The sequence below is a fragment of the Bradyrhizobium sp. NAS96.2 genome, from assembly GCF_001908235.1.
Lineage (GTDB): Bacteria > Pseudomonadota > Alphaproteobacteria > Rhizobiales > Xanthobacteraceae > Bradyrhizobium.
Genome location: NZ_LGHK01000121.1, coordinates 1 through 40,509, shown reverse-complemented (window position 1 = coordinate 40,509; position 40,509 = coordinate 1). Strand labels below are relative to the sequence as shown.

Below are 40,509 nucleotides of genomic sequence, written 5' to 3'. Positions count from 1 at the left end.
CCGCGCCGAAGGAAGCCAAGCGCGAAGCCGCTCCGGCCGCGGCACCGGCAATGCCGGCTGGACCCGCCGTGTTTCCGAACGCGGTCGATCCCAAATACGCCAAGGAGACCGAAGGCAAGCAGCGCATGCACAGCTGCCTCGACCAGTACAACGCCAACAAGACCACCGGCGGCAATGCCGGCATGAAGTGGATCCAGAAGGGCGGCGGCTATTACAGCGAATGCAACAAGCACCTGAAGGGCGCCTGAGCCCTTCGCGATGCGTTTTCGACGAGGCGGCCGGCGCAAGCCGGCCGCTTTCTTTTGGCCGAGGCTCTACGGGCCTTCCGCCAGCAGCTTGTCCGCCGATTGCGCCAGCAGCTGCGCGCGCTTGCGCGGGCCGCGCTCGAGAAACAGCAGGCTCTGGCCGAAGATGAAGCAGTAGAACAGGAAGGCCTGCGCATCGGCCTCTTCAGTCGGCAGCCCCGTGGCGCGATAGAGCTGGCCGACCTGCTTCAGCCGCGCCGCATCGACACTCGCTGCGGCGGTCGCAGCGGCCTCGTCGGTGCGCGCCCATTGCCGGATCGCGAGCTCGACCGCCATCGCCTCGGTGTTCATGCGATCCGAATAGAGCGTGATGATCGCCTTCAGCCGTTCGCGCGCGCTCGCACCGTCCAGCGCGGTCTGCTTCTCGATCGCGGCGACGCGGCCATCGCGCCAGCGCGTCAGCATGGCCTCGAGCAGCGCGGCGCGATCCCTGAAGCGGCGGTAGAAGCCGCCCTTGGTGACGCCGAGATTCTTCGCCAGCACCTCGACCCGCACGCCGTCGACGCCGCTATGGGCGAGTTCGGCAAAGCCGGCCGCGACCCAGACGTCGCCCTTGCTCTCAGTCATGTGATCTCCGCGGAGCCCAATGCGCGATCGGGTCGTCGCGCATTAGGCTCTTGTTTGAGCACGATCTTTTCGGAAAACCGCTGCGCACTTTGCGCTAACGCGGCCCTGCGGGTCCGGATCGTGCTTGATACGGTGCCGTATTGCTAGCCCGCCTTGCGCTTGATACGCTACCGTATCACAATCGGGGAGGAGCAGAATGGAAGGCGAGGCGACCTATCGCGGCACGGTCTATCCCTGGCACTGCGACCACATCGGCCACATGAACGTCATGTGGTATGTCGGCAAGTTCGACGAGGCGAGCTGGAACATGTTCGCGCGGCTTGGCCTGACGCCCACCTATCTGCGCGAATCCGGCCGCGGCATGGCCGCCGTGCAACAGAGTATCGCCTACAAGCGCGAACTGCTCGCCGGCGACCTCGTCGAGGTCAAGAGCCGGCTGGTCGAGTTCCGCGACAAGTCGATCCGCATCCTGCACGAGATGCGCAACGCCGAGACCGGCGAGATCGCCGCGACTTGCGAGATCACCGCCGTGCACATCGATCGCGCCGCGCGCAAATCGGCGCCGTTTGCGCCGGCGATCCGCTACGCAGCGATGCCGCATCTCGTCCCGTCAGAACCCGCGATCGCATGACCGCCATGCCCCGTTTCGAGCCGAAGAATCCCGACTATCGCGCAGTTGCAGCCGAAACGTTCGCGCGCCAGCGCGCGATGCAGACGCTCGGCATCTCGATCGCGCGCATCGAGCCGGGCGAAGTCGATCTCGCGATGCCCTATGCGCCCGAGTACAGCCAGCAGAACGGCTTTGTGCATGCCGGTGTCATCACCGCGGGGCTCGACAATGCCTGCGGGATCGCCGCCTTCACGCTGATGCCCGAAGGCTCCGACATCCTGACCGTGGAGTTCAAGACCAATCTGCTGGCGCCGGCCCGCGGCGAGCGGTTCGTGTTCCGCGGCGTGGTGGTCAAGCCCGGCCGCACGCTGACCGTCTGCGACGGCCGTGCCTATGCCGTGCAGGACGGCGTCGAGACGCTGGTCGCGACCATGAGCGGCACGCTGATGGCGCTGCAGCGGCGGGAGGGGTAGCTCGAGCGCAGAGCGCAACGCCGTCATTGCGAGGAGCCATAGCGACGAAGCAATCCATGTCTCCGCTTGCGGAACTATGGATTGCTTCGCTTCGCTCGCAATGACGCGACTATGTGCAGACCCACGCATTGACAAGCCTCCGTCACGGCGACCTGATAGGCGGATGTTTCGCGTGAGCGCCTTGTCATGATCGCCAGCCTCAGCCTGATCCTGCTTTGTCAGCTCGTCGGTGAGGTTGGCGTGCGCGCGCTTGCCGTGCCGGTGCCGGGCCCGGTGGTTGGTCTCGTGCTCCTGCTGTTGCTGCTGCTGGCGCGCGACCGCTATCCGGCGCTGGCGCGCGGGCCGCTCGGCAATGACGGCGTCGAGAGCGCAAGCCGCGGCATGCTCGCCAATCTCTCGCTGCTGTTCATTCCGGCCGGCGTCGGCGTGGTGCAGAAGCTCGATCTGCTCGCCGAGCACGGCATCGCGATCCTGGTGATCCTCGCGGTTTCGGTCATCGTCACACTGCTGGCGACGGTCGCGACCTTCGTTGCGGCAAGCAGTCTCTTCTCGCGCGAGGACGAGACGCCGTGAGCGACAATCCGTTCTCGCTCTGGGTCTATCTCTCGCAGTCGCCGTTGCTCTGGCTGACGGTGACGCTCCTGACCTATGCCGTGACCGATGCGGTGTCGCTGAAGACAAGGCGGCACCCGCTCGCCAATCCGGTGCTGCATTCGCTGTGGATCATCGGCCTGTTCCTGCTGCTGACCGGGACCTCCTACACCACCTACTTTGCCGGTGCGCAGTTCGTGCACTTCCTGCTCGGGCCGGCGACGGTCGCGCTCGCCGTGCCGCTCTACGAGAACCGCAAGCGGGTCGCAGCGGCGGTCCTGCCGATGCTGGTTGCGCTCGCGGTCGGCTCGCTCACGGCGATCGTCTCGGTGGTGCTGCTGGCGCGGGCCTTCGGCCTGCCGCGCGAGATCATCCTGTCGCTGGCGCCGAAATCGGTGACGGCCGGCGTCGCGATGGGCATCAGCGAATCCCTGCATGCCGATCCCTCGCTGACCGCGGTGTCGGTGATCCTCACCGGCATCATGGGGGCGATCATCGTCACGCCGCTGATGAACTTCACCGGGATTACCGACTTTCGCGGCCGCGGCTTTGCCGCCGGCATCGCCGCCCATGGCATCGGCACCGCGCGGGCCTTCCAGGTCGACGAGGTCGCCGGCGTCTTTGCCGGCATCGCGATGAGCCTGAACGCGCTGGTCACCTCGCTGCTGGTGCCGCTGGCCGTGACATATCTGCTGCGCTGAGCAAGATCCGGAAAAGTGGCAACCGGTCTTCCCTCGCGACAAACGCGGAACGCGTTTGCGCGGAGATCATGCTCAAATAGAGAAATGCCGGTTGCAGGGCAGTTTTGTGCTATGGGTATGGCGCTGGGCAGCAAATCCTTCTAGGGTTGCGGCCGCAAACGCGAGTCTGTTCCCCTTGGTCTTCTCCGCAACCCAGAGCGTGCTTGGGCTGGCATCGGGCATGCTGGTCGGCTTTTCGCTGGGCCTGGTCGGCGGCGGCGGGTCGATCCTTGCCGTGCCGCTGATGGTCTATGTGGTCGGGGTGCCCCAGCCGCATGTCGCGATCGGCACCTCGGCGATCGCGGTCGCCGCCAACGCCGCGATCAACCTGTCCAACCACGCCCGCGGCGGCACCGTGATGTGGTCCTGCGCGCTGGTGTTCGCGCTGTCGGGCATGTTCGGCGCCTTCGGCGGCTCGATCCTCGGCAAGATGCTGGACGGGCAGAAGCTGCTGGCGCTGTTCTCGGTGGTGATGCTTGTCATCGCGGGCCTGATGCTGAAGACCCGCGCGCGGGTCGGGCTGACCGACGTCAAGATCTCGATGTCCAACATGCCCGCGATCATCGGTCTCGGCCTTGCCACCGGAACCATGTCCGGCTTCTTCGGCATCGGCGGCGGCTTCCTGATCGTGCCGGCCCTGATGCTGGCGACCGGGATGCCGATCATGAACGCGGTCAGTTCCTCGCTGGTGGCCGTCACCGCCTTCGGCGTGACCACGGCCCTGAGCTATGCGTGGTCCGGGCTGGTGTCATGGGGCCTGGCCGGGCTATTCGTCGCCGGCGGCATCGCGGGCGGCCTCCTGGGTACGAGGAGCGCCCGGCACCTGTCGGAACGCCGCGGCGCGCTCAATATCGTGTTCGCGGCTGTGATTATCGTCGTGGCGGTCTATATGCTGCTGCGTAACATCAATGTGTCCTGAACGTAGAAGGGCGAGGAGCCCTTCCGGAAGCCAGCTATGAACCATCTGACGAAATCACCCCTCGACAATGCCGGCGCCACCCGCCGGGACGCGCTCGGCCTTATCGGTGCCGGGATCGCGCTCCTGGCCGCGAGCGGCGCGCGCGCCGAGGACGACAAGGTCCTGACCGAGGAGCAGGTGCTGCGCGATCCGGATATTCCGGTGATCGGCAATCCCAAGGGCGACATCACGATCGTCGAATGGTTCGACTACAACTGCCCGTATTGCCGCAAGCTCGCGCCGGAACTCCGCCAGGTGGTGCAGGACGACGGCAAGGTCCGCCTGGTGCTGAAGGATTGGCCGATCCTCGGGCCGGTCTCCAAGGTCGCGGCGCGGATGGCGCTGGCGGCGAAGTACCAGGGCAAGTTCGACACTGCGCATGAGGCGATGATTTCGGTCAATTCGCGCATCACCGAGCCGCGCATCGCCGAGTTGCTCTCGGGCGCCGGCCTCGACATGGACAAGCTGAAGAAGGATCTCGACGCCAACGCCAAGGCGATCGACGCGATCCTCGCGCGCAACGACGAGCAGGCGCAGGCGTTCGGCTTCAACGGCACGCCGTCATTCATCGTCGGCAAGTATCGCGTGCCGGGCGTGCTCAGCATGGATCAGTTCGAGCAGGTGATCGCCGACGCCCGCAAGGCCAATATGGGCCGCAAGACCGAGCAGAATTAGCGCGCGCCAAAGCGAGATTGATTGAATCAGTGCGAGCCAAGGTCGCGGTCTACCTCTCCCGCTTGCGGGGGAGGTCGGCGCGAAGCGCCGGGTGGGGGTCTCTCAACACGGAGAGTATCTCGGTTGCGGAGACACCCCCACCCCAGCCCTCGCCCGCAAGCGGGAGAGGGAGCGCACCGAGTTCGCGGTTGCAGCCGAATCCAATCTCAGCGCATTTTAGCCCGCACTTGCGCGGAACCCTTGCGCTTGGCGTAGGCGCGCCGGGCGCGCTCGCGATTGCCGCACACTTCGCTCGAGCACCATCTGCGGGTGCGGTTCGGGCTCTCGTCGACAAAGAACCAGCCGCAGCCGTCGGCCTCGCAGCATCCGATCCGCCTGGCGTCGTCGGACGCCAGCAGCGCCGTCAGCGACCAAAGCACCGGCCATAACGGCTCGCTGACGTCGGTCCCCGCGAAGGCGTGACGATATGCTCGATCCTGCCGCACGAGGTCGGGTTGCCGCGGCGCCGCCGAGAGCATCTGATTGACGAGGCGAAGGTCAGCACCGCGGCCGCCGCGCAGCGCGTCCGAAATGGTCCAGATGTCGCGGCGCAAATCATATGCCTTCTGCATCGCAGCCGCGGCCTCGCTGCCTGCCGAATGCGCCTTCAGCTTCCTGGTCGCGGCAAGCGGCAGGGTCCCGCGGCGTTCGCTCCAGGACAACAGCGCCGCATAATCCGGGATCAGCTCCTGCGGATCGTTTGAGGTGCGCCAGTCCAGCGTGTTCGCGAAGTCAAGGCAGACCCGTCCGCCGAAGAACTGTGTCGCTGCCCGCACGGGATCTCTTGACATCACGGCCTCTCACCAAGTCTAATCTAATGGTCATGACCATTACAAGTGCCTCGCCACCAGCCTCGACGATGACTGCCGCAGGTGTCAGGCGCGGCCTGGTCGCGGCGTTGCCCTTCCTGCTCAGCAATGGCGCCGCCGGCCTCGTGATGGGACTGACCTACAAGGGACTTGGGCTTGGGGCAGAGCACGCCATTCTGTTCAGCCTGCTGGTCTACTCCGCCACGGCGCAAGCGATCACGCTGAGCATGTGGGCTCATCCGCTGCCGGTCGTCGCCATGGTCGTAGCCTGCATTGCCACGAATTCGCGATACTTACTGATGGGCGCTCATCTGCGCCAGCTGTTTGGCGGATTGGCACCCCGGAAGATGCTGCCCACGCTGTTCCTGCTGGCGGATGCATCGTGGCTGATGACGAGTTCGGACGCCGACCGCAACGGACCTGACGCAGGCTATCTGCTGGGATCGAGCATCCCGATGGCGATCGGCTGGGTCGGCGGCACCGCGCTCGCCTATGCCGCCCCGCTCGCGGCGAACGAACCGCTCAGGCTTGCCGCTACGTTGCTGCCGACGATGTTCATCGCGACCCTGCTGCCCAGCCAATGGAAGAATGTGAGATCGCTCTGGCCGTGGCTGACCTCGGCCGTCGCGGCACTTCTCGTGGCCCGCTTCGTGGATCCCAGCTGGTCGATGCTGATCGGAGGCGGATGCGGCACGCTCGTGAGCATGATGGAGCGGACCGATGGATGACCTGCACGTGCTCGGCGTCATCTGCATCCTCGGCGTCACCTGCTATGCGATGCGCGCCGGCGGATACGTCCTCGCCGCATCGATGCGCGACGACGGCATCGCCGCGCGATTCCTGCAGCTCGCGCCCGGCAACCTGTTCATTGCATTCATTGTCGGCGGTTGCCTGTCAGGCGGGCTGGCAGGCTTGGTCGGGACCATGGTCGCGCTCGTGACCATGGCGATCACGGCGAGGGAATGGGCCGCGTTGGGAGCCGGATTCGGCGCGGCCTTGGCGGCGTCTGCGATCGGGCTGTGACGTCGGCCGTTACTTCGACGCGATCTTGTCCCACTGCTCGCGGGTGCGCGTCTTCAGCAGGTTCCAGTCATGCGCCGCGACGTCCCAATTGACGATTGTGCGCGCATCCTGCGCGACTTCGCCATTGGCCGCGCCCGATGTTCGCACCGAGTCATAGACATAGACGCCGCAAATCAGCAGCAGCGCGCCTAAAATCATGCCAAAAAACGTCCGCATCGCTTAATCCCTCCGGTGTCGAAGGGATAACGTCGCGGGGTTCGCTGTGGTTCCGGCGGCCGATCAACTGCGCGCGAACACGCGCATGACATAATCGATGAACACGCGCACGCGCGGTGAAAGCTGGCGGTTGCGCGGATAGAGCAGGTTGACCGGCACCATTGGTGGCGGGCATTGCTGCAGCACTGCGATGAGCGTGCCGTTGGCGAGATCGGCCTCTGCGTGGAAGCGCGGCACCTGCACGAGGCCGAGGCCGAGCCTGGCGCTCGCGAGATAGCTCTCGGGCCCCGTCACCGACATCGGCGCGGGCAGCGGAAACTGCTTCACGGCGCCGTCGATCACGAACTCCATCGGCCGCAAGCGTCCCGTGGTCAACGAGCGGATGCCGATCATGCGATGGCCGTCGAGCGCGAACGGGTCGGTCGGCACACTGAAGCGCGCGAAATAGTCAGGCGTAGCGCAGGTCAACCGCTCCAGCATCGTCACCTGCCGCGCGATCATGTCGCTGTCGGGCAATCGGCCGAAGCGCAGCACGCAGTCGACGCCTTCGCGGATCAGATCGATGAAGCGATCGCTCTCGCTCATGTTGATCTCGATGTCGGGATACTCGGCGAGGAAGCCCGGCAGGTTCGGCAGCAGGAAATGCCGCGCCAAGGTGCCTTGCACTTCGAGCCGGAGCAGTCCCTTCGGCCGCGCGCCGCCGAACGCGCCCTCGGCGTCTTCGAGGTCCGAAATCAGCGACAGGCAGCGGCGGTAGTGCGCCTCGCCATCGAGCGTCGGACGCACCGTGCGCGTGGTGCGCTCGAGCAGCCGCACGCCGAGCCGCGCCTCCAGCCCCTTCACCGCGTCCGTGACCGTCGAGCGCGGCAGGCCAAGATCGTCGGCGGCCAGCGAAAAACTGCGCCGCTCGACCACCCGGGTGAACACGCGCATCGCGTCGAAGCGGTCCATCTATTGTCCGAAAATTACGAATAGTGATGGCAAAAGATGCCTGATTATCCGCTCAATGCCAAGGCGTAGCGTCCTCCCATCGAACGCGGCCGTAGCCGCGCAACCCGATGGAGACTGAAAATGACCAACCAAACCAACAAGGTAGCTCTGATTACCGGCGCCTCGCGCGGGATCGGCGCGGCGGTCGCCGCGCGCCTCGCCAGGGACGGCTTCACCGTCGTCATCAACTATTCCGGCGATGCCAGGCCCGCCCAGGCGGTCGCCGGCCGGATCGAGGCCGCCGGTGGCCGGGCGCTGACCGCGAAGGCCGACGTCAGCGATTCCAGCGCGGTGCGCGGCATGTTCGACGCGGCGGAAGCGGCGTTCGGCGGCGTCGACGTGCTGGTCAACAATGCCGGCATCATGAAGCTCGGCAAGATCGCCGATAGCGACGATGCAAGCTTCGACCAGCAAGTCGCGGTCAATCTGAAGGGCAGCTTCAACACCATGCGCGAGGCGGCGCGCCGGCTGCGCAACGGCGGACGCATCGTCAACTTCTCGACCAGCGTCGTCGGCACCAAGCTCGAGACCTACGGCGTCTATGTCGCGACCAAGGCGGCGATTGAATCCCTCACCGCAATCCTGTCGAAGGAATTGCGCGGCCGCGACATCACCGTGAACGCCGTGGCGCCCGGCCCGACCGCGACCGATCTGTTCCTCAACGGCAAGTCGGATGAGCTGATCGACCGCTTCGCCAAGATGGTGCCGCTGGAGCGGCTCGGCACGCCCGACGACATCGCGAATGCCGTGTCGTTCCTCGCCAGTCCCGACGGCTCCTGGATCAACGGCCAGACCCTGCGCGCCAATGGCGGCCTGGTCTGACGCTCTCACGCCTTCAAGCCAACTCCCGTTCAATCCGTCATCACAAGGACATTTGTCATGAAACAGGTCATCGTCATCACCGGCGCCTCGAGCGGCTTCGGCCGCCTCACCGCCAACGCGCTCGCCAGGGCGGGCCACACCGTCTACGCCTCGATGCGCCACACCACTGGCCGCAACGCCGCCGCGGTCGCGGATGCGATCGTCAGGGTGCTCGACACGCCGTTCGGCAAGCGGCCGTTCCGCGTCCACATCGATCCGACCCAGGACGGTGCCGAGGTCGCCTTCGGCGTGATCGACCGCGTCCGCAACGAGATGCTGCGCCGGGTCGGCTTTTCAGACCTGCTCAAGCCGCGGGTGAACACGTAACGAGGTAGATTCTATCCACGTCATTGCGAGCGAAGTGAAGCAATCCATCGCGCCGCAGGTGGAGACATGGATTGCTTCGTCGCTTCGCTCCTCGCAATGACGGGGATAGAGCCGTGTAACTCGGTGCCAACCGACGATGCTCTAAACGCCGTCGGCTCGCTCGCCGTTCAGCCACTGAAAAATCTCCGCATTGATCTCGCGCGGATAGGTGTGGCTGAGATCGTCTACCTCGCGATAGGTCACCTTGGCGCCGGCGGCCGATAGCAGGCCCTGGGTCTGCCGCGCGGTCTGCACCGGGAACATCCAGTCGAGCCGGCCGTGGGTGATGAAGATCGGTAAGCCCCGCAGCCGCTCCGCATCGGCCATCTCGGCCATCAGCGGATGGAAGGTCGCCGCGACCGGCGCCAGATGCGTGAAGCGCGAGGCGCCGTCGAGCCCGGTCACATAGCTGAACGTGCCGCCGTCGCTCATGCCGGTCAGCAGCATCCGCGTCGCGTCGATATTCCAACGCGCGCACACCTGGTCGATAATGCGGTTGAGGTTCGGCGTGTCGGTGTCGTCGCCCATCAGCGCCCAGGTCTGGCCGGTCGCGGTCGGCGCCACCAGGATGGCGCCGCGGCTGCGCGCATCGCGAAGCCAGCTCCACAGGAAGCCGCGGCCATTGCCGCTGCCGCCATGCAGCGCCATCACCAGCGGCCAGGCGCGATCCGGCGTGTAGTATTCCGGCACATACATCGAGAAGCCGCCGCGGCTGCCCGGTTCGTTGCGCTCATGGAAGATGCCGGTGTCGTCATTCGGCGTCGCCGCGAGTTTTGCCTGCAGACCGGCATCCTCGCGCAAGTCGGGCGCGATGAAGAAGCCGCTGACCGGCGGCAGTTCGGTCAAGGGATAGAGCGCTTCCTGCGCGCGCGGCAGATAGCGCAGCGCGCGGAATACGCTGACGAGGTCGCCCTCACCGTTCTGCACCGCGCGCAGCCCCGCATAGCCGGCGAGCGCCGGTTCGATCGCAGCGTCAAGTGCAGTCTTGATGTGCGCGAATTTCTCCGGCCAATCGGCCAGCCGCGGCCGCACCGCCTGCAGTGCCTCCTCGGGCTCGCCTGCGATCTGCATCACGCGATCGAAGTCCGGCGGATTCAGGTTGCGCGCGACAAAGGACAGCGATTCCAGCGTCTGCAGCAGCGGCGGCAGCACGGCCACGATATCGTCAACCACGGCCTCGCTCATCGTTACTGTCCTTTGGTTGCTAGACCTTCAAGAGGAGAATTTGAATCGTAGCCGCAGTGGGGCTGGGCTCCCTCTCCCGCTTGCGGGGGAGGGCCGGGGTGGGGGTGTTGCCACGGGCGAGAACCTTCGAGCGGAGAGAGCCCCCCACCCGCATTGCATCTGCGATGCAATGCGACCTCCCCCGCAAGCGGGAGAGGTGAAGGGAGAGGCATCGATCCGAGAATCATCAGTGCAGCCGCGGTGCCTTCAGCAGCTTCATCCGGTCGATCGAGGTCAGCGTGACGTCGAAGGTGACGCCTTCGTGATAGATCGTCAGCGGCACGTCGACGCCGGCCGCGCCGAGCGACCAGAGCTTGCGATAGAAGCCGGTCTGGCTCGTCACCTTGTCGCCGTCGACCGCCAGGATCACGTCGCCGGTCTTCAGCTCGGCGCGCGCCGCCGGTCCCTTGCTGGCAACGCCGACCACCACGAGGCGGTTGTCGATCTCGGTCGTGTACATGCCGAGCCACGGCCGCGCCGGCTTGTCGACACGGCCGAACCTGCGCAGGTCGCTCAGCACCGGGTTGAGCAGGTCGATCGGCACGATCATGTTGACGTGCTCGGCGCGGCTCGAGCGTTCGCGCTCGAGCTGCAGCGAGCCGATGCCGATCAGCTCGCCGGCGTTGTTGATCAGTCCGGTACCGCCCCAGTTCGGATGCGACGGATAGGTGAAGATCGCCTCGTCGAGCAGGTATTCCCAATAACCCGCGAATTCCTGTTTCGCCGCGATCTGGCTTGCGACCGAGCGCGTGCGGCCGCCGGCACCACCGAGCACGACATTGTCGCCGACCTGTGTTGCCGCCGACGAGCCGATCCGCAGCGGATCGATGTCGAGCTTGCCCAGCGCCTGCACCAGGCCGAAGCCGGATTCGAAATCGAAGCCGAGCGCGTGACCCTCGACCGCGCGGCCGTCGCCGAGATGCAGCCACACCGTGGCGGCTTCGGTGATCAGATAGCCGATCGTCAGCACCAGCCCGTCGTCGATCAGCACGCCGTTGCCCGCGCGTTCGGTGCCTAGCGTCTCGGCGCTGAAAGCATCAGGCGGAATGATCGAATGCAGCCCAACCACGCTCATCAGCGCCCGATCGAGGTCATAGCGATAATCTTCGGGGCGGGGCTGAAAGGCCGCCGGCACTTTCGGTTCGGTCGTGGAAGTCATCTGGGATCTCCTGGCGTGCAGGGCGCGCTGGAACCTCAAGGTAGTCCGAGGTTCTGCCGGCAGGGAAGATGGAATGATATACCCTGCGCGGCGGCCTGCACAGCTCATCTGGCGTGCAGACCTGCCCCTTGCAAGTCGAATTGAACCTATTCGCTTCTAAAGCGCGATGAGATCTCTCATCGCGCCTTAGTTTCTTGTTCGGGCATGATCTCCGCGCAAACCCGTTCCGGGTTTGTCGCGAGGGAAAACCGCTTCGTACTTTTCCGGATCATGCCTTCGCGCGAGCCGGCATGATGCGGAAGGCGCGGTTGTCCTTGATCCACGCGGCGCGCTCATCGCGCAGCATGGTGCGGCGGACCTTTCCGGAATCATCGCGCGGCGCGGTACCGACGCGCTCAAAACTTTCCGGATGCTTGTAGCGGCTGAGCCGGTCTTTGAGGAAGTCGCCCATGCCGTCGGCGATCTTCTGCGCATCGGCATCGTCGGCGAGCTCGAGGATCGCATGCACGCGCTGGCCGAATTCCGGATCGGGCAATCCGACCACGACGCAGGAGCGCACATCGGGATGTTCGCTGACCGCGGCCTCGACCTCGGCCGGATAGATGTTGGCGCCGCCGCGCAGCACCATGTCGGCGAGCCGGTCGCCGAGATAGAGATAGCCCTCTTCATCCAGACGTCCGATATCGCCGAGCGATTCCCAACCGTCCGGCCGCCGCTTCGGTGTTGCGCCGAGATAATGATAGGTGGAGCCGACGCCGTCATTGGGCAGGAAATAGATCTCGCCGGTCTCGCCGGGCGCGACGTCGTTGCCGTCCTCGCCGATGATACGCAAGCGCGCGGTCTCGCCGATCTTGCCGACCGAGCCCTTATGCGCCATCCATTCGACGCCCGAGATCACGCAGGCGCCTTGCCGCTCGGTGCCGCCATAGAGCTCCCAGACCCGCTCCGGGCCGAGCCATTCGATCCACTTCTCCTTCAGCCAGGGCGGCATCGGCGCCGCCATGTGAAACACGATCTGCAGGCTGGAGACGTCGTAGCGGTTGCGCACCTCCTCGGGCAGCGCCCAGATCCGGTGCATCATCGTCGGCACGAAGTTGACCCATTGCACACGTTCGCGCTCGATCAGCCGCAGCGTCTCCTCGGCGTCGAACTTCACCATGCCGGTCAGCTTGCCGCCGCCGAACAGCGCGGAGTGCGACAGGATGAACGGCGCGTTGTGATAGAGCGGGCCCGGGTTGAGCAGCGAGGCCTGATGCGGAATCCCGAGCATCAGCGGCGTCGTGGTTTCGATCACGGCGGGGTTGTGATCGAGGATCACCTTCGGCCGTCCGGTCGAGCCGCCGCTCGTCATCGCCTTCCAGTAGCGCGCAACCGGCGCATCGAGCGGCTCGCCGGAAAATCCCTCCGGCACGAAATTCACCGGCAGTGAATTGGGCGCGTTCCAGTCGGCCTCGCCGCCGACCACCAGCGACGGCTTCAGGATCTCGAGCACCGCGGCGGCCTCGCCGCGCGGCAGCCGCCATGACAGCGAGGTCGGCGTCGCGCCGCACTTCCACACTGCGAACGTGGTCTCGAAGAACGCGTTGCTGTTGGGCAGCCCGATCGCGACGAAGTCGCCGGGCTTGACGCCCTTGGCGGCAAAGGCCCGCGCCCGCGCGTTGGCGCGGCGCTCGAGCTCATGCCAGGTCAGCGTATCCGCGCCGTGGCTGACGGCGATCGCATCCGTGGGCTTGCGTTCGGCATACCAGCGCGGCACGTCGGCGAGGGGGATCAGCATGGGTCGTTTCCGTCGGAAATGGCGGCTTAAAGCGCTCTTGTTGCAGGAATGTGGCCGAAGCCACGGCCGCCACTTCACCAACAGTGCGGTCGCAGTGTCAAGGTCCGGAACGCCAACGCGGCCGGTATCCCGCTGAGGGAATTGCAGAATCCCCGTTTGCTAAAAGCCGGGTCAAGATTCCGGTAAAGTTCAAGCGATCGCGCTAAGCCGGACTTTACGGGGGGGACGGCATTGTGGCCGCTGCGGTTATGTGCCGGGCGCGTCGATCGACCTGCGCGGTCTTGCAAGTTTTCAATGACCAATGTCTTCAAGGACGACGACGATGGCGAGCAATGGAGCACGGATCAAGGTCAGTCGCGAGCCGCGGCGCCAGCTCAACAACCGTGCGGCGTGGATCACGGTTGACGACGGCGTGACCGAGAACGCCTGCGCCGTGGTCGACATCTCGCCCGGCGGCGCCAAGATCACCACCGAGGTCGAGTTCGAGGTGAAGGACCGCCTTGCGCTGACGCTGCTCGCCGACCACGCCAAGCGCTACCCCTGCGAGGTGGTCTGGCGCCGCGGCAAGACCTACGGACTCAAGTTCGTGACGGCGGAGGCGGAGCCGGACGAACCGGCCGCGGAGCCGGTCGGCGCGGCGTAGCGCGTTTGCTGACGCGAGCGTGCCTTGCTCCGGGCATCGTCGCTGCGCCGACGTTCGCGATCAGCCGCGATGACGCAGCGCATCGACCAGCAGCGCGAACGCCGGAGCGGATTGCCGGCGGCTCGGATAATAGAGGTGATAGCCGGGAAACGGCGCGCACCAGTCGTCGAGCACCTGGATCAATTGTCCCTTGGCGAGCTGCGCGCGCACCTGATCCTCGGCGACATAGGCGAGCCCCAGACCGGCCAACGCCGCCTTGATCCGCAACGTGGCGCTATTGAACACCAATTGTCCGTCCACGCGGACCTTGAGCGGGCGGCCACGCCTCTCGAACTCCCAGGCATAGATGCCACCATGCGTCGGCAAGCGGATGTTGATGCAGGCATGCTGCGTCAGGTCCTGTGGCCGTTTCGGGCGCTCGCGTCGTTTGAAGTAGGACGGCGCGCCGACCACGACCATGCGGAAATCCGGACCGATCCGCACCGCGATCATGTCCTTCGCAAGCTGTTCGCCAAGGCGGACGCCGGCATCAAAGCGCTCCGCGACAATGTTCGCGAGCCCGTTGTCGACGGTGATCTCCACCTTGATGTCGGGATAGCGCGGCAGGAACTCGGCCAGCGCCGGCCACAGGATCGTCTCGGCGGCGTGCTCGCCGGCGTTGATGCGGATGGTGCCGGCGGGCTTCTCACGCAACGCGCTCAGCGCTGATAGCTCGGCCTCGATCTCCTCGAAGCGCGGACCGATGCCATGCAGCAGCCGTTCGCCGGCTTCGGTCGGCGCGACGCTGCGCGTGGTGCGGGTCAAGAGCCGCACGCCGAGCCGTTCCTCCAGCGCGCGCATGGTGTGGCTGAGCGCCGATTGCGATACACCGAGCCGCGCCGCGGCGCGGGTGAAGCTGCGCTCGCGCGCGACGGCGAGGAAGGCGATCAGGTCATTGACGTCAGGTCGCGGCATTCATGAATCCTGTTCATAAGTCCATCCCGATTTCTACGTCTAATGGCATGGCGGTGCACTCCCTAAATCCCGCAGCGACGAAATCCAGCCATCATCGATGCGGAGAGACATCATGCAGAAACGCAAACTCGGTCACAGCAATCTCGAAGTCTCGGCGATCGGCCTCGGCTGTATGGGCTTGAGCTTCGCCTACGGTCCGGCGGTGGAGAAGACCGCGGGCATTGCCATGCTCCGCGCCGCCGTCGAGCGCGGCGTTACTTTCTTCGACACCGCCGAGGTTTACGGCCCCTTCGTCAACGAGGAACTGGTCGGCGAGGCGCTGGCGCCGGTCCGGAGCGAGGTCGTGATCGCCACCAAATTCGGCTTCGATATCGGCACCATGGCCGAGCGGCACCGCGCCTTGAACAGCCGGCCCGAGCACATCAGGGCGGTCGCGGACGCCTCGCTGAAACGGCTGAACGTCGATGTGATCGACCTGTTCTATCAGCACCGGGTCGATCCCGCGGTGCCGATCGAGGATGTCGCCGGCACCGTGAAGGACCTGATTGCCGCCGGCAAGGTCCGTCATTTCGGCCTCTCCGAGGCCGGTGTCGGAACCATCCGCCGCGCCCACGCGGTGCAGAAGGTCACGGCATTGCAGAGCGAATATTCGTTGTGGGAACGCGGGGTGGAGGCGGAGATCCTGCCGGTGCTGGAAGAGCTCGGCATCGGCTTCGTGCCGTACAGCCCGCTCGGCCGCGGCTTCCTCACCGGCGCAATCAATGCGTCCACGACGTTCACGAGCGACGACTTCCGCAACCTCGTGCCGCGCTTCACGCCGGAGGCCCGCCGCGCCAATCAGGCGCTGGTCGATCAACTCGGCCGGATCGCGGCCGGCAAGGGCGCGACGGTGGCCCAGATCGCGCTGGCCTGGCTGCTCGCGCAAAAGCCGTGGATCGTGCCGATCCCCGGTACCACGAAGCTCAACCGGCTCGAGGAAAACATCGGCGCCGCGCGCATCGAACTGAGCTCCGCCGATCTCGCTGACATCGGCAAGGCCGTCGCCGCGGTCGAGGTGCAGGGCGCGCGCTATCCGGAGCAATTGCTCGGGCTGGTCGGGCGCTGAGCGCAGCGGTCAATACGCGACGCGCGCGCCTGTGTCCCCAGCTACACCTGTCATCGCCCGGCTCGACCGGGCGATCCAGTACGCCGCGGCCTCTCGGCTCCAGCACTGACGTCTCTGGAATACTAGATCACCCGCTTTCGCGGGTGATGACACCGTATGTGGAGCGAGCGGTTGACCACCGCCTTACTTCTCCGTCAGCTTCAGCTCGATGCGGCGGTTGCGCTTGTAGGCGTCTTCGGTTTGCGCGGTGTCGAGCGGCTGGAATTCGGCGAAGCCGGCGGCGACCAGGCGCTGCGCCGGCACGCCGAGCGAGATCAGATATTGCACCACCGAGATCGCGCGCGCCGAGGACAATTCCCAGTTCGACTTGAACAGCGGACTGTTGGTGATCGGCCGCACGTCGGTGTGGCCGTCGACCCGCAACACCCAGGCGATCTCGGGTGGAATCTGCTTGTCGAGGTCGATCAGCGCGTTCGCCACGGTATCGAGCTCGGTCTTGCCTTCCGGCAGCAAGGTGGCCTGGCCGGTGTCGAAGAACACTTCGGACTGGAACACGAAGCGGTCGCCGACGATGCGGATATCGGGGCGGTTGCCGAGGATCGCACGCAGCCGGCCGAAGAATTCCGAGCGATATTTCGACAATTCCTGCACCCGCTGCGCCAGCGCGACGTTGAGCCGCTGGCCGAGATCGGCGATCCGGTTCTGCGATTCCTTGTCGCGCTTCTCGGAGGCGTCGAGCGCCTCCTCGAGCGCGGCGAGCTGGCGGCGCAGCGCGCTGATCTGCTGGTTCAGCACCTCGATCTGCGCCAGCGCGCGCGACGACACGCTCTTTTCGGACTCCAGCGCCTTGTTGAGCTCGTTGGCGCGGCCCTGCGCGTCGTTGCCGGAATTGGCGAGCCCTTCATACAGCCCCTTCATGCGGTCGCGCTCGCCCTCGGCAGAGGCGAGGCCGGCGCGGAGCTGCGACACCTGGTCGTCGAGCGTCAGCTTGGAGAGCTTCTCCAGCGACAACAGCTCGTTGAGCTGGGCGATCTTGGCGGTGAGCTGCTCCAGCGCCTTGTCCTTGCCTGTGACTTCCTGCGACAGGAAGAACTGCACGACGAGGAACACCGAAAGCAGGAACACGATCGACAGCACCAGCGTCGACAGCGCGTCGACAAAGCCGGGCCAGTAGTTGAAGCCGGATTCGCTGCGGCGCGAGCGGGCGAGGGCCATCAAACAATCTCCTCTCTCGTGTCCCGGACGCGGTGCGACGTGCAACGCCGCTCCGCAGAGGCGGGACCCAAATCCTCCAGGCCCCTCTCAGCTCTTCTCGGGCTGGCGCGCGAGGCGTTCGAGCAGCCGCTTGATCTCGCGGTTCTGCTCGCCCTGGCCGTCGGCCCATTCGCGGATCATCTGTTGCTCGGTGCGCATGTGCGCAACCAGCCCCTGGATCGCCTCGGCAAGATTGGCCATCGCCGCCGTGGTGTTGCGGCCGCTGCCGGCGGCGCCGCCTTCCTCGAAGGTGGCACGCAGCCGGTCGATCGCGCCCTGCAAATCGGCACCGCCGGCACCGACGCCGTCGCCGGAAATGCCGCGCACGGTGGTGGCGAGCCAGTCCTCGAGGTCGGTGTAGAAGCGGTTCTGGGCCTGGCTCGATTGCAGATCGAGGAAGCCGAGGATCAGCGAGCCGGCGAGGCCGAACAGCGACGACGAGAACGAGATGCCCATGCCGCCGAGCGGGGCGGCAAGGCCCTCCTTCAGCGTGTCGAACAGCGCGCCGGCGTCGCCGCCGACCTTGAGCCCGTCGATCACCTTGCCGACCGAGCCGACCGTCTCGATCAGGCCCCAGAAGGTGCCGAGCAGGCCGAGGAACACCAGAAGGCCGGTCATGTAGCGCGAGATGTCGCGGGCTTCATCGAGGCGGGTTGCGATCGAATCGAGCAGATGCCGCATGGTCTGCTGCGAGATCGACATCCGCCCCGTACGCTCGCCGCCGAGAATGGCGGCCATCGGCGCAAGCAGCGTCGGGCGGCGCTCGATCGCAAGGCCGGGATCGGCGATGCGGAAATTATTGACCCAGGCAACCTCTGGATAGAGCCGGATCACCTGCCGGAACGCCAGGATGATGCCGATCAGAAGCACCGCGCCGATCAGGGCGTTCAGCCCGGGATTGGCGAAGAAGGCGGTGACGATCTGCTTGTACAGCACGACCCCGACCAGGCCGCAGAGCACCAGGAAGACCAGCATCCGCACCAGGAAGATCCTGGGCGAGGACAGCTTGCTCAGTTCGATCTCCATCTCGGATCGGGAAGGGGGCATTGCCGGGTCATCCGTTCGCGAAGGCCGCATCTGTCAGCAATATGGCACAGCGGCTGAGTGAGGAAAGCCGAATCCAAAGGCGGATGGCAGAACCTGGGGTTGATACGGAGTGGACTGTTGCCGCTTTGCGCAGCTTTCCGGGGAGTGGGCGCATCAGCGTGTACAGACGGCGCCAATCCCACGCGCGGATCGCGAGACGCACGCGGGTTGCACCGCTTGGTGGGGTGCGCGGCGGTAGGTGATTCGCGCGCCGCGCATTACGAGTTTGCAATCTGTGGCATTCCTGCGCAGGCAAAATGGCGCGTTCCCGCGCACGCAGTCCTTAACGCATTCCCACAGCCTGCGATGGAACCCGCTCACAATGCGGTGACAAGATAAAACATGCCGCGAAATCAGGGTGATAGCGTTCTGTGACAATGAGCCGCCCGAGAAACGCATTGCGTCGCAGCAAGCAGATTTTATTTTCACCGCAGCAACGCGAGCGCTGTCGCCGTGACACCGCCGTTCGTTTGCCCAAACCTTTCAGGGGCGATCATCTCAATGTCTGGACTTCGCGCGCAATCGGCATGCATTGCTCTGATGCTGGCCGTGACGGCGCCACTGCTTGCCGGCTGCGACGAACCGAATTCGGCAACCGCCGCCGTGCAAGCACCCGAGCCGGACGTCAGCGTGGTCACCGTGAAGCCGCAGGCGCGCGCGATGGTGCGCGAGCTGCCGGGCCGCATCGCCCCGACCCGTGTTTCCGAGGTGCGCCCGCGCGTCTCGGGCATCGTCGTCAACCGCATGTTCCATCAGGGCAGCGAGGTGAAGGTCGGCGATCCCCTGTATCAGATTGATCCGCGCCCGTTCGAAGTCGAATTGCAGTCGACCGAGGCGGCGCTGGCGCGCGCCAAGGCCGTGCTCGAGCAGACCGCGCTGCAGGCCCGCCGTATCGCGACGCTCACCCAACAGCGCGCGACCTCCGAGGCCGAAAACGAGAAGGCGATCGCCAACCTGAAGCAGGCCGAAGCCGACGTGCAGGGCCGTGAGGCCGACGTCGCGCGTGCGAAGCTCAACCTGGACTATGCAACGATCCGTGCGCCGATCGACGGCACCATCGGTGCTGCGGTCATCAGCGAAGGCGCGCTCGTCGTGCAGAACGACGCCGCGAGCCTTGCGACCATCCAGCAGCTCGATCCGATCTACGCCGACTTCCAGCAGTCGGTGACCGAGATGAACCAGCTCCGCCGCGCCTTCGAGAGCGGCGACCTCGAGCGCATCGCGCCTGATGCGATGAAGGTCCGCCTCGTGCTCGACGACGGCTCGATCTATCCGGTGCCGGGCAAGCTGTTGTTCTCCGACGCCAAGGTCGATGCCTATACCGGGCAGGTCACCCTGCGCGGCGAATTCCCCAACCCGCATCGCATCCTGCTGCCGGGCATGTATGTCCGCGTGCTGATCGAGCAGGGCATCGACAGCGATGCGATCGCGGTGCCGCAGCAGGCGATCCAGCGCAATGGCGGCGGCGGCAGCGAGGTGTTCGTCGTCAAGGACGACAATCACGTCGCGGTGCAGCCGGTGCGCACCGGCTCGCTGCAGGGCGGTTCCTGGTTCGTGAGCGAAGGCCTCAAGGCCGGCGACAAGGTCGTCGTCGAGGGGTTCCAGAAATTCGCCGCCGGCGACAAGGTGCGGCCGCTGGCCTGGCGTGAGATCGACGCTGCTTCGGCAACGGATTCGCAGCAGACCGCGCACGCGGTGCGGTGATCCGACATGCCCGGCTTCTTCATCGGCAGGCCGATCTTCGCCTGGGTCGTCGCGCTGTTCATCTGTCTGATCGGCGCGATCTCGATCCCGCTGCTCGCGGTCGCGCAGTACCCGATCATCGCGCCGCCCTCGATCTCGATCTCGACGAGCTATCCCGGCGCGTCGCCGGAGAACCTGTACAACAGCGTGACGCGGCTGATCGAGGAGGAGCTCAACGGCGCCGCCAACATCCTGAACTTCGAATCCACCTCCGACTCGCTCGGCCAGGTCGAGATCATCGCCAACTTCAAGCCGGGCACTGACACCAGCCAGGCTTCGGTCGAGGTGCAGAACCGCCTCAAGCGCGTCGAGGCGCGGCTGCCGCGCGCCGTGATCCAGCAGGGCATCCTGGTCGAGGAAGCCTCGTCTGCGGTGCTGCAGATCATCACGCTGAACTCGACCGACGGCTCGCTGGATGAAGTGGGCCTCGGCGACTTCATGATCCGCAACGTGCTGGGCGAGGTGCGCCGCATCCCCGGCGTCGGCCGTGCCACGCTGTATTCGACCGAGCGCAGCTTGCGCATCTGGATCGATCCGGCCAAGCTGGTGGGCTACGGCCTGTCGGCCGATGACGTCAACCGGGCGATCACGGCGCAGAACGCCCAGGTCGCCTCCGGCAGCATCGGCGCCGAGCCGAGCACCGATACGCAGAAGATTTCCGCGCAGGTGCTGGTGAAGGGCCAGCTCTCCTCGCCCGACGAGTTCGGCGCGATCATCCTGCGCGCCAATGCCGACGGCTCGACGGTCCGCCTGCGCGACGTCGCGCGGATCGAGATCGGCGGCCTCAGCTACCAGTTCAACACCCGTCTCGACGGCAAGCCGACGGCCGGCCTGTCGGTGCTGCTGTCTCCGAAGGGCAACGCGCTGGCGACCGCGAGCGCGGTCGAGGCCAAGATGAAGGAGCTGTCGCGCTTCTTCCCGGCCAACATCTCCTACGAAATCCCCTACAACATCACGCCGGTGGTGAAGGCCTCGATCGAGAAGGTCCTGATGACCCTGGTCGAGGCGGTGGTGCTGGTCTTCATCGTGATGTTCCTGTTCCTGCAGAACATCCGCTACACCATCATCCCGACCATCGTGGTGCCGGTGGCGCTGCTCGGTACCTGCGCCACCCTGATGGCCGTAGGCTACTCCATCAACATGCTGACCATGTTCGGCATGGTGCTGGCGGTCGGCATCCTGGTCGACGACGCCATTGTCGTGGTCGAGAACGTCGAGCGCATCATGGCCGAAGAGGGCCTGCCGCCGAAGGAAGCCACCCGCAAGGCGATGTCGCAGATCACCGGCGCCATCATCGGCATCACGCTGGTGCTGATGGCGGTGTTCGTGCCGATGGCGTTCTTCCCCGGCTCGGTCGGCATCATCTACCGCCAGTTCTCGGTCACCATGGTGGCGGCGATCGCGTTCTCGGCGCTGCTCGCGCTGTCGCTGACGCCGGCGCTGTGCGCGACGCTGCTCAAGCCGGTCGAGAAGGGCCACGGCCATGCCCGCAAGGGCGTGTTCGGCTGGTTCAACCGCGTGCTCGACAACGGCCGCGCCGGCTACACGCGCACCGTGCAGGCCTCGCTGAAGCGCACCGGCCGCCTGATGCTGATCTACCTCGTGCTGTTCGCAGGCGTCGCCTACGGCTTCGTGCGGCTGCCCGGCGGCTTCCTCCCGGTCGACGACCAGGGCTTCATCACGACCGACGTGCAGACGCCGTCGGAGTCGTCCTATGCGCGCACGGAAGGTGCGGTCGAGCAGGTCGAGAAGTACCTGAAGGATCGCGCCGGCATCGAGAACGTCACGTTCCTCACCGGCTTCAGCTTCCTCGGCCAGGGCATGAACACCGCACAGGCCTTCATCACGCTGAAGGACTGGTCGGAGCGCGGCCCGAAGGATTCGGCTGCCGCCATCGTCGCCGACATCAACCGCGACCTGTCGTCGATCCGCGATGCCAGGATCTCGGCGCTGCAGCCGCCTCCGATCGACAACCTCGGTAACTCCTCGGGCTTCTCCTTCCGCTTGCAGGACCGCGGCCAGAAGGGCTATGCGGCGCTGATCGCAGCAAGCGACCGACTGATCGCGGAAGCCAATGCGAGCCCGATCCTGCAGAAGGTCTATGTCGAAGGCCTGCCGCCGGCGCCGCAGGTCAATCTGATGATCGACCGCGAGAAGGCCGGCGCGTTCGGCCTCACCTTCGAGGACATCAACAACACGATTTCGACCAATCTCGGCTCGAACTACATCAACGACTTCCCGAACCGCGGGCGCATGCAGCGCGTCATCGTGCAGGCTGACAAGACCAGCCGCATGAACGCGGACGACATCCTGAATTACAACGTCAAGAACAGCCGCGGGCAATTGGTGCCGTTCTCGGCGTTCGCCACCATCGAATGGACCAAGGGCCCGACGCAGATCGCGGGCTTCAACTACTATCCGGCGGTGCGCATCTCCGGCGAGGCGAAGCCGGGCTTCACCTCGGGCGATGCGATCGCGGAGATGGAGCGGCTCGCCGACAAGCTGCCGCGCGGCTTCGGCTATGAATGGACCGGCCAGTCGCTGCAGGAGAAGCTGTCGGGCTCGCAGGCGCCGTTCCTGCTCGCGCTGTCGGTGCTGGTGGTGTTCCTGCTGCTTGCGGCGCTCTACGAGAGCTGGACCATTCCGCTCGCGGTGCTGCTCACCATCCCGCTCGGCATTCTCGGCGCCGTGGTGGCGGCGACGCTGCGCGGACTGTCGAACGACGTCTATTTCACCGTCGGCCTGATCACCATCATCGGCCTTGCCGCCAAGGACGCGATCCTGATCATCGAGTTCGCCAAGGACCTGCGGGCGCAGGGCAAGCCGCTGGTCGAGGCGACCATCGAGGCGTGCAGCCTCAGATTCCGCCCGATCCTGATGACCGGCCTTGCCTTCGTCTGCGGCGTGCTGCCGATGGCGATCGCGACCGGCGCCGGCGGCGCCAGCCAGCAGGCGCTCGGCACGTCAGTGATGGGCGGCATGATCGCCGTCGTGATCCTCGCGCTGCTCTTGGTGCCGGTGTTCTTTGTCAGCGTGCAGCGCGTGCTCGCCGGTGACCGGGAGAAGGTCGAGAAGCCGGAAGTCTACGGCCCGCCTGCGCCGGTAACGGGCGGCCACTGATGTCCGCGACCGGTGCCGATCGGATCAGCGCCTTGCTTTCGCAAACTTGCCAATCCAGATTGCAGCTCTGGATTGAACGGGGAGCGTACAGGCAACCCGAGGACTGAGAGCAAGTGATGCGGCCGACCGACATTGCGATCTCGAATTATCGCTCGATTCGGCGGCTCTTCATGCCCATTCAACCGCTATCCGTCTTCATCGGCGAGAACGGCGTCGGCAAATCCAATCTCTACAAGTCCCTGTCGCTGTTGCGCGACGCGGCAACCGGCCGGATCACGCGCACGATCGCCGACGAAGGCGGATTGAACTCGGTCTGCTGGTCCGGGCTTCGCAAGCGGGGCGAGGATGGGCGGCTGCGGCTGGCGGCCAGATTCGAGCACGTCAATTACTCGATCGAGCTCGGGCATCCAGGCCCGGTCGAGGCGGCGTTTCCCGGCGAGCCGATGATCAAGTCCGAACGCATCGAGGCGATCCACGGCAAACGAAAAGTCCTGATGATGGAGCGGACCAATTCGCATGTCAGCGTCCGCGGCGAGAGCGGTGCCTGGAGCGAGCACAGGGATGCGGTGCTGCCGTCGGAAACCGCGCTCGCCGATTTCCTCGACGGCCAGACATGTCCCGAAGTCGGCCTGATCAGGAACGCGTTGCAGAGCTGGCGCTTCTACCACGATTTCCGTACCGACCCGGCGTCGCCGATCCGCAAGCCTTGTCTTGCGATCACGACGCCGTCGCTGAGCGCCGATGGCAGCGATCTGGCAGCCGCTTTGGCAACGCTCAGCGCGATCAGACAAGATGCGGCCGACCTCCAGGATGCGATCGAGGATGCGTTTCCGGGTGCCGAGCTCCGCGCGTGGGAAGAAAACGGCCGGTGCGAATTCGAGCTGCGACAGGCGGACATGCCGCGGCCGTTCAAGGCCCACGAACTATCTGACGGGACGCTGAAATATATCTGCCTGCTCGCCGTGTTCATGGGCTATCGGCTGCCGCCGTTCGTCGCGCTGAACGAGCCCGAGACCAGCCTGCATCCATCGCTGCTGGGCCCGTTGGCGAGGCTGATCGCCAAGGCGTCGCGCCGCGCCGATATCTGGATCGTCACCCATTCGGAACAGCTGATGGAGGCGTTGCGCAGCGAGAGTTCGGTCCCGCTGCGCCGGGTGATCAAGGCGAACGGCGCCACGGCCATCGAGGGCCTGACCGCCGGCGGTGAATTTCGTGACCGTGAACACGACGACGATGACGACAGCGACGACGACTAGATCGCGTCGGCGCGCTACTGCCCGAGCGGCTTCAGGATCTTGATCAACTCGCCGTGCACGAACTCGTTGCCGCCGACGACGTGGCCGGTCTGCAGCGGGTCATCATTGCCCTGGATGCCGGAGACGGTGCCGCCGGCTTCCCTGATCATCAGCAGGCCGGCCGCGAGGTCCCAGGGCTGCAGATTGCGTTCCCAATAGCCGTCGAGGCGGCCGGCGGCGACGAAGGCGAGGTCGAGCGAAGCGGCGCCGAAGCGGCGGAAACCCGCGACCTTGCTCTGCAGCGCGGCCATCTCCTGCAGCGCCAGCTGATGGTTGCCGCGGCCGATATGCGGCAGGCCGCAGGCGACCACGCATTCGTTGAGCTGGCGGCGGCCGGCGACGCGCAGCCGCTGGTCGTTGAGGAACGCGCCCTTGCCGCGCTCGGCGATGTAGAGCTCGTCATTGGCGGGATTGTAGATCACGCCCGCGATCACGGTGTCCTCGCGCAACAGCCCGATCGAGATCGCGAATTGCGGAATGCCGTGCAGGAAGTTGGTGGTGCCGTCCAAGGGATCGACGATCCAGGTGTGGCTCTTGTCCGAGCCCTCGCGCCTGCCGCCTTCCTCGCCGAGGAACCCGTAACCGGGTCGCGCCTTTTCGAGGTCGGTGCAGAGCATCTCCTCGGCGCGCTTGTCGGCGAGCGAGACGAAGTTCGCCGGGCCCTTCAGCGAGACCTGGAGATGTTCGATCTCGCCGAGGTCGCGCTTGAGGCTGCGGCCGGCGCGGCGCGCGGCCTTGACCATGACATTGATGAGGGCGGAGTAGAGCATGATGAGAACTTGTGACCGAGATTGTGAATGTCGATAAGGCGGCGGGCGCAAATCTCAGCCCGTCATCCTGAGGAGCGCGAAGCGCGTCTCGAAGGATCGACGGCCCGGTCCGGGGCCGTGCATCCTTCGAGGCTCGCTCCGCTCGCACCTCAGGATGACGGGCGAAAAAAGAACGGAACGCGGGCACCTAGGCTTCGGACTGGGTGCCCTCTGGAAGTGGCGCCGTCAAGGCGTCATTTGACGTTGTTTCCGATCCATTTTCGGGCGGCTGCCTCGCCCTTGGCGCGGTCTTCCGGGCTCATATCGGCGAGGATGTCGTCGAGATCGGGGTCGCCCTTGCCGGCGGTCTTGGCGACGGTGTGCCATTTCAGCGCCTCGACCTTGTCCACCGGGGCGCCGGCGCCGGTCGCCAGCACATGGGCGAGGCGGTTCTGCGCGATCGGGCTGTTCTGCCGGGCCGCCTTGCGCAGCAGCGTGATCGCCGCCGGCACGTTCCGCGGCGTGCCGGCGCCGTTGTAGAGCGCGATGGCATATTCGACCTCGGCGTCGACATTGTCGGCCACCGAGGCGGCCTGCAGCAGCCGCGCCGCCTTTTCGAGGTCCTTCGGCACGCCGGTGCCTTCCTTGTAGAAGGTCGCCAGCGCGTATTGCGCCTCGGGGCTGCCGGCGTCCGCGGCCATGCGCAACAGCTCGGCGGAGCGCTTGAGGTCCTGCGGCAGGGTCTGGCCGTCGAGATAGAGCAGCGCGAGATTGTAGGCCGCCTTGGGCTCGCCGAGCTTGGCCGACGATGCCAAAAGCTTGACCGCGGAATCCTTGTCCACCGTGCCGCCGCGGCCCGCGATCCGCATCATGGCGAGCGCGAACATCGCCTCGCGGTCGCCGGCATCCGATGCGCGCTTGTACCAGTCGTCGGCCTTGACGTAGTCGCGCTTGACGCCGAGCCCATTGGCATAGAGCTCGCCCAGCATCGTCATGGCCTTGGCATCGTTGTTGTTCTGCGCGCGCACCGTCGCGAGATCGAACGCCGTCTTGTACATGCCGCGCTGATAGGCACCGTAGACGAGGTCGACATTGGGATCGTCCGGCGTCGGGGTCGGCGAGGGCGTCGGCGTCGGGGTGGGCGTGGCCGCAGGCTTCGGCGCGGGCTTCTTCCCGACCGGCGTATGCACCTTCGGCTTTTCCTTCGGAGCCTCCTTCTTCGCGGGCGGCGGCGTCTGGGCCGGCGGCGTGATCGAGAGCTGCGCCATCGCGCCGCTCGCCAGCATCGTGCAGCCGAGCGCAACACCTATCGGACGCAGGCATTTCATTCCGGCGTCATCCCTCGGCCTTCCCCTCGACCTTGGCCTTGCCGAATGTGCCGGCATGCGCCCGCGCGATCGCCTCGCCGATCTCGACGAGGGCCGCCTTCGCGCCGCGCGGATCGGACCAGACGAAGTCTCCGACCAGCACGAAATCCGCGCCGGCCGCCGCGAACGCCTCGGCCTCCTCGCGCGAGGCCGCAAAGCCGACGCAGGGCGGCTCGAACAATTCGTCCCACCATTGCAGCCGCTCGGCGATCGCCTCCGCCGAGGGGCGCGCTCCCTTGGCGTCGGGTTCGCCGAACAGCACATAGTCGGCACCGGCTTCACCCGCGGCCATGGAATCGTGGCGCGTCGCGAGCCCGCCGACGCCGACGATGCGGTCGGGCCGCAGCGCGGGCGCTGCCTCTTCCATCGCGGCGACGCCGGTCAGATGCGCGCCATCGGCACCGGCGCGGGCCACGATGTCGGGATGGCCGTCGATCAAGAGCGCGGCGCCGGCGTTCTGGATCGCTGGCGCCAGCGCCTTGACGGTGGAGATCATGCTGCGCGGGTCGCTCTCGCGCAGCCGCACCAGAACCGCCGCGACATCGGCCGCGGCAAGCACGTCGGCAAGCACGTCGGCAAGCTGCAACGGCTCGCCGACCGGCGGGGTGGCCAGATAGAGGCGCGGCGCCGGCCGCGGCGGAACGGGCTTGGTGGCCAACTATGCCGCCTGTTTTTCGAGGCCGGCTTCCCAATTGCCGGTGCTCGCGAGCCCGTTCATCCGGGCGCGATGCGAGAAGGCGCGCTGGCCGGCGGGGACGTTGTCGGGCTTGCCGGACCACGCCTTCTGCGGCGCCGCCTGCAGCGCACGGCCGTAGGAGAAGGTCAGCCGCCAGGGCAGATGGCCGATCTTGTTCATGGCGTCGAGATGCGCGGTCGCTTCCTCATCGCTCTGCCCGCCGGAGAGGAAGGCGATGCCTGGCACCGCGGCCGGCACGCAGCTCTTGAGCAGGCGGATGGTCTTTTCGGCGACTTCCTGCACCGAGGCCTGTTTCGGGCACTTCTTGCCAGATATGGCCATGTTCGGCTTCAGGATCATGCCTTCGAGCGCGACGCGCTGCACCCGCAATTCCTGGAAGGTGCGGTTCAGTACGCGCTGCGTCACCTCATAGCAGCGGTCGATGTCGTGATCGCCGTCCATCAGCACTTCCGGCTCGACGATCGGCACGATCTGCGCGGCCTGGCACAGCGCGGCGTAGCGCGCCAGCGCATGGGCGTTGACGCGGATCGCGGTCTGGGTCGGGATTCGCGGTCCGATATCGATCACCGCCCGCCATTTCGCAAAGCGCGCACCGCGCTCGTAATATTTCTTCAGCCGCTCGGCGAGCTTGTCGAGGCCAACGGTCACGAGTTCGCCCGGGCAGTTCGGCAGCGCTTGCGTGCCTTCATCGACCTTGATGCCGGGGATCGCGCCCGCCTGCTCGATCAGCTTGACCAGCGGCGTGCCGTCCTTGGCATTCTGCCAGATCGTCTCGTCGTAGAGGATGACGCCGGAAATGTACTTGCTCATCGCCTCCTGCGAGCGGAACAGCATCTCGCGATAGTCGCGCCGATTGTCTTCGGTCGAATCGACCTTGATGGCGTCGAAACGCTTCTTGATGGTGCCGGAAGATTCGTCGGCAGCGAGGATGCCCTTGCCCGGGGTCACCATGGCAAGCGCAATTTTGTTGAGGTCGGAGAGGTTCATGGGGAGTGTCCTCCAGAGCATTGCCTTTGCAAACCAAAATAGGCGGTTCTCGGGCAAATGCCTAGAAAACGTTCGTCGCGGCTGGTGTTTGTCGCAGCCGGCGATCAAGCCCCGGGACACCGTTTCCGACTGCGTCGGAGCCGGTGTCCCGCCTTAATGATTCAGGCAAGAAGTTGTCAGACGACCTCAGGCGACCTTGGGGTCGAGCTGGCCTGCTGCGTAGCGCTTGGCCATCTCCGCCGTGGTCAGCACCTTCTTGATCTTGCTGGCCTGGCCCGCGGTGTTGAACTCCTGCAGGCGCTGCTTACACAGCTTGGTCATCGCCTCCATCGCGGGCTTCAGGTACTTGCGCGGATCAAACTCTTCTGGATTGTCCTTCAGCACTTTCCGGATCTGGCCGGTCATCGCCATCCGGTTGTCGGTGTCGATGTTGATCTTGCGCACGCCGTTCTTGATGCCGCGCTGGATCTCGGCGACCGGCACGCCCCAGGTCGGCTTCATCTTGCCGCCATTGGCGTTGATGATCTCCTGCAATTCCTGCGGCACCGACGAGGAACCGTGCATCACGAGATGCGTGTTCGGCAGCTTGCGATGGATTTCCTCGATCACGTTCATGGCGAGGATGTCGCCGTCGGGCTTGCGGGTGAACTTGTAGGCACCGTGCGAGGTGCCCATCGCGATCGCCAGCGCGTCGACCTTGGTCTCCTTGACGAACTTCACGGCTTCGTCCGGATTGGTCAGCAGCTGATCATGCGACAGCTTGCCCTCGGCGCCGTGGCCGTCTTCCTTGTCGCCCATGCCGGTCTCGAGCGAGCCGAGCACCCCGAGCTCACCTTCCACCGAGATGCCGCCGAGATGGGCCATGCCGGTCACCGTCCGGGTGACGCCGACATTGTAGTCCCAGTCGCCGGGGGTCTTGCCGTCGGCCTTCAGCGAACCGTCCATCATGACCGAGGTGAACCCGGCCTGGATCGCGGTCATGCAGGTGGCGGGTTCGTTGCCGTGGTCGAGATGCACGCAGACCGGAATCTGCGGGTAGATCTCGGTGACGGCGTCCATCATGTGCTTGAGCATGACGTCGTTGGCGTAGGACCGTGCGCCGCGCGAAGCCTGGATGATGACCGGTGCGTCGACCTCGGAGGCCGCGGCCATGATCGACAGCGCCTGCTCCATATTGTTGATATTGAAGGCAGGTACGCCGTAATCATGCTCGGCCGCGTGATCGAGCAGTTGCCGCAACGTTATGCGAGCCATTCCATTTCTCCCTGTAGTGCGCGTTCGGATTCGAACTAAATCAACCCTTTTTCAGAACTTCGACGCCCGGCAGCGGCTTGCCTTCCATCCATTCAAGAAACGCGCCGCCCGCGGTCGAGACATAGGAAAAATCGCCGGCCACGCCCGCCTGGTTCAGCGCCGCGACGGTGTCGCCGCCGCCGGCGACCGAGATCAGCTTCTTGGCCCTGGTGCGCCCGGCGGCATGCTTGGCCGAAACCACGGTGCCGCGATCGAACGGCGTCAGCTCGAAGGCGCCGAGCGGCCCGTTCCAGACCAGCGTCGCGGCATCGTCGATCGCGGCATGGATCCGCGCGATCGATTGCGGGCCGACGTCGAGGATCATGCCGTCGGCCGGGATCGCATCGAGGCCATAGGCATGCGACGGCGCGTTGGCGGCAAACTGATTGGCGACAACGGCGTCGACGGGGAGGATGATCGCGCAATTGGCGGCGTTGGCCTTCTCCATGATCCGCAGCGCGGTCGCGGCGAGGTCCTTCTCGGCGAGCGACTTGCCGACCGCGACGCCCTGCGCGTGCAGGAAGGTGTTGGCCATGCCGCCGCCGATCACCAGCGCGTCGACCTTGTTCACAAGGTTTTCCAGCAGGTCGATCTTGGTCGAGACCTTGGCGCCGCCGATGATCGCGATCACGGGCTTGGTCGGCGCTTCCAGCGCCTTGCCCAGCGCGTCGAGCTCGGCCTGCATGGTGCGGCCGGCATAGGCCGGCAGCTTGTGGCCGAGGCCTTCGGTCGAGGCGTGGGCGCGATGCGCGGCGGAGAAGGCGTCGTTGACCCAGATGTCGCCGAGTTTTGCCAGCTCGGCTACGAAGCCGGCATCGTTCTTTTCCTCTTCCTTGTGGAAGCGGGTGTTCTCGAGGCAGAGGATGTCGCCGTCGTTGAGGGCCGCAACCGCCTTGGCCGCGGGCTCGCCGATGCAATCATCGGCAAAAGCGACCGGGCGCTTGATCACCTTCGACAGCGCGTCAGCAACCGGCTTCAGCGACTCCTTGGGATCGCGTCCCTTGGGCCGGCCGAAATGGGCGAGCAGGATCACCTTGCCGCCCTTGTCGGAGATTTCGGTGATGGTAGGGGCAACGCGCTCGAGCCTTGTGGCGTCGGTGACGCGGCCGCCTTCCATGGGGACGTTGAGGTCGACGCGCAGCAGCACGCGCTTGCCCTTCAAATTGACGTCGTCGAGGGTGCGGAACGATTTTGTCATGAGCGTTTCCTGTGCGGCCGGACACGGCCGTCCTGAGGACGGCGTCGCTTTCGCTTGCCGATGTCGCGACCGTTGCGGCCACGAACGCGGAGGGCAAAGACGCAGATGCCCGGCTTTGGGCCGGGCATCGCGAACAGTCGAACTTAAACCAGCTTGCCGATCGCGACGGCGGTGTCCGCCATGCGGTTCGAGAAGCCCCACTCGTTGTCGTACCAGGACATCACGCGCACGAAGTTGCCGTTCTGGACCTTGGTCTGGTCCATGTGGAAGGTCGACGAGTGCGGATCGTGGTTGAAGTCGATCGAGACGTTCGGCGCGTTGGTGTAGCCGAGGATGCCCTTGAGCTGTTGCTCGGCGGCACGCTTCATCGCCTCGTTGATCTCAGCGACGTTGGTTTCGCGCTTGGCGACGATCTTGAGGTCGATCACGGAGACGTTCGGGGTGGGAACGCGAACCGAGACGCCGTCGAGCTTGCCCTTGAGCTCCGGCAGCACCAGGCCGATCGCCTTCGCAGCACCGGTCGAGGTCGGGATCATCGACATCGCCGCGGCGCGGCCGCGATAGAGGTCCTTGTGCAGGGTGTCGAGCGTCGGCTGGTCGCCGGTATAGGCGTGGATCGTGGTCATGAAGCCGGTCTCGATGCCGACGGTGTCGTTCAGGACCTTGGCGACCGGGGCAAGGCAGTTGGTGGTGCAGGAGCCGTTCGAGACCACCAGGTGATCCTTGGTCAACGTGTCGTGGTTGACGCCGTAAACGATGGTGGCATCAGCGCCGTCGGCGGGCGCCGAGACCAGCACGCGCTTGGCACCGGCGGTGAGGTGCGCCGAAGCCTTGTCCTTCGCGGTGAAGATGCCGGTGCACTCCAGCGCGACGTCGACGCCGAGGGCCTTCCACGGCAGCTTGGAGGGATCGCGCTCGGCCGAAACCTTGATCTTGTTGGCGCCGAGGCTGATCGAGTCGCCGTCGACGGTCACGGTGCCCGGGAAGCGCCCGTGCACGGAATCGAAGCGCAGCAGATGTGCGTTGGTCTCGACCGGACCGAGGTCGTTGATGCCGACCACCTCGATGTCCTTGCGGCCGGACTCGGCGATGGCGCGCAGAATGTTGCGGCCGATACGCCCAAACCCGTTGATCGCGACGCGGATTGCCATGCTCGTCTCCTCTAAAGCTGTTGTCAGCCCCGCGGGAGGTCTCCCACGAGGTTCTTACGGCGGAACGCCCGGTTCAGCCGGGCGCGTACGGAAAAGATGGAGCTTTGGTAATCCTTTTTCGCGACAAGCTCAACCGTGACCCGCAGGTGTCAGGCCAGCGTCAGACGCGCTTCGTGGCAGCGTTAACGACGGCCTCAGCGGTAATGCCGAAATGCGGGAAAAGGTCCTTCGCCGGGGCGCTGGCGCCGAAACCGTGCATGCCGATAAATTCGCCATCATGGCCGATCACGGCATCCCAGCCCCAGCGCACCGCGGCCTCGATCGCGATCTTGACCGGAGCGTTGCCGATAATGGCATTTTGCCGCTCGGCGGGCTGCGCCAGCAGCAATTCCAGCGACGGGACCGAGACGACCCGCGTCGCGATGCCGCGCCCGGCCAGTTGCTTCTGCGCCTCGACCGCGATCTGGACCTCGGAACCGGACGCGAACAATGACACTTTTGCGTCACCCTGCGCCGCAACCAGCTCGTAGGCGCCGTGGCTGCAGGGGTTGTCGTTCGGCGCCGTGGTGCGGAGCTGCGGCAGGTTCTGGCGGGTCAGCGCCAGCACCGTCGGTCCGTCGATGCGGTTGAGCGCCAGTTCCCAGCACTCGGCGGTCTCGACCGCGTCGCAGGGACGGAACACGCGCATGTTGGGGATCGCGCGCAGCGCCGAGAGATGCTCCACCGGCTGGTGCGTCGGGCCGTCCTCGCCGAGGCCGATCGAGTCATGGGTCATGACATAGACCACGCCGGTGCCCATCAGCGCCGACAGCCGCATCGCCGGGCGCGCATAGTCGGTGAACACCAGGAAGGTGGCGCCGTTCGGCGCGAAACCGCCATGCAGGAAGATGCCGTTGAGGCACGCCGCCATGCCGTGCTCACGGACGCCGTAGTGGATGAAGCGGCCCTTCGGCGTCTTGGCGCCGAACGCTGCCGCCGACTTGGCCTTGTTGTTGTTGGAGCCGGTGAGGTCTGCGGAGCCGGCGACGAATTCCATCGGCATCGCGGCCGCGATCACCTCGATCGCAGCTTCCGATGATTTGCGGGAGGCGACGTTGAGCGGGTTTTCCAAGAGGCCCTTCTTGAAGGCGCGCAGCCCCTTGGCGAGCGATTGCGGCCGCTCGTGACGGATGCGGCGCTCGAACTCGGCGCGCTTGCGGTTGCCGAGCTGCGCGAACTGCTCGTCCCATGCCTTGTGCTCGACGGCGCCGCGGGCACCCGCCTCGCGCCAGGCCTTCAGCACATCGTCGGGCACGGAGAACGGCTCGAGCGAGATGCCGAGCTTCTCCTTGGCGGCCTTGAGCTCGTCGGCGCCGAGCGCTTCGCCATGCGCCTTCGCGGTGCCGGCCTTGTGCGGCGCGCCGTAACCGATCGTGGTCTTGCAGGCGATCATCGAAGGCTTGCTGGATTTCTGCGCGCGGGTGATCGCAGCCGCAATCGCCTGCGGATCATGGCCGTCGATCAATTCGGCGGCCCAGCCTGCCGACTTGAAGCGCTTCACCTGGTCGACGGAATCGGAGATCGAAGTCGGGCCGTCGATCGAGATGCCGTTGTCGTCGTACAGCACGATCATCTTGTTGAGCCGCCAGACGCCGGCGAGCGCGATCGCTTCCTGCGAGATGCCTTCCATCAGGTCGCCGTCGGAGGCGAGCACATAGGTGTGGTGGTTGACGATCTTCTTGCCGAATTCTGCGGCGAGCATCTTCTCGGCGAGCGCCATGCCGACCGCGGTCGCGATGCCCTGGCCGAGCGGACCGGTGGTGGTCTCGATGCCCTTGGTGTGGAAATTCTCCGGGTGGCCCGGCGTCAGCGATCCGAGCTGGCGGAAATGCTTCAGCTGGTCGAGCGTCATGTCCTTGTTGCCGGTGAGGTACAGCAACGCATAGAGCAGCATCGAGCCGTGGCCGGCCGACAGCACGAAGCGATCGCGGTCGGGCCATGCGGTGTCGGCGGCATCGAATTTCAGAAACTTTGTGAACAGCACGGTCGCGATGTCGGCGGCGCCCATCGGCAGGCCGGGATGGCCGGAATTCGCCTTCTCGACGGCGTCCATGGCAAGGCCACGGATCGCATTGGCCATACGGGTGTGATCGACCTGCGTCATGATGAAAAGTCCGCCTGGAATGAGAGCTGATTCTGAGCGCATCGGGGCGGGAAGCCGCGATACGTGTGTGGATGGGCCTTACGGGTTGGAGGGTGGATTAGCACCTCAATTCCGCAAGTCCAAGGCGATGAAACGCCCCAAAACGGGGAAAAGTTACCCGAAATCGCCCAATTTCATTGAACGGTGCATAGTTCTGCGCCGCCGTTGCGCTTCCCTCGCTTGCCACGTAAATTTCGTCCGCTAAACGCTTGCCGAACCGCCGCTTTTGCCGTGCGGCAGCCATCTCTAACGGCCTACCTGAGGGGTCCACGCCGCGTGTCATGAGTGATCGTCTCGCCAACGGGTCTGGCAATACCGAGGCACCGCTTGCCGATATCGACGCTGCGACCAAGCGGCTGATGGCCGCGCTCGATGCGCTGGAAAGCTCCGTGGAGCGGCGCCGCGAAGCCGACCGCGACGAGAACGAGTTGGCGAGCCGGATCCAGGCGCTCGGCGCCGATCGCTCCCGGCTTGCCGACGAACTCGACGGATCGCTGGTGAAGACGCGCAAGCTCGAGCGCGCCAATCGCGACATCGCGGAAAAGCTCGACGCCGCGATCGGCACCATACGCGCCGTGCTCGAGGGCGGAGACAGCAGATGAGCCACATCAACGTCACCATCAACGGCCGGCAATACCGGATGGCCTGCGAGGAGGGCCAGGAGGTGCGGCTGTTGAAGCTTGCGGAAAATCTCCAGCAGCGCGTCGAATCGCTGCGCGGCAAGTTCGGCGAGATCGGCGATGCGCGGCTGACCGTGATGGCGGCGCTCACTGCCTGCGACGAACTGGTCGATGCGAGCGCGCGCATCCGCAGCCTCGAGGAAGAGGTCGAGCAGCTGCGCAACGCGCGCACCGCCGCCGCCGACCGCGCCCGCGCGACCCAGACCGCGGTCTCCAACGCGCTCAACGCCGCCGCCGAGCGGATCGAGCGCACCACGCAGGTGCTCAACCGCACCATCGGCGGCGGCATCGCGATCGGGTAGCCACTGTCGTCCCGGCGAAGGCCGGGACCCATACTCCGCGGCCCATCGAGTTTGGGCGGTGCGGGTCAGTACCCTCCGTGAACAGTTGTGGTTATGGGTCCCGGCCTGCGCCGGGACGACGAGGTACAGCTAGCGAAGTCGGCCAACGATGGCTAGATTAGCCCCCGCGAAGCTGCGTCGTGCGTCAGGAGCCATATATCCCCGGGGCCTTATCGATCCTTTAGGGAACTGTCCCTGGCCGGGTCCGTGGACCCGGACATATGGTGCCCACCTACTTTCGTAGGGAACTCCGGGATCGAGCGCTCCAACGGCCTCTGCGGCTTCGCACTGAATTTTTGCTGTTGCCTTGTCGTCGCGCTGCGGCGGTTCGATTGCGAAGCAGTGTTGTGCCCCGCGACGCGGGGCGTCCAGCGCGCCGCGGCCTGGCCTTGCGAAGCTAGCGTCTCTGAATGATGGATCGTCCGTTGTCGCGGACGACGACAGCGGAAGATGGATCATGCACGCATCTCCATCGAAGGCCGAGCTTCGGGCGCTTGCCCTCGCCAAGCGCGACGCGCTGAGCGACGAGCAGCGCGCGGCCGCTGCCGAAGCGCTCGCCAAGCGAGGCGCGCCGTTCGAGATTGCGCAAGGCATGATCATCTCGGGCTATGCTCCGATCCGCAGCGAGCTCGATCCGGCGCCGCTGATGAGGAAGCTTGCGGAAAAGGGTGCGCGGCTCGCGCTGCCCTGTATCAATGCGCGCGGCCAGTCGCTGACCTTCCGCAGCTGGTCGCCGCAGGACCGGCTGATGCTCGGGCCGCTCGGCATTCCCGAGCCGTCGCCGGCCGCGGCCGAGGTGCATCCCGACGTGATGCTGGTACCGCTTGCCGCATTCGACAAGCTCGGCCACCGCATCGGTTACGGCGCCGGCTATTACGACTATACCTTTGCGCATCTGCGCAAGGCCAAGCACGTGATCGGGGTGGGTGTTGCCTTTGCTGCACAGGAAACCAAGGCCATTCCGGCGCTATCGCACGACGTCCCGCTCGATTATGTGCTAACGGAGCGCAAGACGTTCGATTTCCGGAGTAGCTAGCCTTGCGTATCCTCTTCGTTGGTGACGTCGTCGGCAGGACCGGCCGCACCGCCATTGCAGACCATCTTCCCGGCATGATCAGGGACTGGTCGCTCGACCTCGTCGTCGTCAATGGCGAGAATTCCGCCGGCGGCTTCGGCATCACCGAGGCGATCTACCAGGAGTTGCTCGATGCCGGAGCGGACGCGATCACGCTCGGCAACCATGCGTGGAATCAGAAGGAGGCGCTGGTCTTCATCGAACGCGCGCCGCGCCTGATTCGCCCGCTGAATTTTCCGCGCCATTCGCCCGGCCGCGGCGCCACGCTGGTCGACGCCAAGAACGGCAAGCGCGCGCTCGTGCTCAATGCGATCGGCCGCGTGTTCATGGAGCCGTCGTCCAACGATCCGTTCAGCGCGATCGATCGCGAGCTCGAGGCCTGCCCGCTACGCGAGGGCTGTGACGCCATCGTGCTCGATTTCCACGCCGAGGCGACCAGCGAGAAGCAGGGCGTCGGCTTCTTCTGCGACGGCCGCGTCAGTCTCGTGGTCGGGACCCATACCCATGTCCCGACCGCCGATCACCAGGTGCTGCCCGGCGGCACCGCCTATATGAGCGATGCCGGCATGACCGGCGATTATGATTCGGTGATCGGCATGCAGAAGGAGGAGCCGCTGCAGCGCTTCCTCACCGGAATCCCCTCCGGCCGTTTCGAGCCGGCCGGCGGCGTTGCGACGCTGAGCGGTATCGCGGTCGAGACCGACGATGCGACCGGGCTTGCGGTGAAGGTCGCGCCGGTGCGCGCCGGCGGGCGGCTCGAGCCTGCGGTGCCGGGATTCTGGACGTAGCGAAGGAAATGCAGCCTGTCGCCCGGATGCAGCCAACGGGTCGCGCGAACGCGCCCGATGACAGGCTCCGCGAAATCCTTCTCGCGGGTGCACGAATGATTCCGGATTAAGCTTCGCTCCATCCGGGCTACGGCTGCACACAATTTCGGAATAATAGAAGAATACCGGTGATTTGCCTGGCGTGTCAAGTTGCCGTGTCGGACGCCGGCTCCTTTGCATGGGGTTGTTTTCGATATTTTGGTAGCGCGCTCAGCTTAGCGCACGCGGACGACCGTCGGCTTTCATGCGGGCTATGGGCTGCGGATTCACGACTGCCTAAACCCCATCCGGAACGCGCCCCAGTGGCGGCCGCGGACGAAGATCGGCGACGACAGGTCCTTCATCAGCACGAAATTGCCGCCGCCCATGTCGCGGCGGTAGGTCTGCAGCAGGAACGGCTTGGTATTGGCCGCGACCTTGCTCACCGCGCGGTCGTTGAACAGCCGGCGGTTGCGGCAATTGGCGTTGTTCCACACCGGGTCCGGCCCCTGCGGCTGCCGGTAGTTCGGATTGTGGGTCGGCAGATAGCCGCCGCGCGCCCAGGCGACGCAGAACACGATGCGCGGATCGGTCTTCTGGATCGGATCCTGGATCGCGGGCAGCACGCGGTCGGTGAAGCTGACATAGTCGGTCAGGTACTGCTTCGGATTGGTGCCCGCGATCTCGCGATACTTCTCGTCCATCAATTGCGCCAGTGTGATCTCGCCGCGTGCGACGGCATTCTCGAACAGGTCGGAGATCTGCTTCGCGGTATCGGTCACGACGCGGATCAGCGGCGCATCGCTGGTTTCCACGCCGCTGTCGGCGATCATCACGATCAGGCTCTCGGAGAGTTCGAGCAGCTTCGCCACGCGGCCGTCGGCGTGCTTGAGGTCGCGCGAGGACAGGTCGACGCCCTTGGCAAGCTCGTTCAGCTCCGCGATCACGGTGTCGCAATGACCGAGATTGGAGGTCGCGGCGCGCGCCACGCTGCCGATCTCGGCGCCGACCGATGAAAAGCCTTGCTGCACGCGGCTGATGATGCCGGATATCTGCTGGGCGCCTTCGCCGGCGCTCTTGGCGCGCAGCGAGGCGTCGCCGCTCTCGCCGATCAGGCTCCCGATCTGGCCGTCGAGATCGCGCACGGTGTCGGAAATCTGGTGCGTCGCCTGGCGGGTCGCCTCGGCGAGGTTCTTCACCTCGCTTGCGACCACCGCAAAGCCGCGGCCTGCATCGCCGGCGCGCGCGGCCTCGATCGTGGCGTTCAGCGCGAGCAGATTGGTTTGCTTGGCGATCGCCTCGATCGAGCCGGAGACCTTGGCAACCTGGCTCAGCGCGGAGCCGACCGCGGCGAGCCGCGCTTCGATCCGTCCGACGGCGGCGACCAGTTCCGCGATGTGGCTGACCGCCGTCTCGACCACGTTGCGCGATTCCGCGATCTGGCCGGCCGCGGCGGATGCGGTCGATTGCACCGCCTGCGAGGCGTTGGCGATGTCGTGATTGGCCGAGACCATGATCTCGGCGGTCTCCTGCAAATGATGGAACCGCTCGGACTGGTTGGTGACGCGGTTGGCGACCTCCTGGACGTTGCCGGCGATGTCGGCAAGCTCCACCCCGAGGCCGCCGATGCGGTCGGCGAGCTGGTCGACCAGCCGTTCGGCCAGCGTCCGGTTCGATGATGTATCCAGCACTGCAAGCTGCGCGGCCGACATTTCGCGTTTCCTCCGTTACAGCGGCCCGTCGAGCCGCCGCAGCATTCCCCATTCCCATCTAGAGCGTGATTCGCGCAGGCGGTCTTGCCTGAGCGTGCACGGGGTGTCCCGGATTGCGCTTCGCTGCATCCGGGCTACGAAGTCATCAAAGCTTGTAGGCGGTGCGGAAAGCGCCCCAGTGCCGGCCGCGCACGCGGATCGGCACGTCGATCTCGCGCATCATCACGGTGGTGCCGTTGCCCATGTCGCGCGCGTAGCTCTGCACCAGGTAGGCGCGCTCATTGTGCGCGGCGGCGAGGCCCGCGGGATCGTTGAAGATGCGGCGATTGCGGCAATTGGCGGTGTTGTATGCCACGTCGCCCGGCCGCTGCGGATGCGAGTAGATCTTGTTGTGGACCGGCAGATAGCCGTTGCGGTCGACCGTCGCGCAGAACGCCAGGCGCTTATCCCTGGCGAGGAACGCCTCGAGTAGAGTGGGCAGCGCGCGATCCGCCCAATCCAGCATCCTGGTGCGGTACTGCGCCGGATTGGTGCCGGATATTTCGACGTAATTCATGTCGAACATGTCCGCGATCGTGATGGCGCCGCTCGCCAGTCCGTTCTCGAAGATCTTGCTCAGCTCGGCGCCTGCTTCCATCGCGCGGGTGATGAGTTCGGCGTTCTCCTCGTGGATCGCCCACATCCGGTCTTCGATCTTTTCCCGCAGCTCGGCGGTCGGCGCCTCGAAGCGGGCCTGGCTGCCGGCCTTGGAGCGGTCGCCGATCCGGATCCGGCACGCGCCGATATCCTGCAAGCTCGCGCTCAGGGTCTCATGCGCCGCCAGCTTCTCTGCATCGGACCCGCCGATCAGGATGCCGTCCATCGCGAGCTCGTAGACCGGCGCGGTGACGTTGCCGCGCGCGGTCGCGATCTCGATGGTGAGGCTGCAGGGCAGGCGCTCGTTCTTGCGCGGATCGCCGCGCTCGTCCTGGCGCAGCAGCACCGCGCAGCGCGCCTTCAGCTTCTGGGCAAACGCAGTCACCGCCTTGCCGGCCTTCGCGACATTGTCGCCATGCGCGGCGGCTTCGCGCGTCGCACTGTCGATCTCGCCGGCGCTGGTGCCGACCGAGACGATGAAGTGCGAGGCGGAGGCCGCGTTCTGGCCCATCTCGCCGGTGATCTGGTTCTGCTCGGCGACCGCGCCGTTGACGTTCTCGAACACCGGGCGGATCTTGTCGATCGCCTGCGAGATGCGGTGGACGGCGTCGGCCGATCCGGTGGCGTCCTTCTGCAGCGCCTCGATCTTCTTGGTGATCTCCTCGGTCGCGCTCTGGGTCTGCACCGCCAGCGCCTTGACCTCGGTTGCGACCACCGCAAAGCCCTTGCCCGCGGCGCCGGCGCGCGCCGCCTCGATCGTGGAATTGAGCGCCAGCAGCGTGGTCTGCCGCGCGATCTGCGCGATCAGGTTGACGACGTTGCCGATCGCGGCCGAGGATTCGCGCAAGCGATCGACATTGGCGGTGGCCTCGCGCGCTGCCGCCGCGGCGTCGTCGGCGAGCTGGCTGGCGCTGCGCACCTGCGCGCCGATGCCCTCGGCGGAATGGGTGAAGCGGTCGGCGGCTTCGGAGAATGTCGTCGCGGTGCTCTGCGCATCGCTGCTGCGGCCGGCCAGCGCGTCGGTGCGGGCGCGGATGGTCGCGAGCCTCGCT

The 40,509-nt window shown here is 65.8% G+C and carries 38 protein-coding genes, 1 other RNA gene and 3 pseudogenes; 22 read left to right on the top strand and 20 right to left on the bottom strand.

All coding sequences use genetic code 11. The annotated features are described in order from the left end of the window. Nucleotides 1-248 (top strand): annotated as a pseudogene (locus AC628_RS25125) (hypothetical protein); the annotation flags it as partial. Nucleotides 249-314: 66 nt separating this feature from the next. Here AC628_RS25125 and AC628_RS25120 read toward each other — a convergent pair. Continuing rightward, nucleotides 315-872 (bottom strand): TetR/AcrR family transcriptional regulator, encoded by a 558-nt coding sequence (locus AC628_RS25120; protein WP_074129477.1) that lies wholly within the window; start codon nt 870-872, stop codon nt 315-317. A 196-nt stretch (nt 873-1,068) separates the two neighbouring features. On the opposite strand from AC628_RS25120, the gene AC628_RS25115 reads away from it, so the two are divergent. The 6 genes from AC628_RS25115 (at nt 1,069) to AC628_RS25090 (ending at nt 4,919) form a co-directional block, all read left to right on the top strand. Then, nucleotides 1,069-1,503 carry an acyl-CoA thioesterase gene (locus AC628_RS25115; protein WP_074129476.1) on the top strand — a complete coding sequence of 145 codons (435 nt, stop codon included), beginning with the start codon at nt 1,069-1,071 and terminating at the stop codon, nt 1,501-1,503. Between the two features lie 5 nt (nt 1,504-1,508). After that, nucleotides 1,509-1,955 (top strand): PaaI family thioesterase, encoded by a 447-nt coding sequence (locus AC628_RS25110; RefSeq protein WP_074129480.1) that lies wholly within the window; start codon nt 1,509-1,511, stop codon nt 1,953-1,955. A gap of 186 nt (nt 1,956-2,141) precedes the next feature. Next, nucleotides 2,142-2,528, top strand: a complete 387-nt coding sequence (locus AC628_RS25105; protein ID WP_074129475.1) for a CidA/LrgA family protein — start codon at nt 2,142-2,144, stop codon at nt 2,526-2,528. Beyond that, complete coding sequence (locus AC628_RS25100; RefSeq protein WP_074129474.1) at nt 2,525-3,247, top strand: LrgB family protein; 723 nt, start codon at nt 2,525-2,527, stop codon at nt 3,245-3,247. The genes AC628_RS25105 and AC628_RS25100 overlap by 4 nt, the downstream gene beginning before the upstream one ends. Nucleotides 3,248-3,467: 220 nt before the next feature. Further along, nucleotides 3,468-4,205, top strand: coding sequence for a sulfite exporter TauE/SafE family protein (locus tag AC628_RS25095; protein WP_074129479.1), 738 nt, complete (start codon nt 3,468-3,470; stop codon nt 4,203-4,205). Nucleotides 4,206-4,241: 36 nt separating this feature from the next. After that, nucleotides 4,242-4,919, top strand: coding sequence for a DsbA family protein (locus AC628_RS25090; protein WP_074129473.1), 678 nt, complete (start codon nt 4,242-4,244; stop codon nt 4,917-4,919). A gap of 206 nt (nt 4,920-5,125) precedes the next feature. Here the strand turns inward: AC628_RS25090 and AC628_RS25085 are convergent, their stop codons facing one another. Then, on the bottom strand, nt 5,126-5,749 hold the full coding sequence (locus tag AC628_RS25085) for a CGNR zinc finger domain-containing protein (RefSeq protein ID WP_083633129.1): 624 nt from the start codon (nt 5,747-5,749) through the stop codon (nt 5,126-5,128). 68 nt (nt 5,750-5,817) lie between these two features. On the opposite strand from AC628_RS25085, the gene AC628_RS25080 reads away from it, so the two are divergent. Beyond that, nucleotides 5,818-6,495: an AzlC family ABC transporter permease gene (locus tag AC628_RS25080; protein ID WP_074129471.1), complete on the top strand. Its 678-nt coding sequence runs from the start codon at nt 5,818-5,820 to the stop codon at nt 6,493-6,495. After that, entirely contained in the window at nt 6,488-6,790 is a 303-nt protein-coding gene (locus AC628_RS25075) for an AzlD domain-containing protein (protein ID WP_074129470.1), read from the top strand. Before AC628_RS25080 ends, AC628_RS25075 begins: the two co-directional genes overlap by 8 nt. A gap of 9 nt (nt 6,791-6,799) precedes the next feature. Here AC628_RS25075 and AC628_RS25070 read toward each other — a convergent pair whose 3' ends face one another. Together AC628_RS25070 and AC628_RS25065 are read right to left on the bottom strand one after the other, a co-directional pair. Beyond that, on the bottom strand, nt 6,800-7,006 hold the full coding sequence (locus tag AC628_RS25070) for a hypothetical protein (protein WP_074129469.1): 207 nt from the start codon (nt 7,004-7,006) through the stop codon (nt 6,800-6,802). A gap of 63 nt (nt 7,007-7,069) precedes the next feature. Further along, nucleotides 7,070-7,957 carry a LysR family transcriptional regulator gene (locus tag AC628_RS25065; RefSeq protein WP_074129468.1) on the bottom strand — a complete coding sequence of 296 codons (888 nt, stop codon included), beginning with the start codon at nt 7,955-7,957 and terminating at the stop codon, nt 7,070-7,072. Between the two features lie 120 nt (nt 7,958-8,077). On the opposite strand from AC628_RS25065, the gene AC628_RS25060 reads away from it, so the two are divergent. The 3 genes and pseudogenes from AC628_RS25060 to AC628_RS45495 form a co-directional block, all read left to right on the top strand. Further along, nucleotides 8,078-8,818, top strand: a complete 741-nt coding sequence (locus tag AC628_RS25060) for an SDR family oxidoreductase (protein WP_074129467.1) — start codon at nt 8,078-8,080, stop codon at nt 8,816-8,818. Nucleotides 8,819-8,875: 57 nt separating this feature from the next. Continuing rightward, nucleotides 8,876-9,016: pseudogene (locus AC628_RS45865) on the top strand (SDR family NAD(P)-dependent oxidoreductase); the annotation flags it as partial. Then, nucleotides 8,993-9,184: pseudogene (locus tag AC628_RS45495) on the top strand (oxidoreductase); the annotation flags it as partial. The pseudogenes AC628_RS45865 and AC628_RS45495, both read left to right, overlap by 24 nt. Nucleotides 9,185-9,325: 141 nt before the next feature. Here the strand turns inward: AC628_RS45495 and AC628_RS25050 are convergent. The 3 genes from AC628_RS25050 to AC628_RS25040 all read right to left on the bottom strand — a co-directional run bounded on the left by AC628_RS25050 (nt 9,326) and on the right by AC628_RS25040 (nt 13,383). Further along, entirely contained in the window at nt 9,326-10,408 is a 1,083-nt protein-coding gene (locus tag AC628_RS25050) for a carboxylesterase family protein (protein ID WP_074129466.1), read from the bottom strand. A 226-nt stretch (nt 10,409-10,634) separates the two neighbouring features. Then, nucleotides 10,635-11,606 carry a S1C family serine protease gene (locus AC628_RS25045; RefSeq protein WP_074129465.1) on the bottom strand — a complete coding sequence of 324 codons (972 nt, stop codon included), beginning with the start codon at nt 11,604-11,606 and terminating at the stop codon, nt 10,635-10,637. Nucleotides 11,607-11,874: 268 nt separating this feature from the next. Further along, nucleotides 11,875-13,383 carry an AMP-binding protein gene (locus AC628_RS25040; RefSeq protein WP_074129464.1) on the bottom strand — a complete coding sequence of 503 codons (1,509 nt, stop codon included), beginning with the start codon at nt 13,381-13,383 and terminating at the stop codon, nt 11,875-11,877. Between the two features lie 322 nt (nt 13,384-13,705). Here AC628_RS25040 and AC628_RS25035 point away from each other — a divergent pair, with 322 nt between their 5' ends. Next, nucleotides 13,706-14,026: a PilZ domain-containing protein gene (locus AC628_RS25035; protein WP_074129463.1), complete on the top strand. Its 321-nt coding sequence runs from the start codon at nt 13,706-13,708 to the stop codon at nt 14,024-14,026. A gap of 60 nt (nt 14,027-14,086) precedes the next feature. Here AC628_RS25035 and AC628_RS25030 read toward each other — a convergent pair whose 3' ends face one another. Further along, a complete protein-coding gene (locus AC628_RS25030; RefSeq protein ID WP_074129462.1) occupies nt 14,087-14,980 on the bottom strand; it encodes a LysR family transcriptional regulator in 894 nt (297 codons plus the stop codon). A gap of 112 nt (nt 14,981-15,092) precedes the next feature. On the opposite strand from AC628_RS25030, the gene AC628_RS25025 reads away from it, so the two are divergent. Further along, nucleotides 15,093-16,085, top strand: a complete 993-nt coding sequence (locus tag AC628_RS25025; RefSeq protein WP_074129461.1) for an aldo/keto reductase — start codon at nt 15,093-15,095, stop codon at nt 16,083-16,085. Nucleotides 16,086-16,268: 183 nt separating this feature from the next. Here AC628_RS25025 and AC628_RS25020 read toward each other — a convergent pair whose 3' ends face one another. Next, entirely contained in the window at nt 16,269-17,300 is a 1,032-nt protein-coding gene (locus AC628_RS25020) for a peptidoglycan -binding protein (protein ID WP_050419540.1), read from the bottom strand. A gap of 87 nt (nt 17,301-17,387) precedes the next feature. Beyond that, nucleotides 17,388-18,386, bottom strand: a complete 999-nt coding sequence (locus tag AC628_RS25015; RefSeq protein ID WP_074129460.1) for a flagellar motor protein MotA — start codon at nt 18,384-18,386, stop codon at nt 17,388-17,390. Nucleotides 18,387-18,926: 540 nt separating this feature from the next. Between AC628_RS25015 and AC628_RS25010 the strand changes: the two genes are divergently transcribed. From AC628_RS25010 to AC628_RS25000, 3 genes are all read left to right on the top strand, one after another. Continuing rightward, a complete protein-coding gene (locus AC628_RS25010; protein ID WP_143201784.1) occupies nt 18,927-20,129 on the top strand; it encodes an efflux RND transporter periplasmic adaptor subunit in 1,203 nt (400 codons plus the stop codon). A 6-nt stretch (nt 20,130-20,135) separates the two neighbouring features. Continuing rightward, nucleotides 20,136-23,288: a multidrug efflux RND transporter permease subunit gene (locus AC628_RS25005; protein WP_074129459.1), complete on the top strand. Its 3,153-nt coding sequence runs from the start codon at nt 20,136-20,138 to the stop codon at nt 23,286-23,288. A 116-nt stretch (nt 23,289-23,404) separates the two neighbouring features. Beyond that, on the top strand, nt 23,405-24,544 hold the full coding sequence (locus tag AC628_RS25000; RefSeq protein WP_074129458.1) for an AAA family ATPase: 1,140 nt from the start codon (nt 23,405-23,407) through the stop codon (nt 24,542-24,544). A 14-nt stretch (nt 24,545-24,558) separates the two neighbouring features. Here the strand turns inward: AC628_RS25000 and AC628_RS24995 are convergent, their stop codons facing one another. The 8 genes from AC628_RS24995 to tkt form a co-directional block, all read right to left on the bottom strand. Then, entirely contained in the window at nt 24,559-25,353 is a 795-nt protein-coding gene (locus AC628_RS24995; protein ID WP_074129457.1) for an inositol monophosphatase family protein, read from the bottom strand. Nucleotides 25,354-25,586: 233 nt separating this feature from the next. After that, a complete protein-coding gene (locus AC628_RS24990) occupies nt 25,587-26,660 on the bottom strand; it encodes a tetratricopeptide repeat protein (protein WP_074129456.1) in 1,074 nt (357 codons plus the stop codon). Nucleotides 26,661-26,667: 7 nt separating this feature from the next. After that, a complete protein-coding gene (locus AC628_RS24985; RefSeq protein ID WP_074129455.1) occupies nt 26,668-27,357 on the bottom strand; it encodes a thiamine phosphate synthase in 690 nt (229 codons plus the stop codon). Next, complete coding sequence (locus AC628_RS24980; RefSeq protein ID WP_074129454.1) at nt 27,358-28,383, bottom strand: class I fructose-bisphosphate aldolase; 1,026 nt, start codon at nt 28,381-28,383, stop codon at nt 27,358-27,360. Between the two features lie 186 nt (nt 28,384-28,569). After that, nucleotides 28,570-29,637: a class II fructose-bisphosphate aldolase gene (gene fba / locus AC628_RS24975; protein ID WP_074129453.1), complete on the bottom strand. Its 1,068-nt coding sequence runs from the start codon at nt 29,635-29,637 to the stop codon at nt 28,570-28,572. Nucleotides 29,638-29,677: 40 nt separating this feature from the next. Continuing rightward, nucleotides 29,678-30,874 carry a phosphoglycerate kinase gene (locus AC628_RS24970; RefSeq protein WP_074129452.1) on the bottom strand — a complete coding sequence of 399 codons (1,197 nt, stop codon included), beginning with the start codon at nt 30,872-30,874 and terminating at the stop codon, nt 29,678-29,680. Nucleotides 30,875-31,017: 143 nt separating this feature from the next. Then, the gene (gap, locus tag AC628_RS24965; protein ID WP_074129451.1) at nt 31,018-32,025 is read right to left on the bottom strand and encodes a type I glyceraldehyde-3-phosphate dehydrogenase; all 1,008 of its coding nucleotides are present in this window, start codon (nt 32,023-32,025) and stop codon (nt 31,018-31,020) included. 160 nt (nt 32,026-32,185) lie between these two features. Beyond that, on the bottom strand, nt 32,186-34,168 hold the full coding sequence (gene tkt / locus AC628_RS24960; protein WP_074129450.1) for a transketolase: 1,983 nt from the start codon (nt 34,166-34,168) through the stop codon (nt 32,186-32,188). A 320-nt stretch (nt 34,169-34,488) separates the two neighbouring features. Between tkt and AC628_RS24955 the strand changes: the two genes are divergently transcribed. The 5 genes from AC628_RS24955 (at nt 34,489) to AC628_RS24935 (ending at nt 37,091) form a co-directional block, all read left to right on the top strand. Further along, on the top strand, nt 34,489-34,809 hold the full coding sequence (locus AC628_RS24955; protein ID WP_050419552.1) for a DUF4164 domain-containing protein: 321 nt from the start codon (nt 34,489-34,491) through the stop codon (nt 34,807-34,809). Continuing rightward, nucleotides 34,806-35,189, top strand: a complete 384-nt coding sequence (locus AC628_RS24950) for a cell division protein ZapA (protein WP_050405741.1) — start codon at nt 34,806-34,808, stop codon at nt 35,187-35,189. The genes AC628_RS24955 and AC628_RS24950 overlap by 4 nt, the downstream gene beginning before the upstream one ends. Nucleotides 35,190-35,355: 166 nt before the next feature. Then, nucleotides 35,356-35,516: non-coding RNA, 6S RNA (gene ssrS / locus AC628_RS24945), on the top strand. Between the two features lie 169 nt (nt 35,517-35,685). Beyond that, nucleotides 35,686-36,264 (top strand): 5-formyltetrahydrofolate cyclo-ligase, encoded by a 579-nt coding sequence (locus tag AC628_RS24940; RefSeq protein ID WP_074129449.1) that lies wholly within the window; start codon nt 35,686-35,688, stop codon nt 36,262-36,264. A 2-nt stretch (nt 36,265-36,266) separates the two neighbouring features. Beyond that, nucleotides 36,267-37,091, top strand: a complete 825-nt coding sequence (locus AC628_RS24935) for a TIGR00282 family metallophosphoesterase (protein WP_074129448.1) — start codon at nt 36,267-36,269, stop codon at nt 37,089-37,091. Between the two features lie 305 nt (nt 37,092-37,396). Here the strand turns inward: AC628_RS24935 and AC628_RS24930 are convergent, their stop codons facing one another. Continuing rightward, entirely contained in the window at nt 37,397-38,821 is a 1,425-nt protein-coding gene (locus AC628_RS24930; RefSeq protein ID WP_074129447.1) for a methyl-accepting chemotaxis protein, read from the bottom strand. A gap of 145 nt (nt 38,822-38,966) precedes the next feature. Further along, a partial coding sequence (locus AC628_RS24925; protein WP_074129446.1) for a methyl-accepting chemotaxis protein occupies nt 38,967-40,509 on the bottom strand: 1,543 nt, incomplete at its 5' end.

Excerpts from the sequence above, each read along its gene's own strand:
- AC628_RS25120 (WP_074129477.1), bottom strand. The coding sequence starts at position 872 with ATGACTGAGAGCAAGGGCGACGTCTGGGTCGCGGCCGGCTTTGCCGAA.
- AC628_RS25115 (WP_074129476.1), top strand. The coding sequence starts at position 1,069 with ATGGAAGGCGAGGCGACCTATCGCGGCACGGTCTATCCCTGGCACTGC.
- AC628_RS25110 (WP_074129480.1), top strand. The coding sequence starts at position 1,509 with ATGCCCCGTTTCGAGCCGAAGAATCCCGACTATCGCGCAGTTGCAGCC.
- AC628_RS25105 (WP_074129475.1), top strand. The coding sequence starts at position 2,142 with ATGATCGCCAGCCTCAGCCTGATCCTGCTTTGTCAGCTCGTCGGTGAG.
- AC628_RS25095 (WP_074129479.1), top strand. The coding sequence starts at position 3,468 with ATGCTGGTCGGCTTTTCGCTGGGCCTGGTCGGCGGCGGCGGGTCGATC.
- AC628_RS25090 (WP_074129473.1), top strand. The coding sequence starts at position 4,242 with ATGAACCATCTGACGAAATCACCCCTCGACAATGCCGGCGCCACCCGC.
- AC628_RS25085 (WP_083633129.1), bottom strand. The coding sequence starts at position 5,749 with ATGTCAAGAGATCCCGTGCGGGCAGCGACACAGTTCTTCGGCGGACGG.
- AC628_RS25080 (WP_074129471.1), top strand. The coding sequence starts at position 5,818 with ATGACTGCCGCAGGTGTCAGGCGCGGCCTGGTCGCGGCGTTGCCCTTC.
- AC628_RS25075 (WP_074129470.1), top strand. The coding sequence starts at position 6,488 with ATGGATGACCTGCACGTGCTCGGCGTCATCTGCATCCTCGGCGTCACC.
- AC628_RS25070 (WP_074129469.1), bottom strand. The coding sequence starts at position 7,006 with ATGCGGACGTTTTTTGGCATGATTTTAGGCGCGCTGCTGCTGATTTGC.
- AC628_RS25065 (WP_074129468.1), bottom strand. The coding sequence starts at position 7,957 with ATGGACCGCTTCGACGCGATGCGCGTGTTCACCCGGGTGGTCGAGCGG.
- AC628_RS25060 (WP_074129467.1), top strand. The coding sequence starts at position 8,078 with ATGACCAACCAAACCAACAAGGTAGCTCTGATTACCGGCGCCTCGCGC.
- AC628_RS25050 (WP_074129466.1), bottom strand. The coding sequence starts at position 10,408 with ATGAGCGAGGCCGTGGTTGACGATATCGTGGCCGTGCTGCCGCCGCTG.
- AC628_RS25045 (WP_074129465.1), bottom strand. The coding sequence starts at position 11,606 with ATGACTTCCACGACCGAACCGAAAGTGCCGGCGGCCTTTCAGCCCCGC.
- AC628_RS25040 (WP_074129464.1), bottom strand. The coding sequence starts at position 13,383 with ATGCTGATCCCCCTCGCCGACGTGCCGCGCTGGTATGCCGAACGCAAG.
- AC628_RS25035 (WP_074129463.1), top strand. The coding sequence starts at position 13,706 with ATGGCGAGCAATGGAGCACGGATCAAGGTCAGTCGCGAGCCGCGGCGC.
- AC628_RS25030 (WP_074129462.1), bottom strand. The coding sequence starts at position 14,980 with ATGCCGCGACCTGACGTCAATGACCTGATCGCCTTCCTCGCCGTCGCG.
- AC628_RS25025 (WP_074129461.1), top strand. The coding sequence starts at position 15,093 with ATGCAGAAACGCAAACTCGGTCACAGCAATCTCGAAGTCTCGGCGATC.
- AC628_RS25020 (WP_050419540.1), bottom strand. The coding sequence starts at position 17,300 with ATGGCCCTCGCCCGCTCGCGCCGCAGCGAATCCGGCTTCAACTACTGG.
- AC628_RS25015 (WP_074129460.1), bottom strand. The coding sequence starts at position 18,386 with ATGCCCCCTTCCCGATCCGAGATGGAGATCGAACTGAGCAAGCTGTCC.
- AC628_RS25010 (WP_143201784.1), top strand. The coding sequence starts at position 18,927 with ATGTCTGGACTTCGCGCGCAATCGGCATGCATTGCTCTGATGCTGGCC.
- AC628_RS25005 (WP_074129459.1), top strand. The coding sequence starts at position 20,136 with ATGCCCGGCTTCTTCATCGGCAGGCCGATCTTCGCCTGGGTCGTCGCG.
- AC628_RS25000 (WP_074129458.1), top strand. The coding sequence starts at position 23,405 with ATGCGGCCGACCGACATTGCGATCTCGAATTATCGCTCGATTCGGCGG.
- AC628_RS24995 (WP_074129457.1), bottom strand. The coding sequence starts at position 25,353 with ATGCTCTACTCCGCCCTCATCAATGTCATGGTCAAGGCCGCGCGCCGC.
- AC628_RS24990 (WP_074129456.1), bottom strand. The coding sequence starts at position 26,660 with ATGAAATGCCTGCGTCCGATAGGTGTTGCGCTCGGCTGCACGATGCTG.
- AC628_RS24980 (WP_074129454.1), bottom strand. The coding sequence starts at position 28,383 with ATGAACCTCTCCGACCTCAACAAAATTGCGCTTGCCATGGTGACCCCG.
- fba (WP_074129453.1), bottom strand. The coding sequence starts at position 29,637 with ATGGCTCGCATAACGTTGCGGCAACTGCTCGATCACGCGGCCGAGCAT.
- AC628_RS24970 (WP_074129452.1), bottom strand. The coding sequence starts at position 30,874 with ATGACAAAATCGTTCCGCACCCTCGACGACGTCAATTTGAAGGGCAAG.
- gap (WP_074129451.1), bottom strand. The coding sequence starts at position 32,025 with ATGGCAATCCGCGTCGCGATCAACGGGTTTGGGCGTATCGGCCGCAAC.
- tkt (WP_074129450.1), bottom strand. The coding sequence starts at position 34,168 with ATGACGCAGGTCGATCACACCCGTATGGCCAATGCGATCCGTGGCCTT.
- AC628_RS24955 (WP_050419552.1), top strand. The coding sequence starts at position 34,489 with ATGAGTGATCGTCTCGCCAACGGGTCTGGCAATACCGAGGCACCGCTT.
- AC628_RS24950 (WP_050405741.1), top strand. The coding sequence starts at position 34,806 with ATGAGCCACATCAACGTCACCATCAACGGCCGGCAATACCGGATGGCC.
- AC628_RS24940 (WP_074129449.1), top strand. The coding sequence starts at position 35,686 with ATGCACGCATCTCCATCGAAGGCCGAGCTTCGGGCGCTTGCCCTCGCC.
- AC628_RS24930 (WP_074129447.1), bottom strand. The coding sequence starts at position 38,821 with ATGTCGGCCGCGCAGCTTGCAGTGCTGGATACATCATCGAACCGGACG.